Here is a 56,230-nt window from a genome sequence, read left to right as displayed (position 1 = left end):
TTCTCCGTCCTGCTGGGCGGGGGTGGCGCGCTGGGCGCGGGCCAGGATCCGGCCACGGCCGTCCACCAGCCCGCCGGCGATCTTCGTGCCGCCGATGTCCAGTGCTGCCACGAGGTCGGTGTGCATCAGAGTCAGATCTCCCCGTTGAAGCTCGAGAACCCAGAATGAGACAGGCCGGTCAAGCGGTGGGGCGCAGGCCGACAGACAGCGGTGGACAGTCTCTCGCGCATCTGACAACGTTGTCCACACTCTATGCTCGACGCCACATCCTCATACAAGCCCACGGATCATGCACCCCGGTGGCGGACATGACCGACGATCAGACAGGACGGCGCACCGTGCCCGAGACCACCCGCCGCGCAGACCGCGTCCCCGGCACCCGCTACGGCACCCGCCCCACCATGAAGGACGTGGCGGCCCGGGCCGGGGTCGGGCTGAAGACGGTCTCCCGGGTGGTCAACAGCGAACCGGGGGTCACGCCCGACACCGAGCGCCGGGTGCAGGAGGCGATCGACGCGCTCGGCTTCCGCCGCAACGACAGCGCGCGGGTGCTGCGCAAGGGCCGTACGGCCAGCATCGGGCTGGTGCTGGAGGATCTGGCCGACCCGTTCTACGGCCCGCTGAGCCGCGCCGTCGAGGAGGTCGCGCGCGCCCACGGCGCCCTGCTGATCAACGGCTCCAGCGCCGAGGACCCGGAGCGCGAGCAGGAGCTGGCGCTGGCCCTGTGCGCCCGGCGGGTGGACGGTCTGGTGGTGATCCCGGCCGGGGACGACCACCGCTATCTGGAGCCGGAGATCCGGGCGGGCGTCGCGACGGTGTTCGTGGACCGTCCGGCGGGGAAGATCGACGCGGATGTGGTGCTGTCCGACAACTACGGCGGCGCCCGCGACGGCGTGGCCCATCTCATCGCCCACGGCCACCGCCGGATCGGGTTCATCGGCGACATGCCGCGCATCCACACCGCGGCCGAGCGGCTGCGCGGCTACCGGGCGGCGATGGAGGACGCGGGGATACCCGTCGCGGAGCACTGGATGTCCCTCGGGGCGACGGACGCGGAGCGGGTGCGCCGGGCGGCGGAGGACATGCTCGGCGGCCCCGACCCGGTCACCGCGGTCTTCGCGGGCAACAACCGGGTGACGGTCACCGTGGTCCGGGTCCTCGCCGAGCGGTCCCGGTCCCGCCCGGTCGCCCTGGTCGGGTTCGACGACTTCGAACTGGCCGACCTGCTCCAGCCGGGTGTCACGGTGGTCGCCCAGGATTCGGCTGCCCTGGGCCGTACCGCGGCCGACCGGCTCTTCCGCCAGCTCGACGGCACGCTGGTGGCGCCGGAGCGGATCGAGCTGCCGACCCGGCTGATCACCCGGGGCTCGGGCGAGCTGCCGCCCGCCGACTGAGCCGCCGATGACCGGGCGCACCCTGGAGGAACTCGGCCTCGCCGTGGCTCCGCGCGATCATCCGCTGGCCTATCCCGGCGCCTGGCCCGCCGACTCCGGGCTGCTGCACGGCGACCGGATGCTGCCGCTGGAGCGCCTGGTGCACGCCGACCGGGCGCCGGTGCTCGCGGTCGGCTCCAACGCCAGCCCCGGCCAACTGCGGCACAAGATGGCCGAGTTCCGCATCGACGCGCCGCTGCCCATGGTGCGGGCCCGGGTGTCCGGCGTGGCCATCGGTGTCTCGGCGCACGTGAGCCGGCTGGGGTATGTGTCCGCCTCCCCCGTGCGAGCGCGGCGCGGGTGGTGCGAGCTGTTCGTCATCTGGCTCGACCGGCGGCAGCTGGAGGCGATCGACGCGAGCGAGGGGGTGCCGCTGCCCGACGGCAACTTCCGGCGGGCGTGGCTGCCCGCGCCGGACGTACGCGTCGAGCTGGCGGACGGCTCGGTGCTGCCGGGCGTGTACACGTACGTCAACCGGCACGGTGTGCTGCGCAACGGCGACGGCGCTCCCCGCCGGCACCCCGGCCAGCGGCCCCTGCTCACCGAACTGCTCGGGCGGTCGGCCCGGTTACGGCAGCTGTTCGGGCACACACCGGAGGAGTTCGCGACCCGGGCCCGCGGTGACGCGGCGCTGTGCGCCCGGGGCACCCGGCTCTTCGCCGAGCAGCGGTGGGTGACGGAGTCCGGCCTGGAACCGTACGCCGAGGCCCGGCGGGGCGGGGAGAGGGGCTGGGCCTCTCTTTCGGATCGGGTCGGCCACGGCGCCGACGCCCCGCGACGCCGGCAAGGTCCGAAGGAGAGGCCTTAGGGCCTGCCTTTCGGACCTTGCCGGCGTCGCGGGCCCTGGCACGCACATCTGCCGCGTTGCCGTCCCTCGCCGACTCACCCACGCTCGGCTGCGCTCGCGCGGGGGGACCCCCATCGCGTCGACTCGGTCCTCCGCCTTGCATCTGCACGCTCCCCCAAGCTCTCGACTCCTCCCCCACTCTCGGCTCCGCTCGAGCGGGGGGACCCCCATGAGCAGGGGGCACCCCCATGACCCCGCTCGGGTCGGCCGATAAGGCACCGGCGCCGCAGCCGACCTGATCCGAAAGACAGGCCCTGGAGGCCTACTTCGCGGAGGCCGTCAGGTCGCCGCGGCGGGGGGCCGCGAAGCCTTCCAGGTCGGCGCGGGTCAGGCCGGTGAGGCGGGCGACCTCGGCGATGTCGAGGGCGCCGCAGTCCAGGCCGCGCAGCAGGTAGCCGCTGAGCGCCTTGGCGGTGGCGGGCTCGTCCATGACGTCGCCGCCCGCGTGGTTGGCGTAAAGGGCGAGCCGGGCGGCGGCCTGCTCGAAGCCCTCCCGGTAGAAGGCGAACACGGCCGCGTAGCGAGTGGGGATGTGGCCGGGGTGCATGTCCCAGCCCTGGTAGTAGGCGCGGCCGAGGGCGCGGCGGGTGAGGCCGTAGTGCAGCCGCCAGGCGTCGTGGACCTTCTCCGTCGGGCCGACCGGGAGGACGTTGGTGGAGCCGTCGGAGACCCGGACGCCGGTGCCCGCGGCGGCCACCTGCATGATCGCCTTGGCGTGGTCGGCGGCCGGGTGGTCGCTGGCCTGGTAGGCGGCGGAGACGCCGAGGCAGGCGCTGTAGTCGAAGGTGCCGTAGTGCAGTCCGGTGGCTCGGCCCTCGGCGGCCTGGATCATCCGGGCGACGGTGGCGGTGCCGTCGGTGGCGAGGATGGACTGGCTGGTCTCGATCTGGATCTCGAAGCCGATCCGGCCGGCGTCCAGGCCGTGCGCCTTCTCGAAGGCCTCCAGCAGCCGGACGAAGGCGCTCACCTGCTCGGGGTAGGTCACCTTGGGCAGGGTCAGCACCAGGCCCTCGGGCAGGCCGCCGGCCGCCATCAGCCCGGTGAGGAAGACGTCCAGGGTGCGGATGCCCCGGTCGCGTACCGCGGCCTCCATGCACTTCATGCGGATGCCCATGTACGGCGCCGCCGTGCCGTTCCGGAAGGCCTCGGCGATCAGGCGGGCCGCGCGGGCGGCGGCCACGTCCTCCTCGGCGTCGGGGCGGGGGCCGTAGCCGTCCTCGAAGTCGACGCGCAGATCCTCGATCGGCTCGCGCTCCAGCTTGGCGCGGACGCGGGAGTAGACCGGCTCGGCGAGGTCGTCGGCGAGGCCGAGGACCGCGGCGAAGGAGGCGGCGTCGGGGGCGTGTTCGTCGAGCAGGGCGAGGGCCTGGTCGCCCCAGGTGCGGAGGGTGTCGGCAGCGAAGGCGTCACCGGGTACGTAGACGGTGTGCACGGGCTGCCGGGTGCCGGGGTCCCCGGGGTAGCGGCGCTCCAGCTCCGCGTCGACCGGTGCCAGGGAGGCGCTGATCTCCTCGCTGACGGCGCCCGCGAGGCTCGTCGCCACCTTCTCCTGCTGACCCATCCCAGACCCTCCAATTTTCCGCTGTACGGAATCGGTAATCCGCACAATGAAGTTATCCGGCCGGGTTCCCGCTGGTCAACACCCACCGGCGCGTCTTCAGGATGCACGAAAGGCCCCCGTGACCAGCGCGGTCACAGGGGCCTTCGGTCAGCCGTGGGAAGGCTCAGCCCTTGCGGGCCTTGATCTCCTCGGTCAGCTGCGGGACGACGTCGAACAGGTCGCCGACGACGCCGTAGTCGACCAGCTCGAAGATCGGGGCCTCGGCGTCCTTGTTGACGGCCACGATGGTCTTCGAGGTCTGCATGCCGGCGCGGTGCTGGATCGCGCCGGAGATGCCGTTGGCGATGTACAGCTGCGGCGAGACCGACTTACCGGTCTGGCCGACCTGGTTGGTGTGCGGGTACCAGCCGGCGTCGACGGCGGCACGCGAGGCACCGACGGCCGCACCGAGGGAGTCGGCGAGCGCCTCGATGATCGAGAAGTTCTCGGCGCCGTTGACACCACGGCCACCGGAGACCACGATCGCGGCCTCGGTCAGCTCCGGGCGGCCCGTCGACTCACGCGGCGTACGGCCGGTGATCTTGGTGCCGGTGACCTTCTCGGAGAAGGACACGGACAGGGCCTCGACCGCACCGGCGGCCGGGGCGGCCTCCACGGCGGCCGAGTTCGGCTTGACCGTGATGACCGGGGTGCCCTTGACGACCCGGGACTTGGTGGTGAAGGACGCGGCGAACACCGACTGGGTGGCCACCGGGCCCTCGTCGCCGGCCTCGAGGTCGATGGCGTCGGTGATGATGCCGGAGCCGATGCGCAGCGCCAGACGGGCGGCGATCTCCTTGCCCTCCGCGGAGGACGGGACCAGCACGGCGGCCGGGGAGACGGCCTCGTAGGCGGCCTGGAGGGCGTCCGCCTTCGGCACGACCAGGTACTCGGCGTACTCGGACGCGTCGTGGGTGAGGACCTTCACCGCGCCGTGCTCGGCGAGCGCGGCGGCGGTGTCGGCGGCGCCGTTGCCGAGCGCGACGGCGACGGGCTCGCCGATGCGGCGGGCCAGCGTCAGCAGCTCCAGGGTGGGCTTGCGGACGGCACCGTCCACGTGGTCGACGTAGACGAGGACTTCAGCCATGGGATTGCTCTCCTGCGTAACGAAGTTGAGGGGCGGTCAGCGGGGGCGAGCCCTTAGATGAACTTCTGGCTCGCGAGGAACTCAGCGAGCTGCTTGCCGCCCTCGCCCTCGTCCTTGACGATGGTGCCTGCCGTGCGCGCCGGGCGCTCGTTCGCGGCGTCGACCACGGTGAACGCACCCTCCAGGCCGACCTCCTCGGCCTCGATGTCCAGGTCGGACAGGTCCCAGGACTCCACCGGCTTCTTCTTGGCCGCCATGATGCCCTTGAAGGAGGGGTAGCGGGCCTCGCCGGACTGGTCCGTGACGGACACGATCGCCGGGAGGGAGGCCTCGAGCTGCTCGGAGGCCGCGTCGCCGTCGCGACGGCCCTTGACCACGCCGTCCTCGACCGAGACCTCGGACAGCAGGGTGACCTGCGGGACGCCCAGACGCTCGGCGACCAGCGCCGGTACGACGCCCATGGTGCCGTCGGTGGAGGCCATACCGGAGACGACCAGGTCGAAACCGGCCTTCTCGATCGCCTTGGCCAGCACCAGGGAGGTGCCGATGGCGTCGGTGCCGTGCAGGTCGTCGTCCTCGACGTGGATGGCCTTGTCGGCACCCATCGACAGGGCTTTGCGGAGCGCGTCCTTGGCGTCCTCCGGACCGACCGTCAGAACGGTGATCTCGGCGTCGTCGTCCGCGTTCTCCTTGATCTGCAGCGCCTGCTCGACCGCGTACTCGTCCAGCTCGGAGAGCAGACCGTCCACGTCGTCACGGTCGACGGTCAGGTCATCGGCGAAGTGCCGGTCGCCAGTGGCGTCGGGCACGTACTTCACAGTGACAACGATCCTCAAGCTCACGCCGGCTCTCCTACTGCATCGTCATTTCCTGGCTGCCTCTTGCAGGCAGCATAGGCGCCTGAAGCGGCCGATCCCGGTCGGGGCGTCGGCGCGCTCCGACCGAAATATTACTCGTCAGTACACCCAGTTCATGCCCGCTAAGCAAGCGCTTTGAACTGTGACCTTCGCAACGCAGCGTAACCGGAACTGGACGGCCGTGCAGGCGGGGAGGGCGTGATCAATCCCGCAGACCGTTGAAGCGCCCCTGGTGGTAGAGGAGCGGGCGGCCGGAGCCGGAGGGGTCGCCGAGGACGACCTCGGCCAGCACGATGCGGTGATCACCGGCGGGCACCCGGCCGACGATCCGGCAGACCAGCCAGGCCAGCACGTCGTCGAGCAGGGGAACGCCCTCCGGGCCCTCGCGCCAGGCGGTGGGCGCGCCGAAGCGGTCGGCGCCGCTGCGGGCGAAGGTGGTGGCCAGCTCGGCCTGGTGCTCGCCGAGCAGATGGATGCCGACGTGGTCCGTCTCGGCTATCGCGGGCCAGCTGGACGCGCCCGTGCCGATACCGAAGGAGATCATCGGCGGTTCGGCGGAGACCGAGGTGAGGGAGGTGGCGGTGAAGCCGACCGGGCCGGAGGCGCCGCGCGCCGTGATCACCGCGACACCGGCGGCGTGCCGGCGGAAGGTGGAGCGCAGCAGGTCGGGGGAGGCGAGCTGGTGGGTGCCGAGATCGGGCGTGGCCGTCATGGAGTTGTCCTTCTGCCGGGCGGGACGAGCGGGGCGGTGGCTGCTCAACGCCCCGGACAGCAGGCGCTCGCGGTGCGGGCGAGGTCGACGTGGGCCCGTCCGTGGAGAAGGAGATCGATCGGCATACGGTCAGGCTGACGATAGCCGGTGTGCGCCGTCAAGTGCGGCCTGCGAACTGGGAGATCCCTCACGGTGATCCGAAACCCCCTCAGACCGCCTCTCCCAGGGCCGCGATGACGTCGGCCTTGCGGGGCTGTCCGGCGGCGCGCCGCACCTCCCGGCCCGCCGCGTCGAGCACCAGCACGGTGGGCGTCCTGACGATCCGCAGGGCGCGTACGAGCTCCAGGCGGGCCTCCGCGTCGATCTCCACGTGGGTCACGCCGGGCACCATCGCGGCCACCTCGCCGAGGATGCGCCGGGTGGCCCGGCAGGGCGCGCAGAAGGCGCTGGAGAACTGGACCAGGGTGGCCCGCTCACCGAGTTCGCCGCCCAGTTCGGCCGCCTCCAGCCGCCTCACGTCGTCCCGCCCACGCACCTTCGACCTCCGGTTCCGCCGCCTCTGCGCATCGACACCAGCGTAAAGGGGACTTAAAGATACGAGGTGGGATGTAGGCCGACGTGACGAGGATCTCGCCACTCCGGGGCACCAGGACTGGCTGTCCGTCCGTTCTTCGGGCACGATCTGCGAGACGCCGTAAACCTACGGCTGCGTAACTTTCCCGCCGGGAGCCCCTTTCCCGAGCAGAGCAGAAAGGGCCTGTCCCACCTATGGCAGAGCTGGTCTACCGTCCCGTCGTCGGTTTCGCCAAGACGATGTTCAAGGTCTGGGACCTCAAGATCGACTGCCAGGGCTCGGAGAACATCCCGCGGTCCGGCGGTGCCGTCCTGGTGAGCAACCACATCAGCTACCTGGACTTCATCTTCAACGGTCTGGCCGCGCTGCCGCAGAAGCGCCTGGTGCGTTTCATGGCCAAGGAGTCGGTCTTCCGGCACAAGGTCTCCGGGCCGCTGATGCGCGGCATGAAGCACATCCCGGTGGACCGCAAGCAGGGCGAGGAGGCGTACGCGCACGCCCTGGACTCGCTGCGCTCCGGCGAGGTGATCGGGGTGTTCCCGGAGGCCACCATCTCGCAGTCCTTCACCCTGAAGAGCTTCAAGTCGGGTGCGGCGCGGCTCGCGCAGGAGGCGGGTGTGCCGCTGGTCCCGATGGCGGTGTGGGGCACCCAGCGGCTGTGGACCAAGGGTCAGCCGCGCAACTTCAAGCGCAGCCACCTGCCTGTCACCATCCGCGTCGGCGAGCCCGTCGAGGCGCCCCGCGACCAGTACGCCGGTGCCATCACCCGGCGGCTGCGCGAGCGCGTCCAGGAGCTGCTGGAGGCCGCGCAGCGCGCCTACCCGGGCCGCCCGAAGGACTCCGGCGACTCCTGGTGGCTCCCCGCGCACCTCGGCGGCACGGCGCCGACGGCGGACCAGCTGCGCGCGGCCGAGGCGCACTGACGCGCACGCCGCCCCCGCGGCCCCTGCGGCGCGAGCGCCCGGGCGACGGCCCGCCCCAGGTGAGGCATCAGAGGGTGGCGGGGAGCGTCTCCCACAAATGAGCCCGGTCCGGGGCTGCTTTGAGTGCGTCGAGGACCGCCGGGTGCGGTGCGGCGAGCAGCCCCGGACAGTCCCGCTCACCGCGCGCCGGATCGGCGGTCCAGGCCAGCCGCTCGCCGTCCAGGGAGAAGCGCGCGTCCACACCCGGCTTGTTGCCGCGCGGGTCCTGCCGGTGCCAGGCGCCATGGAAGCGCACCGCGACCAGGCCGTGCAGGGCGTGGCCGCTGCCGTCGTCGTGCATCAGCCGCTGGTAGCACAGCGCCGTGGGGATGTCCTCCGCCCGCAGCAGGGCCGTCAGCGCGTGCGCCTTGGCGTAGCAGATGCCGGTGCGCTGCTCCAGGACGTCGGAGGCGCGCCAGGTGACACGCGGATCGCCGGCGTCGGCGGAGTGCGGGATGGTGTCCCGGACGAATTCAAAGGCGGCCTGCGCATAGGCATACGAATCCGCGACCCCCTGGGCGAGACGGGCGGACGTCTCCCGCACCACCGGATGCTGGTGGTCGATGGCCTCGTCGGCGGCCAGATATGCGGACAGGTCGGCAGTGTTCTGGATCAGCTCCATGCCCGCAGAGCATAGAAATGCGATCACCCGCCAGTCAATGACTTTTCAGGTGACCGCATATCTATGCGTCGAAGCCCTATGCACTCTGTTCTAGCGCGCCATCTCTTCCTTGAGCGCCGCCACGAACGCGTCGACGTCCTCTTCCCTGGTGTCGAAGGAGCACATCCAGCGCACCACGCCGGCGGCCTCGTCCCAGAAGTAGAACCGGAACCGCTTTTGCAGGCGCTCGCTCACGTCGTGCGGGAGCCGGGCGAAGACGCCGTTGGCCTGCACCGGGTAGAGGATCTCCACGCCGTGGACCGCACGGACGCCCTCGGCGAGCCGCTGCGCCATCTCGTTGGCGTGCCGGGCGTTGCGCAGCCACAGGTCCTTGGCGAGCAGCGCCTCCAGCTGCACCGACACGAAGCGCATCTTGGACGCCAGCTGCATGGACAGCTTGCGCAGATGCTTCATCCGGCGCACCGCGTCCGGGTTGAGGACCACGACGGCCTCACCGAACAGGGCGCCGTTCTTGGTACCGCCGAGCGACAGGATGTCGACGCCGACCGCGTTGGTGAACGTGCGCATGGGCACGTTCAGGGAGGCGGCGGCGTTGGCGATCCGGGAGCCGTCCAGGTGCACCTTCATGCCGTGCGCATGGGCGTGCTCGCAGATCGCGCGGATCTCCTCGGGCGTGTAGAGCGTGCCCAGCTCCGTGCTCTGGGTGATCGACACCACCTGGGGCATGGCGCGGTGCTCGTCCTCCCAGCCCCAGGCCTGCCGGTCGATCAGCTCGGGCGTGAGCTTGCCGTCGGGCGTGGGCACGGTGAGCAGCTTCAGGCCGCCCATCCGCTCGGGGGCGCCGCCCTCGTCCACGTTGATGTGCGCGCTCTCCGCGCAGATCACCGCGCCCCAGCGGTCGGTGACCGCCTGGAGCGCGACCACGTTCGCGCCGGTGCCGTTGAAGACCGGGAAGGCCTCGGCGGAGGCACCGAAGTGGCTGCGGATGATCTTCTGGAGGTGCTCCGTGTAGTCGTCGTCCCCGTAGGCCACCTGGTGGCCGCCGTTCGCCAGGGCTATGGCGGCCAGGATCTCCGGGTGGGCGCCGGCGTAGTTGTCACTGGCGAAACCGCGGACCTCGGGGTCGTGATGACGACGCGCGTCGGTCTTGGGAGGGTTCACGGCTTCTCGGTCAGCCACAGACGGTTTCCGTTCACTTCTGCGGCGGGCTTGCTCCAGACGCCCTCGATGGCCTCGGCCAGCTCCTTGACGTCCGTGAAGCCCGCGAACTTCGCGTTGGGGCGTTCGGCGCGCATGGCGTCGTGCACCAGTGCCTTCACCACCAGGATGGCAGCCGCCGACCGCGGGCCCTCCTCGCCCCCGGCCTTGCGGAGGCCGTCGGCCATGGCGAGCGTCCAGGCCTCGGCGGCGGCCTTGGCCGCGGAGTAGGCCGCGTTGCCCGCGGTGGGCTTCGACGCCCCGGCGGCGCTGATCAGCACATAGCGGCCCCGGTCGCTGCGCTGGAGGGGCTCGTAGAAGGCCAGGGAGGTGTGCTGCACGGTACGGACGAGCAGCTTCTCCAGCAGGTCCCAGTCCTCCAGGCTGGAGTCGGCGAAGGCCGCGCCGCCGCGCCAGCCGCCGACCAGGTGGACCAGGCCGTCCACATGGCCGTGCTCCTTCTCGATGCGCGCGGCCCACTCCCGGGTCGAGCCGAGGTCGAGCAGGTCGACCGTCTCACCGGTGACCGTGGCACCACCGCGCGCATAGCGGGCCGCGTCCACGGCCTCCGCCAGGCGCTCGGGGTTGTTGTCCGAGCCGACGACCGTCGCACCGGCCTCGGCGAGCCGGATCAGCGCCGCCCGCCCCGCGGGCCCGCCCGCACCGGCCACCGCGATCACCGCACCGCTGAGAGCCCCGTTCCCCGCCATCTTCTTCCCCTTCAGAGCAAGCGTGTTCTGGACGCGGTCGCTCACGCGGCGATCCGCTCGGCACTGTCGGCCGTGATGCCCTTGGTGGAGGCGATCACGTTCTTCAGCTTCTTGGACAGGGCCTCATAGAACATGCTCAGCGGAAACTCGTCCGGCAGCACGTCGTCCACCAGCTTGCGCGGCGGCTGGGTCAGGTCCAGGGCGTCGGGCCCCTTGGCCCACGTGGAGCCGGGGTGCGGGGCGAGGTAGGTGGAGACCAGCTCGTAGCCGGCGAACCAGTGCACCAGCTTCGGGCGGTCGATGCCGTCCTTGTAGAGCTTCTCGATCTCGGCGCACAGCTGGTTGGTGACCTGCGGGGCGCGCTCCCAGTCGATGGAGAGCTTGTTGTCGGTCCAGCGCAGGACCTCGTGCTTGTGCAGGTACGCGAAGAGCAGCTGACCGCCGAGGCCGTCGTAGTTGCGGTTGCGGTCGCCGGTGACCGGGAAGCGGAACATCCGGTCGAAGAGCACCGCGTACTGCACGTCACGGGCCTGCGGGACACCGTCCGCCTGGAGCTTCACGGCCTCCTTGAAGGCGGTGAGGTCGCAGCGCAGCTCCTCCAGGCCGTACATCCAGTACGGCTGGCGCTGCTTGATCATGAACGGGTCGAACGGCAGGTCGCCGTGGCTGTGGGTGCGGTCGTGGACCATGTCCCAGAGCACGAAGGCCTCTTCGCAGCGCTTCTGGTCGTGGACCATCGCGGCGATGTCCTCGGGCAGCTCCAGGCCCAGCAGGTCGACGGCGGCCTCGGTGACCCGGCGGAAGCGCGCGGCCTCGCGGTCACAGAAGATGCCACCCCAGGAGAAACGTTCCGGCGCCTCGCGGACGGCGATGGTCTCCGGGAAGAGGACGGCCGAGTTGGTGTCGTAGCCGGAGGTGAAGTCCTCGAACGTGATGCCGCAGAAGAGCGGGTTGTCGTAGCGGGTGCGCTCCAGCTCGGCCAGCCACTCCGGCCAGACCATGCGCAGCACGACCGCCTCGAGGTTGCGGTCCGGGTTGCCGTTCTGCGTGTACATCGGGAAGACGACCAGGTGCTGAAGGCCGTCCGCGCGCTGGGCGGCGGGCTGGAAGGCCAGCAGGGAGTCCAGGAAGTCCGGCACCTCGAAGCCGCCCTCGGCCCACCGGCGCAGGTCCTTCACCAGCGCCGCGTGGTACGCGGCGTCGTGCGGGAGCAGCGGGGAGAGCTGCTCGACCGCGTCCATGACCCGGTGCACGGCCGCCTCCGCGTCCGCCTTCGCCGGGGCACCCTCGGCGTCGAAGTCGATCGACCCGTCCTTCGACTGCCATGGCCGAATCTGCTCCACGGCATCCTTGAGCTGGGGCCAGGCCGGGTGCTCAACAACCCTGGTCAGCGGAGAAAGCCGCCCCTCCGCACTCGCCTGCACAAGAATTTCCGTCATGTCCCATCCTTCACGGGAGAACCTCGCGTATGGACACCGTATGCATACCCCGTTTCACTCATCAAGAGCTTGACCAGGAAATTTTTCTGCGGAGACCGTCGATCACGGATGTTTTTGCGGTCCGAAACCGTGACGACGGTCACTTCCGTCGGTGCGGGCGAGGGCGCGAGAGGGGTCCGAGCCGGCCCGTGGCGGCGGGAGCGACGCGCCCGCCACAGGGTCACGGCCCGGTCGGAAACCGGCCAGTCGACGCGCGCCGGGCGCCCGCCCGCGCGCATACGGGGTCTTCGCATCCCCGGCGGTTAGGCTGCGAGCGTCGCCGAGCCGCTGTCGACGGAAGCGAGTCGAGCCTTGAACTTCCTCACCATCGGTCACCGCGGGGTCATGGGCGTCGAGCCCGAGAACACCCTTCGTTCCTTCGTCGCCGCGCAGCAGGCCGGCCTGGACCTGATCGAACTCGATCTGCATCTGAGCAAGGACGGCGCGCTCGTCGTCATGCACGACGCCGAGGTGGACCGGACGACGGACGGCACCGGGCCGATCGCCGAGAAGACCCTCGCCGAGCTGCGCGCCCTGGACGCGGGGCGCGGGGAGCAGGTGCCGGTGTTCGAGGAGGTGCTCGACGCGGTGAGCCTGCCGGTGCAGGCCGAGATCAAGGATGTGGCGGCGGCCCGCGCGCTGGCCGAGGTGCTGCACGCGCGGGACCTGGTGGGGCGGGTGGAGGTGTCCTCGTTCCACGACGCGGCGGTCGCCGAGATCGCCCGGCTGGTACCGGGCGTGCGTACGGCCCTGGTCGCCGGCCGGTACGGCACGGACGTGGTGGAGCGCGCGGTGGCGGTGGGCGCGGCGACCCTGTGCCTGAACATCCGCCGGATCACCCTGGAGATCGTCGAGCACGCGCGCGCGTCCGGGTTGCGGATCTTCGGCTGGGTGGTCAACACCCAGGAACACCTGCGGCTGGTCCGCGCGCTGGAGCTGGACGGCGCGACCACCGACTATCCCGACATCAAGCGCACCGGCCGCTTCACGGCCTGACGCGCGCCGCCGGTGCTCAGCCCAGCTGCTTGACCAGCAGCTCGAACCGGAGGTCGTCGCGCTGCGGGATGCCGAAGCGCTCGTCGCCGTACGGGAACGGCGTCATCCGTCCCGTACGGCGGTAGCCGCGGCGCTCGTACCAGGCGATGAGGTCCTCGCGCACCGAGATGACCGTCATGTGCATCTCCGTGGCCCCCCAGGTCGCGGCGGCCCGGCGCTCGGCCTCCGCTATGACGGTCTTGCCGAGTCCCGCGCCCTGGAGTTCCGGGCTGACCGCGAACATGCCGAAGTAGGCGTGCGCGCCGCGGTGTTCGAGCTGGCAGCAGGCGACGATCCGGCCGTCCTGCTCGACCGTCAGCAACCGGCTGTCGGGCGACTTGATGATCTCCAGCACGCCCTCGGGGTCGGTCCGCTGCCCCTCCAGGATGTCCGCCTCGGTGGTCCACCCGGCCCGGCTGGCGTCCCCGCGGTAGGCCGACTCGACCAGCGCGACGAGGGCGTCGACGTCGGCGTCCGTGGCGTCCCGGAAGACGAGTCCGGTGGCGGCGGTGTCCATGGGGCGTTCTCCGATCTCGGGCGTGGCTCGGGCTGGTCCGAGGGTAACCCTGCCACTAGGCTCCGCCTGCATGGTGCACGTTCTCAGCAGCCGGACGCTTCTGCGGCCCACCGACCCCGAACGTTCCCGTGCCTTCTACGGCGGACAGCTCGGCCTCTCCGTCTACCGGGAGTTCGGCGAGGGCTCCGAGCGCGGCACGGTCTACTTCCTCGGCGGCGGCTTCCTGGAGGTCTCCGGCCGCTCCGACACCCCGCCCTCCCCCGCCGTACGGCTCTGGCTCCAGGTGGCGGACGCCTCGGCCGCGGCCGGGGAACTGCGGGCCAAGGGCGTGGAGATCGTACGGCCGCCGGTCCGGGAGCCCTGGGGCCTGATCGAGATGTGGATCGCCGACCCGGACGGCGTCCCGATCGTCCTGGTGGAGATCCCGGCGGACCATCCCCTGCGGTACCGCCCGGGGATCTAGCCCGCGGCCGTCGCTGCCCGGGGGGCCGGGCGATATCCCCGCCGGGGCATGGCCGGGCTTCCCCTCATGCCCGACGTACGACCGGTCCCGGCGAGTGCTGGAGGTCGGCTGCGACCCCGCCGGGACCGCGGCCGCTTCGCTCTACCAGGGAGAGCGGCCCTCGAGGCCGGTGAGCAGCTCGGAGAGGAGGGAGGCCACTTCGTGCTGGGCGTCGGGGGTGAGGACGGACAGTACGGCCGTCTCGTAGGCGAGTTGCTCGGGGAGGATGCCGTCGACGAGGTCGCGGCCGGCATCGGTGAGCCGGACGTGCGCGACCCGGCGGTCCCGGGTGTCGCCACGCCGTTCGACCAGTCCGCGCTCCGTCAGCTGCTTGAGCCGCTTGGTCACGGCGGCCCCCGAGGAGAAGGTCTCCCGGGCCAGTTCCCCCGGCGTCAGCTCGTGGCCGGTGCGGCGCAACGCGCCCAGCAGGTCGAACTCGGCTCGGCTGAGCCCGGCCCGGCGCAGCGGCGCGTCCTCGGCCTGCTGGAGGAGCGCGGCACAGCGGTTGATCCGGCCGATGATCTCCATGGGCCCGGTGGGCAGCTCCGGGTGGACGGCGCGCCACTGCCGGACGACGGCGGCGACCGTGTCGCCGCGCGCCGTGTCGGTGTGCGCGGTGTCGGTGCCGGATGCCCCGCCGCCGGCTGCCGGTGCGCCGTTCGTCGCCGTCATGGCCTGGTGTCCTCCGTCGTGCTGTCCGGGTCGCGGCCTGCGACCGCCCGCGCCTGGACCGGTGCGTGGTCCTGCGGTACGAGGCCCTGGCGCCGTACCGTCGCCGCGAGCGTACGGTGTCCGGACTGTTCGGTGCGCACGACCCGCTCCGTGGGCAGGGCGCGCTGCCACCACTCGCCGGCGGCGGCGTCGGCGACGGCGCGCAGCTCGACCAGGGCGGCGGCGAGGGTGCGGCGGGCGGTCTCCAGGGCGCGGGGCGAGGGGTCCGGTTCGGCGAGCAGCCGGGCGGCGCTCTCCCGGGCGCGGTCCGCCGCGGTCAACGCGTGGTCCAGGCGTTCTCCGGCGCGCCGGTTGGTGACGACGACGGCGGCGAGGAAGCCGGCCACGGCACCCACGAGGGTGTCCCCGACCCGCTCGGTGATCAGCTCGGCCGGGTTCTGGGCGCGGGCGAACTCGGTGATGAGCAGGGCCATCGGGGTGACGCAGACGGTGCCGAGCCAGTAGTTGCGGCCGATGAGCGCCTCGGCGCCGAAGTTGAGGGCGAGGCAGCACAGCACCAGGGCGGCCGGGTGGACCCGGGTGAGCGGGACGAGGGCGGCGAAGGCGAGCACTCCGACGAGGTTGCCCACGACCCGCTGGACGCACCGGCTCCAGGTGAGGGTGACATTGGCCTGGTAGAGGGAGGCGGCGGTGACCAGCGCCCAGTAAGGGCGGCCGACGCCGAGCGCGAGGGAGGCGTAGCCGGCGAGCGCGCAGCCGGTCGCGGTGCGTGCGGCGAGCGGCGCGAGCGGGGCGAGGCGGCGCCGCAACGGCGGCCGGGGGGTGGCGAGTTCGATGTCGACGCCGAGGAGTTCGGCCGCCGCCTCGGCCGGGATCCCGACGCCGGGGACCGGGCCGGTGCCGCGCAGGGCGCGGGCCCAGGCGCGCAGTCGTGCGGGGTCGGTGTCGGCGGGTGCGGCGAGGGCCACCTCGGCGCGGACCAGGAGCCGTTCGAGGGCGCGGCGGGTGCGGTCGGGCCGGGGGCCGGCGGCGAGCAGCGCCTGCCAGGCGGCGTGCACGGCGGCGGCGCTCGCGGCGCGGGCCCGGGCGTGACCGTCGCCGGTGCCGGTGCCGGTGCCGGCGTCGGTGCCGTGGGTGGCGGCGTACGCGGCGACGGCGTTCAGGGCCTGCGCGGTGGCGCGGCGCTCCGGGCCGTGCGGGCGGAGCAGTCCGGGTGCCATGCCGATGAGCCAGGCCCAGGCTCCGGCGGCCAGGGCCAGCCCGAGGTGCCCGGGAATCCCGCCGAGGGTCTGGGGTGCGAAGAGCGCGGCGGAGCTGATGAAGGTGAGCACCACATGGCCGGGCGGGCCGATCCGGGTGGCGTCGCACACGGTCTTCTGTACGGCGGCCAGCAGGGCGCCTACGGCGACGAGGACGACGGCGTCGCTGGTGAGCGAGGCGGCGAGCAGGGCGACGGCGAGGCCGCCGACCATGCCGAGCACCACCCAGACGAGGGTGCGTGCCCGGGCGGCGTAGGGCCGGTTGTGGGCGTACAGCGCGCACAGCGACCCGGCCATCGTGTACATGGCGAGGTCGAGACGGCCGAGTGCGAGCAGGGCCAGGTTCGGCGGGGCGACGGCGGCGACCACGCTCAGGGCGGGTTTGAACCAGATGTCGGCGGGCCGGCCGAGCCGGAGGGCTCCGGCGAGCGGAAGTCGGTGGGGGGTAGCACTGCTCATGCTATTAATTTAACAGGTGTTTTACTCGTGAAGCATCACGCGCTCCCGGCGGGGTGCGCTCCGCCGAGTGCCCCCTGTGTACACCCGTGCGCTCGGGTGCGCTCTGCGCCGCCCGGGCATGGCATCCCTCGACCGACCGTCCAGCGTCGAGCGGGGAGGTGCGCGTGCACGGACCGGTTCCGGCCGCCTGGCTGCTGGTCGCCCTGTGCGCGGCGACCGGGGCGTACTGTCTGCTGCGGATGCGCAGCAGCGTCGAGGAGCAGCGCCGGGCCGCGGGCGGCGAGGCGCTGATGGGCTTCGGGATGGCCGCGATGGCGATACCGGCCGCGGTGTTCACTCCCCCGGGCTGGGCGTGGCCGGCGTACGCGGCCGTGTTCGGCGCGGCGGCACTGCACGCGCTGTGGACCGCGCGCAGCAGCCCGCACCATCTGCACCATCTGGTCGGGGCGGCGGCGATGGTCTACATGGCGGCGGCGATGGCCGCGCAGCCGCCCGCCGCCCACCATGTGCACGGCGGGACCGGGGTGCCGCTGGTCACCGGTGCGCTCCTGGTCTACTTCACGGCGTACGTGCTGTGTTCCGGCGCCCGCCTGGTACCGGCCGCGGCCTCCGCCGGCGGGACGGCGGACCGGCGCTGGGGCGACCGCCCGGAGCTGGCGCGGGCGTGCCGGCTGTCGATGGGGATCGGCATGGTCGCGATGCTGCTCACGATGTGAGTTCCCGGCCGGGCTTGCCGTCGTTGCCTGCGTCACTTCGCGGCCGGGGACCGTACCGCCGGGCGGCCGCCCGCTCGTAGGGTGCTGCCCATGATGGTCCCCGTGACCCTGCTGCTGCTCGGCGCCCTCACCGCCGTCGTCGCCCCGCGGCTGCTCGCCCGGGCCGACTGGCCGGACCGTGAGCCCGTCGTCGCCCTCTGGGTGTGGCAGTGCGTCGTGGCGGCCGTGCTGTTGTGCTGCGCGCTGTCGATGACGTTGAGCGCGGCGGCGGCCTGGCAGGCGGTGCGCGGGCATCTGTTCGCCACGGCTCCGCCCGCGGTGGTGGACGCGTACGCCCTCGGTACGGCCGGCACCTGGGCCGCGGCCACCGCCCTGCTGCTCGCCTGCGGCGGGTTGTGGAGCCTTGCGATGCTGGTCCGCGAGGTCGTACGGGCCCGGGCGCGGTCGCAGGCCAGGCGGGCCGAACTGCGTTTCATGGCACCGCTGTTGCCGGGCGAGGAAGCGGCGGGCGGCCGGCTGCTGGTGCTGGAGGGTGAGCGCCCGGACGCCTGGTGGCTGTCCGGCGCAGCGCCCCGGCTGGTCGTCACCACGGCCGCGCTGCGCCGCCTGAAGGGGCGTCAACTGGACGCCCTGCTCGCCCATGAGCAGGGGCACGCACAGGCCCGGCACGACTGGCTGCTGCACTGCTCGGCCGCGCTGGCGGGCGGCTTTCCGCAGGTGCCGGTGTTCGCGGCGTTCCGCGACGAGATGCACCGGCTGGTCGAGCTGGCCGCCGACGACACGGCCTCACGCCGCTTCGGCCGGCTGACCACCGCCCTCGCCCTGGTCGAACTCAACGAGGAGCGGGGCGTGTTCGGCCCGGTGCCGACCCCGCAGGCCCACGTCCCCCACCGCGTCCACCGGCTGCTGGCTCCCCCGGAGCGGCTCCCGGCACTGCACCGGCTACGGCTGACGGCGGTCGCCGCGCTGGTACCGGCGGTCCCGGTCGTGGTGGCGCTGGTCCCGGGGCTGCGCGCACTGGGCTGACCGCGGAAGGCCACCCGCCGCCCGGACGTGTTCGGCGCGCTGCTGGTGGCGCCCGGCCGTGATGATGCACGAGTGGCGCGGGCGGACCGGACGGAACTGCCGCCGGGCCATCCGGATAGAGTCCGGACCATGACCGCCGTACTCTTCGACTTCTCCGGGACGCTGTTCCGCGTCGAGTCCACCGAATCCTGGCTGCGTGCCGCGCTCGACGACACGGGTGTCACCCTGAGCGAGCCCGAACTGGCGGCGGCCGCAGAGGCGTTGGAGGCGGCCGGTGCGCTGCCGGGCGGTGCCGAGCCGGTGCGGCTGCCGGCCGAGCTGGCCGGTGTCTGGGCGGTGCGGGACGAGAGCGCGGAGGCGCACCGGGCCGCCTACACGGGCCTGTCCCGCCTGGTTCCGCTGCCCGATCCCGCCCTGCACGACGCGCTGTACGAGCGGCATATGTCGCCCTCGGCGTGGACGCCGTACCCGGACGCCGGGAAGGTGCTGCGGACGCTGCGCGAGCGGGGCATCGGCGTCGGGGTCGTCAGCAACATCGCCTGGGATCTGCGGCCGGTCTTCCGCGAGCACGGGCTCGACGCGTATGTGAACGCCTATGTGCTGTCGTACGAGTACGGGGTGCAGAAGCCGGATCCGCGGCTGTTCTCCGCCGCCTGTGCGGCGCTTGACGCCGATCCGCGGCAGGTGCTGATGGTCGGCGACAACAGGCCGGCGGACGGCGGTGCGACTGCGCTCGGCTGCCGTGTGCACTTCGTGGACCATCTGCCGGTCTCCCACCGGCCCGACGCCCTGCTCCCGGTGCTGGACCTGGTCGGCTGACGAGTCGGCAATTGGCGGAGCATGGCGGCGTGTTCGCGTATTTTCCGGTCCCGCCAGGGTGTGCGCCGTCCGTCTGAGACGATCCCCCGTGTCGTCCCAGACGGACGGCAGCTCTCGACAGGCCTCGCCCATGGCGGTGCCTGGTGCGTTGAGTATAGTTGGCTGGCAGCCAGTCAACGCAGGAGTTACAGGATGTCCCCGCGCAGCGCCTCAGTCAATGAAGAGTTGCGGCGGCGTTCCCGGGAGCGGCTGTTGCAGGCCGCCGTGGAGCTGGTCGACGAGCGCGGGTTCGAGGCCACGACGCTCGGCGACATCGCGGACCGGGCCGGTTCTGCGCGTGGTCTGGTGTCGTACTACTTCCCCGGCAAGCGCCAGTTGGTGCAGTCCGCGGTGCACCGGCTGATGCATCGCACGCTGGAGGAGGCTCTGGAGCGGGAGCCGCGCACGGAGGACGGGCGGGAGCGGCTGGCCCGGGCCATCGACGCGATCCTGGGCCTGGCCCGCGACCGCCCGGTGCTGATGCGCCAGCACATGGCGGGGCTGCTCCAGGCGGAGGGGTTCGTGCAGTGTCCGGAGCAGCAGCGGCTGGCCGAACTGCTCAGTGACACCGTCGCCCGGTACGGCTCCGCGGAGGTGGTGGTGGACTACCCGCTGCTGCGGGCCCTGTTGATGGGTGCGGTGTACTCGGCGCTGGTGCCGGGCGTGCCGATGCCCGTCCCGGCCCTGCGCGCCGAGCTGTTCCAACGGTACGGTCTGGACTGGGAGTCGGGCGCGCCGCCGGAGAGCGAGCGGGGCGCGGACGGCCGGGAGCGGGATCTGTCCCGGTTCTTCGCCACGGAGGAGCAGCCGGAATCCCGGCCCTGAAATCCCCTCTCCAGCAGCGCGCGTGACGTGGAGTCAGGTAACCCGCGTCCCGCGCCTGGGAGATCAGCCGGAGGGAACGCCGGCGGCTGTGCCCCGTCGCGTGCATCACGGCGAGCACGGGGTCGACGCCCTCGTCCTGCGCGGCGCGGTACTCCTGCGCCACCGGCCAGCGCCCCTCGATCCCGCGCGGCCAGGACGGCCGCGCGCCCCGCGCGCCCTCGTGCACAGCGCGGGCCGGGCCCTGACGTCCTCGATGGAGACCCGGCCCTCGTGCACCACGGCCAGGGGATGCTTCCAGCACACGGGCAACGTAACCGCATGATCAGATTCCCTGGCATTCCATACGAAGACACGCTTTCGGATCACCCCGCCGGCCTCTGCCCCCCGCGGGCCCGCCGGTGCCATGCTGGAACCGTCCGGACACCATCCCCTCGGGCAGGGAGTACCGCTGTGCTGCGTGTCGCCGTCGTCGGTTCCGGGCCGAGCGGGTGTTACACCGCCCAGAGCCTGGTGCAGGAAGATCCAGGGGTCCACGTGGACGTGCTGGACCGGCTGCCGTGTCCGTACGGCCTGGTCCGCTACGGCGTCGCCCCGGACCACGAGAAGATCAAGTCCCTCCAGGGCAGTCTGCGCACAGTGCTGGAGCACGACCGGGTGCGGTTCCTCGGCGGACTCCGGGTGGGCGGGCCCGGCGGAGTCCCGGTGGCGTTGCTGCGCCGGCTGTACCACGCGGTGGTGTACTGCGTGGGCGCCGCCGGCGACCGACGGCTCGGCATTCCCGGCGAGGAGCTGCCAGGCAGCTGGTCGGCGACCGAGTTCGTGTCCTGGTACAGCGCGCATCCGGACGCCGGGGCCACCGATTTCCTGCGCGGGGTGCGTTCCGCGGTGGTGATCGGCGTCGGCAATGTGGCGGTGGACGTCGCCCGGATGCTGGTGCGTGCCGCGGCGGAGCTGCGGCCGACGGACATGCCGCAGGCGGCCCTGGACGCGCTGGCGGCGAGCGCCGTCACGGAGGTGCACATGGTGGGCCGGCGCGGTCCGGTCCAGGCCCGCTTCACCACCAAGGAGCTGCGCGAGCTGGGCGGGCTGGCGGACTGCCAGATGCACGTGGACCGGGACGAGTTGATGCGGGAGCCGGTCGATCCGGCCGCGCTGCCCGCCGTGCAGCGGCGCAATCTGGAGGTGCTGCGCGGCTGGGCGGACCGGCCGCCCGCGCCGGCCGCCCGGCGGATCGGCGTGCGGTTCTTCCTGCGGCCCGTGGCCCTGCTCGCGCAGGACGGCCGGGTGGGGGCCGTACGGTTCGAACGGACCGCGCCGGACGGGCACGGCGGGGTCACCGGCACCGGCCGGTACGAGGAACTGCCCGCACAGCTGGTGCTGCGCTCGGTGGGCTATCGCGGGCTGCCGCTGGAGGGGCTGCCGTTCGACCCGGAGCGCGGCACCGTGCCGCATGTGGGCGGGCGGGTCGTGCGCGACGGAGTGCCCGTGCCCGGCGAGTACGTCGCCGGGTGGATCAAGCGCGGCCCGACCGGTGTCATCGGCACCAACCGGCCCTGCGCCAAGGAGACGGCGGCCTCGCTGCTCGCGGACGCGGACGCCCTCGCCCGCGCGGCGGTGCCGGCGGATCCCGTGGCGGCACTGCGGGCGGCCGGGTTCGATCCGGTGCCGTGGAGCGGCTGGCTGGCGATCGAGCGGGCCGAGGCGGAGCTGGGGGCCCGGCTGGGGCGGGGCGTGGTCAAGCTGGCCGACTGGGACACGCTCCTGGCGGCGGCCCGGCCGGCGTGACGGGCGCGGAACCGCCCCAGCCGTCGATGGGCATGACACAGACCGGCAACAGCGCCGAAATCAACAAACTGTTCATGGCCTCTACGGTCTCGTCCTGTCCGGATGCCACTCCCCGCCCACCGCTGATGGAGACCCCATGGCCACGACCGCAGACGTGCACCCCGTCGACGAGATACCCCCGGTACGCCGGCTCGCCGCCTTCGGGCTCCAGCATGTGCTCGCGATGTATGCGGGCGCCGTCGCCGTCCCGCTGATCGTGGGCGGTGCGATGAAGCTGTCGCCCGCCGACCTGGCATACCTGATCACCGCCGATCTTCTGGTGTGCGGCATCGCCACGCTGATCCAGTGCGTGGGGTGCTGGCGGTTCGGGGTACGGCTGCCGGTCATGCAGGGCTGCACGTTCGCCGCGGTGTCCCCGATGGTGCTCATCGGGACGACGGGCGGCGGACTGCCCGCGATCTACGGCGCGGTGATCGTGGCCGGGCTCGCGATCATGCTGCTCGCACCGGTCTTCGGCCGGCTGCTGCGCTTCTTCCCACCGCTGGTGACCGGCACGGTGATCCTCGTCATCGGGGCCTCACTGCTGCCCGTCGCGGGCAACTGGGCGGCGGGCGGGGCGGGCTCCCAGGACTTCGGGGCGCCGAAGAACCTGGCGCTGGCCGCCTTCGTGCTGCTGGTGGTGCTGGCCGTGCAGCGGTTCGCGCCCCCCTCGCTCGCCCGCGTCGCCGTCCTGATCGGCATCGCGGTGGGTCTCGCGGTCGCGGTGCCGTTCGGGTTCACCGACTTCAGCGGGGTCGGGGACGCGGACTGGGTCGGGGTCAGCACGCCGTTCCACTTCGGGGTGCCGCGCTTCAGGGTGTCCGCGATCGTGTCCATGCTGGTGGTCGCACTGGTCTCCATGACCGAGACGACCGGTGACCTGATCGCCGTCGGCGAGCTGACCGAGCGCCCGGTCGAGCCGCACTCACTCGCCGACGGGCTGCGCGCGGACGGTCTGTCGACGGTGCTCGGCGGGGTGTTCAACACCTTTCCGTACACGGCGTACGCGCAGAACGTGGGCCTCGTCGGCATGACCCGGGTGCGCAGCCGCTGGGTGGTCGCGGCGGCCGGCGGGATCCTGGTGCTGCTCGGGCTGCTGCCCAAGCTGGGCGCGGTGGTCGCGGCGATCCCGGCGCCGGTGCTCGGCGGGGCCGGTCTGGTGATGTTCGGGACGGTCGCGGCGAGCGGGCTGCGGACCCTGGCCCGGGTCGACTTCGCGGGCAACCACAATCTGACGGTGGTGGCCGTGTCGGTGGCGATCGGGCTGCTGCCGGTGGGCGTGCCGACGGTCTACGCGCGGTTCCCGGACTGGTTCCAGACGGTGATGAACAGCGGCATCAGCGCGGGCTGCCTGTCGGCGATCGTACTCAACCTGCTCTTCAACCACCTTCCGGCGCGCGGTGGTTCAGAGATCCTCACCGAGCCGGGAGGCCTCTCGGCCGGCGGCGGCGAGCAGGCTGTCCAGCAGGCCAGGGAAGAGGCCGTCTAGATCGTCCCGACGCAGGCCGTTCATCTTGGCCGTGCCCCGGTAGACCTGCCGTATGACCCCGCTCTCGCGCAGCACCCGGAAGTGGTGCGTGCAGGTGGACTTGGTCACCGGCAGGTCGAAGTACGAGCAGGCCAACTCGGTCTCGCACACGGCCAGTTCGCGTACGATCCGCAGCCGCACCGGGTCGGCGAGCGCGTGCAGCACCGCGTCCAGCCGGATCTCGTCGCACGCCGGGTGCGGCAGCTCGCGGCCGATGGTGGCGGTGTCGGGCACGGCGACTGCCTTTCGTCACGGGAGGGCTCTTCGGTTGCGACCATTGTACGAGAGCGGTCGTAGTTTGACATCTCTCGTAGTACGAGCACTATCGTATGAGCGATCCCAGCGGTCCCGTGACGAATGGAGTCGTCGTGAGCGCGCTCTTCGAGCCCATCACCCTGCGAGAGACCACCATCCCCAACCGGGTGTGGATGCCCCCGATGTGCCAGTACTCGGCCGCTCCCGAGGGCCCGCTCACCGGCGCGCCGACGGACTGGCACTTCGCGCACTACGCGGCGCGGGCCGCCGGCGGCACCGGCCTGATCATCGTCGAGGCCACCGCCGTGTCGCCGGAGGGCCGGATCTCCCCCTACGACCTGGGCCTGTGGAACGACACCCAGGTGGAGGCGTTCCGCCGGATCACCCGCTTCCTCGCCGGCCAGGGCGCCGTCCCGGCCATCCAGCTCGCGCACGCGGGGCGCAAGGCGTCCACGGAGCGGCCCTGGAAGGGCGGCGCTCCGGTCGGCCCGGAGGCGCACGGCTGGCAGCCGGTCGCCCCGAGCGCGGTGCCCTTCGCCGAGGGCCACCCGGTGCCGGCCGAGCTGACGGTCGATCAGATCCAGGAGATCACCGGCCAGTTCGCGGCCGCGGCCCGCCGGGCACTCGCCGCCGGGTTCGAGGTCGTCGAGATCCACGGCGCCCACGGCTATCTGATCAGCGAGTTCCTCTCGCCGTACTCCAACCGGCGCACGGACGCCTACGGCGGCTCGTACGAGAACCGCACCCGCTTCGCCCTCGGCGTCGTCGACGCCGTACGGGAGGTGTGGCCCGAGGACAAGCCGGTCCTCTTCCGCATCTCGGCCACCGACTGGCTCCAGGACGGCGGCTGGACCACCGAGGACACGGTGCGCTTCGCCCGTGACCTGCACGCCCACGGCGTCGACCTGCTGGACGTCTCCAGCGGCGGCAATGTCGCACGCGTCGAGATCCCCACCGGCCCGGGCTACCAGGTGCCGTTCGCCGCCCGGGTGAAGGCCGAGACCCCGCTGCCGGTCGGCGCGGTCGGTCTGATCACCGAGGCGGAACAGGCCGAGAAGATCCTGGCCAACGGCGAGGCCGACGTGGTGCTCCTCGGCCGCGAGCTGCTCCGCGACCCCTCCTGGGCCCGCCGCGCAGCCCGCGAACTGGGCGCACAGGTGCGGGTGCCGGACCAGTATCTGCGGTCGGTCTGAGGTTCGCCGGGCCTGGAGCTGCCCGCCTGCCGACCGGCCGAAGCGGGGGCCGGTCGGCAGGCGGGCAGCAGATGGGCGTCAGCTGGGGAGCAGGCGGGTGATCGTCTGCTCCAGGCGGGGCAGGGAGCGGTGACTCGCCAGGGCCAGGGCGATGGCCGCGACCACCCCGGTCCAGGCGACCGGGCCCAGCGGGGTGCAGCCGACGGCGTAGCTCACGCCCGGGATCTGTACCGCCGCGACCAGCGCCGCGGCCGAGCCCAGGCAGGTGAGCTGCACCAGCCGGCTGTCGGGCCGGTCCAGCCAGGTCTGCACCAGCTGGGTGCCGACCACCCCGCACAGCGCCATCGTGCTGGAGCGGCGTGCGGTGCCCGGCGTGAACCGGCCGATCAGCCAGGCCGTCACCGCACCCAGACAGGTGGTGAGCGCCCGGTGCCGGATCTGCCGCAGCAGGGGGTCACCGAGGACGGCGGAGGCGTCCTCCGGCGATCCGGTGCGCCGGAGCGCGCCGGGCTCGTCGTCCTTCTCGGTCACCGCGACCGCCATCGACGGGAAGAGGTCGGTGAAGAGGTTCACCATGAGCATCTGCCGGGTGGACAGCGGGGACCGGCCGGACAGCAGCGTGCCGAGGATGCCGAAGCCGACCTCGCCGCCGTTGCCGCCGATCAGGATGGCGATGGCGTCGGCGACGCTGTGCCAGAGGGCCCGGCCCTCGCCGACCGCGTCGATCAGGACGGTCAGATCGTCGTCGGTGAGGACGATGTCGGCGGCGTTGCGCGCGGCGGCCGAACCGCGCGCGTTGATGCCGACCCCGATGTCGGCGGCACGGATGGCCGCGGCGTCGTTGGCGCCGTCACCGACCATGCCGACGACCCGGCCCGCGTCCCGCAGCGCCTCCACGACCTGGAGCTTCTGCTCGGGCGCCACCCGCGCCACCACGCCCGCGTCGCGGAGCATCCGGGCCCTGGCCGCCCGGTCCGCCGCCGCCAGCTCGTCCCCGGTGACCACGACGGTGTCCTCGGGCCAGCCCAGTTCGGCGGCGATCGCCCGCGCGGTCTGCGGATGGTCACCGGTGAGCATGACCGGTCGTACGCCTGCCTCGGTCAGGCCCTCCACCAGCGCCGTGGACGTCTCGCGCGGTACGTCGGACAGCGCCAGCAGTCCGGTGAACTCCAGGTCCCGCAGCGGCTCTTCGAGTACGTCGTCCTCCTGCTCGCCCGCACCGAGCCGCCGTTCGGCCACCGCCAGCACCCGCAGGCCGCCGCCCGCCAGGGCATGGGCCGCCTCCGAGGCGTGCGCGGGCAGACCGGCGCAGGCGGGCAGCACGGTCTCCGGGGCACCCTTGACGACGAGCACCGCCGGCCCGTCCCCGGCGCGTCCGACAGCGGCCGCGTATCCGCGCGCCGCCTCGAACGGCAGGTCCGCGAGCTGGGTCCAGTCGGGGTCCGGGCCCGCCGCGGCCAGCACGGCCTCGTCGGTGGCGTGCACCGGCCGGTCGGCGCCGCTGTCGACCTGGGGGCAGGCGCGGGCCGCGGCGCGGATCGTGGCCGCCGACCCGGTGTCGTCCGCGCGGTGGACGGTGCCCTCCGCGTCGGCGGTGCGGACCAGGCGCAGCCGGTTCTCGGTGAGTGTGCCGGTCTTGTCGAAGCAGACGGTGTCCATGCGGCCCAGCGCCTCCAGCGTGCGCGGGGTGCGGACGAGGACGCCGTCGCGGCTCAGCCGGCGGGCCGCCGCGAGCTGGGCGACCGTCGCCACCAGGGGCAGGCCCTCGGGTACGGCGGCCACCGCCACCGCCACTCCCCCGCTGACCGCCTCCCGGATCGGGGTGCCGCGCAACAGTGCCAGACCGGTCACCGCGGCCCCGCCCGCCAGCGTCAACGGCAGTGCCTGCCGCGTGAGTTCCTGCAACCTGGCCTGCACCCCGCCGGCCGGAGGCGTGCGCGAGGCGAGATGGACGGCGCGCGCGGCCTCGGTGCGGTCCCCGGTGTCGACCACGACGGCCCGGGCCTGGCCCGCCACCACGGTGGTGCCCTCGAAGACCATGCAGCGCCGGTCGGCGACCGGGGCGTGCGGGGTGGGATCCGTCTGCTTCTCCACCGGCAGCGACTCGCCGGTCAGCGCGGACTCGTCGACCTCCAGGCCGTCCTGCCACAGCAGGCGGGCGTCGGCGGGCACCACGTCGTCGCCCTTGAGGTAGATCATGTCCCCGGGTTCCAGCCGGCCCGCCTCGACCGTGCGGGTGCCGCCCGCGGGTGCCTCGGCCGACGGCGGTACGACCCGGGCCTTGCGCTTCTGCTCCGCGACCAGCCCGGACAGCGCCCGCTCGGCGCGCATCCGCTGGAAGCCGCCGACCAGCGCGTTCAGATCGAGGGCGCCGACGACGAGCAGGGCGTCCACGACGGAGCCGAGGATCGCCGACGCGGCCGAGCCGACGGCCAGCACCGGGGTGAGCGGGTCGTGGAGCTCGCCGCGCACGGCCGCGCCCAGCCGGTAGGACCAGCGCGCGGGCGCCGCGGCCGGATGCCGGGAGATTCCGGCGGCCACCGCACGGACCCGGCCGGTCAGCTCCTCCCAGGGGGTTGCCTCGGCAACGGGCTCGTGCGCGAGCCGGTCCTGGGCCTCCTCGGGGTCCAGTTCGTGCCAGTGGACGCGCGGACGCGGATGCGGGGCGCGGGCCGCCGCCACGCCGAGCGCGGCCCGGGTGCCGGACAGCAGGGCGGAGGCGGCGCCGAGGTCCACGGGAGCGTGCCGCAGCCCCGGCAGCGCGGCCCACCGGCCCCGCCCGCGCCCGGACTCGCCGACCGCCACGAGCAGGCCCGACAGGGCGGCGCCGGAGCGGGCCAGGGTCTGCGACCGCCGGCCGACCGCGCGGGCGGCGGGGATCGCGGTCAGCACCCGCCACACGTCGGGCAGACCGTGCAGGGCGAGCAGGTCGGCGCCCCAGACGACCGCGCCGTCGCGGTCCGTGAGGGCGAGGGCGATGTCGCTGCCGCTCAGGGCGGCCAGCACGTCGTGCTCGTCGGCGCCGCGCACCCGGGCGACCGTCAGCACGGCGCCCGACTCGCCGCGCGCCTCGTAGACCACGTCGTCCAGCGGGCGACGGGCGTCGACGACCTGGTCGGCCAGGCCGGTGAAGTCCTCCAGCGCGGGATCGTCCACGACCACGACGCGCAGTCCTGCCCGGCGGGCCGCGTCCAGCACGGGTTCGGTCCACGGGTCCGCCTCGCCGTCGTCGGTGCGCAGCGCACCGGCGTGCAGGACGACCGTGCCGGCCAGCTCCAGCTGGCGCAGCCGCTCCGGGGACCGCACGAGCACGCCGGTGCGGGCGAGCGCCCCGCTGAGTACGGCGTGGAAGGCGGCGGGGCCGTAGCGGGCGGCCTTGGGCGAGCCGGCCAGCACCGCCTCGGCGGCCTCGGCGCCGTTGTGTTTGACCAGCAGGGTGGCCGCCGCGCCCAGCACGCTCCCGGCAGACGCGTGGGCGGCGTACTCCTGGGCCGGGGACTCGCGCAACGGCGGGCGGGGCGTGGCCGGGGCGGGAAGGCTGAGCCGGTCGGGTGCGCACAGCCGGTCGTGCACCGTGTCGAAGGCGGCGGCGCGGGCGACCGTCTCGGCGACCTGGCAGGCGCGCAGGGCGCCGTCGAGCACCAGGGAGGTCGGGGTCTGGCCGGCGCCGTGCACGGCGGCGTTCGCGCAGGCCAGGGCGAGGTCCATCGCGGAGTCCCCGAGCCGGGCGCCGAGCCAGGAGCGAAAGCGCGGGTTCTCCCGCAGCAGCGTGACGACCGCGGTCACCATCCGGGGCGAGGGCGGCAGCCGCAGCGTGTACGCCGTGACGGCGACGGCGATGCCGACCCCGTCGGCGGCGAGGGTGGCCACCGCGGCGCGCACCCCGGCCGGGTCGGCCGGATGCGTGGTCTCCTCCACGTCCCCGCCGGCCAGCACGAGTCCGTGCCGCTCGGCCAGCTCGGCGGCGTGCGCCACGGCCCGGTCGGCGGCTTCTTCGCCGGTCGCCGTCACCACGAGACGTGCCAGTCCCTCGTCCCAGTAGGAGACCAGCACGTCCGGGTGTTCGGCCAGCGTCTCGGCCACCCGGCGGGCCAGGTGTGCGGTGCCGCCGGCGGCGCGCACGCGGTCGTGTTCCACCGGGCGCAGGGCGAGATGGGCGCGGGCGCCGGCGCGCCAGTGTTCTCCGGCGCCGGGGCGCGCGTTGCGGGCGACCCGCGCCACGCGTACGGCGGTGTCCGCGCCGCGCACTCCGGCGCGGGCCGTTCCTGCCGCCACGCCGGCGGCCGCGCCGATGGCGGGCGCCGCCGCCCGGGCGAGCAGTCGCGGCGCCGCGGGCAGCAGGCGAGCGGGGGCCGTCAGCAGACCGAGCACGGCAGCCTCCTCAGAGAGTCGTACGCCCCGGCCGCGCCGTCGGCCCGAGCGGACCGGTGACGCCCCGGGGGTGTGCTTCGTCGGCGGACCGGTCGGAACCGGCCGAGGGGGCGGACCCGCCGCCGGGGGGAGCCTCGGCCGTACCCGACCTGAGTGCGGCGGTGCCGAGGTCGTGCGGCGGTTCGGCCGCGGCCTCGCCGCCGGCGGGCTCCGCGCGGCCCTCCTCCACCCGGCGGTCGCCGACCGCCACGGGCCCCGGCGGCTCGGCCGCCGCCGGATCGCCTCCGGCCATGGACGGATCACCGCGGCTCGTGGATTCAGAGTCCCCTCTGCCCGGCGGGCTCGCAGGGCTCGCCGAGCCGGGATCCTCGGCGGTCATCCCGAAGGAGCCGGATCCGGTGCCCGCGGCCCGGTCGGGGGCGGGTCCGGGGCCCGCTTCGCCCTCCGTCGGATGGGCGGGGCGGGGCTGGGTGAGCCAGGCGACCGCCGCGCCGGTGAGGGCCACCGGCCACTCCACCACGCCTGCCGCGCCGAGCAGCCCGGCCCCGGCGTACACGGCCATACGCCGGCCGCGGGGCGAGACCGCGCCGACCTTGTCCAGGGTTTCCTCCGCGGCCCTGCTCACCGTCCCTGCGCCGGGCACCCTGCGCAGTACCGAGGCGGCGCCGCGCAGGGGCGCCGTGAGGACCGACGACGACTTCTGCTCAGCCATGACTCTCCTCGGGTGAGATCCACTTCCGTGCCCCCCGAGTGCCCGCGACCGCGCTGGTCATCCTCCCTTTCCCCAGGTAACCGCAGCACCCCCGCCCGCGCCACGCCGGGCCGCGCCGGCCCCGGGCCGGCAACGCCTCGCCGGCCCGGGGCTCGCCCTCAGGAACCCCTGGTGAACAGCTCCTCGGGGACGGTGTCGGCCAGCACCCGGTACCCCGCGGGGTTGAGATGCAGCCCGTCGCCGGACTGGAGGGCGGGCAGCAGCCGGTCCGGTGCCGAGGGGTCCCGTACCGCACGGTCGAAGTCGATCACCGCGTCGAAGTGGCCGGGCGTACGGATCCACGCGTTCACGCGCTGCCGCGCGGCCTCCCGCACGCCCGCCCCGTCGTCGTACAGGCCGTTCCCGCCGAACGGCGTGAGCGTGGCGCCGTAGACCCGGATGCCCTGGGCGTGGGCGCGGACGACGATCTGCCGGTACCCGGCGATGAGATCGTCGGTGAGGGTCTTCTGGGCCTCCGGGGTGGCCGCGGCGGTGCCGATGTCGTTGACGCCCTCGAAGAGGATCAGCCAGGAGACGCCGCTGCGGGAGAGGACGTCACGGTCGAGGCGGGCCAGGACGTTGGGGCCGAGTCCGTCGTTGAGGACGCGGTTGCCGCCGGCCGCCTGGTTGAGGACGGCGATGCCGGAGGTGGCGGTGCGGCGCTGGAGCCGGTCGAAGAACTGGTCCGGCCAGCGGTCGTTGCCGTTGGTCGTGGAGCCGCGGCCGTCGCTGAGCGAGTCGCCCACGACGGCGACCGCCCGGGTGCGGGCGGGTGACAGCACCTCGACGTCGCTCAGCAGATACCAGTGGTCGACGGCGGTGGCGTCCGGCAGGTCCTGGTCCTGGGTGTGGTCGCCGTGCACGAGGTACGAGGTGGTGCGCGAGCCGGGGTGCGAGGTCAGCGCGAGCGACGCCTGACCGCGCGCGGTGTACGCCGTCACGGTCAGCTCTGAACCGGGGCGCAGGGCGAAGTCGAGGTCGTCGGAGACCACCTGGGCGCCGACCGGGACGGTCGTGGCGGCCCGCCCGGCGAAGGTGACGGCCCGCACACTGCCGGGCTCGACCGCGCTGCTGCCGGCCTTGCCGCCCTGCGGGAGGGCCACGGTCACGGCGGTGAGCGGCAGCGGGGTGTCGCCGTAGGCGTTGGAGAACCGCAGCCGGATGCGCGGGCCGCCGGTGGTGACCCGCACGGTCTCCCGCAGGGTGGTGTCCACGAGGACCGACTTCTCGCCGGTGAACGGCGCGGGCGGCAGGTTGCCGGGTTCGGTGAGCTGGGGCATGGCGGTCCAGGTGTTCACCCAGTGCCTGCCCGCCTCCGGCGCGCCCGGCGCCGTCGCCGGGTGGTGCCGACCGCCGAACAGCGCGGTGAGCGCCGAGGAGGTCACGACGAGGGCCAGGGCGAGGACACAGGTGCTGAGGACGGAGGCGAGCGAGGCTCTGCCGGTCGGCTTCACGGGAACCTTCCTGGAGTCGGACAGGGCGTCAACGTGTGGTGCAGGCGGGCGCGGCGAGCAGCGGCCCGGCCGGGAGCAACAGGCATGGTGGCATGGACATGAACGTCATGGAAGCGCTCCCACGCACTTCTCCGTGGCTGGAAGCAGTTCTGCCCGAAACGTTGACCAGAAAGCGCTTGCCCCCTACCGTCCGTTCATAAGCGTGACCAACAGCCGCCCTCCTGGGCCCCCGCGCCACCGAGCCGCCCTGAACTGCGTTCCATATCACGTGCATGATTCACATGAGTGATTGACGCACACGACCGATCCCCCACTCGACAGGAAGGCATTCGGGACATGACCTCACGAGCGCTTCCACCCGTGCGTACGGGACGCGCCCCGCTGGGAGGCGTAGCCGCCCTCGGCCTCACAGTTGGCATGATCATGACCAGCGGCTCACCGGCGGGCGCGGCCACCTGGCCCACCGCCAACGGCAGCCAGGCGGTCACCAAGACCATCCCGGTCTCCGGCACCAAGGACTACGGGATGAAGCGCCTCTACGGCAGCGGAGACCTCGGAACCAGCGGCCAGAGCGAGGACCAGGACCCGATCCTGGACCTGGCTCCCGGGGCCGTGCTGAAGAACGTCATCATCGGCGCGCCCGCCGCGGACGGCATCCACTGCGAGGGCAGCTGCACGCTCCAGAACGTCTGGTGGGAGGACGTCGGCGAGGACGCCGCGACCTTCCGGGGCTCCTCGTCGTCCAACGTGTACACCGTCACCGGCGGCGGCGCGAAGGAGGCCGGCGACAAGGTCTTCCAGTTCAACGGCGCCGGCACGCTCAACGTGTCGAACTTCGCCGTCAAGAACTTCGGCAAGCTGGTCCGGTCGTGCGGCAACTGCACGACGCAGTACAAGCGCACGATCAACCTCAACACCATCGAGGCGACCTACAAGGGCGGCGCGCTGGTCGGCATCAACACCAACTACGGCGACCGCGCCACCCTGAGGAACATCACCATCGTCGGGGACGCGAGCCGGAAGATCGTCCCGTGCCAGAAGTACATCGGCAACAACACCGGCGCGGAACCGACCACCAACGGGTCGGGCCCGGACGGGACGTACTGCACGTACGCGTCGTCGGACATCACCTACAAGTGAGCGCCTCTGAAGATGCAGAAGGGGCGTCCCTGGTGAGGGACGCCCCTGGTGACTCACAGTGGTTTCAGTGACCGTCCCCCGGGCGCGGCTGCGGCGGGGCCGGGGGTGGGGTGTAGCCGTGAGGTCCGGCCGGAGGCATCTGCGGGCCGGGCTGCGAGGGCGCGGCCGCGGGGCCCTGCGGCGGGGCGGGCGGCGCGGCCGGCGGGGCCATGGCCGCCTGGATCGGCAGTTCCTGCCCGAACGTCGAGGCGATCGGCACCTCGATGCCCTGGATGGCCGCTTCCACGCCCTCCCGGGCCGCGGAGTGCACCGCTTCCCGCATCGCCCTCGGCTTCTCGGTGCGCAGCATCTGGTTGACGTTTCCGGTGCGGCCGAGCATGCCGCCGATCAGGTCCTTGAGGAAGTGTCCGATGATCACCACGCCGGAGCGGCTGCGCCACATCGTCCAGCCGACGTACAGGCTCGTGCCGTACCCGAAGACGGTCACGTACGCCACGTACCGGCCGCTGGTGACGACCAGCCGGTTGTTGACGACCTCCGGCATGATGTCGCTGCGGATGCGGGCGGGCACCGCCGAGACGGGGATCCGCCGCCGGGCCAGCGCGCCGTAGATCGCCGCGTACGCGGAGGGCGACGCCTCGTGCTTGTCCTCCAGGAGCGTCTTCCACTCCGAGATCGGCTCGGTGATCCGTGCGGCCAGCAGGACGACCCAGAAGGCGATGATCGCCAGGATGGTTCCGGTCTCCAGGCTCGGCGGTGTCTCGAACGGGTCGGAGGCCCAGTTGAGCGCCGGCAGCAGGCCGAAGAAGAACCACACGACACCCGAGACGAGGAACGCCTGCAACCAGAGCTGGAAGACGGTCTTGAACGTCACGGACTCGTCGAAGCCCATCTCGACGTCGCCGTACGTCATGGTCTGGTTGCGGTAGGCCGCGTTGGGACCCACCGCTCCCGTGGCGGCCCAGCCCGCGGGCCCCCCGGTTCCCCCGATATTCGTTCCGTCCATACCGCTCCTCCCCCTCGGCCCACCGTTGCGAGACGATGATCCTCGGAGCGGCAGGTACTGGTCAAATTCACGCAGGCAGCGCCAAGTTGACGGGCCGACAAGGGTCGGTGCATATCGGAAGAAGAGGGGGAGTTCGAGTGACGACACCTTGCGTCATTCTCGATATCGGAGGCGTACTGGAGATCACTCCGGAAACGGGGTGCGTGCCGCGATGGGAAGAGCGGCTGGAGCTGCCGCCGGGCACGGTGCATGAACGGATGCGCGACGTGTGGCAGGCCGGGAGTGTCGGGCGCGTCAGTGAGCGCGAGGTTCACGAACAGGTGGCAGCGCGCCTGGGGCTCGACGCGCTCCAGGTCGAAGCCTTCATGGCCGACCTCTGGGCGGAATACCTGGGAACGCCCAACGAGGAACTCATAGCCCATGTGCGAGGGCTTCGGGGAACCTGCGGACTCGGCATCCTCAGCAACAGCTTCGTCGGAGCCCGGGAGCGCGAGACGGCTCTGTACCGCTTCGACGAGTTGGTCGAACAGATCGTGTACTCACACGAGATCGGTGTCGAGAAGCCGGACCCGCGCGCGTTCGAGGCCATATGCGCCGCCCTGGGCGTGCGGCCGGAGAGCTGCCTGTTCATCGACGATTACGCCCCGAACATCGAGGCCGCCCGGGCTCTCGGCATGCAGGCGCATCTGTTCGAGGACAACGCCCGCACGATCAGGCGCATCGCAGCTCATCTGGAGGCCGCCCCGCCGGCCGCCGGGCCTGCCCCGCTCGGGTGAGGCCGGGCGGCTCGCCGCCAGGGGAATGCGGACGTCTGCCCGCTCCGCCCGACCACCTTCGCACCGGCGGTGTCAGGAGGACGGATCGGTCGCGCGTTCCGCCAGCTCCCGCTGGAAGGCGGCGTACGCCGTGCGCAGTGCGTCCCCCGGCCAGTCGGCGGGCAGCAGCCGGGCGGGCAGGACCGGGTCGGTGAGCAGGTGGCGTACGGCCGCGGCGTAGGCGGTGAGGCGGTCGGCGGGGTGGGCGGCCCGGGTGGCGTGGGCGAGCAGGGACCGCGCGGTGTCCGCCCACGCGTCCAGCGGCCACAGCCGGGCGGCGAGCGCGTGCGGCGGTTCGTCGGGGCGGGCGGTGCCGGTCACGGCCACGCCGCGCAGTGCGTCCGGCAGGACGCGGTCGAGGTTCGCGGGGCGCAGCCAGACCCCCTCCCGGAGTTCGGCCAGGCGCAGAGCGGTCAGCCGGGTGCGCAGGTCGGCGCGTTCGGCGGGGCCTCGGCCGGTCGCCGTGACGACGACCATCTCCCAGTCGCCGTCCCACGCGCGCGTGCGGGGATGTACGGCGTCGTCCTGGCGCCGCTGGCGGGCCAGCAGGCGGTCGCTGAGCGCGTAGACGGCGTCCGTGCGCCGCAGATCCCCGGCGGCCACCATCCGGCTCAGCGCGGCACGAAGGGTGGAACCGCCGACTCCGAACGGCTCGACCAGCCTGACCAGGTCCTTCACCGGCAGCTCGGGCGGGTGCGCGCCGAGCAGCAGGCTCAGCACGACCGACCGGGCGGACAGGGGCCGCAGGCCGGCCGGGGCCGCTTCGGCTGACACGTTCATGCGCATGGACACGTACTGAACTGTACGAAGCTTCTCTTGTTGCATCATTGCTACGGCCGTATGAAGAGTGCAACATGGCGGCATGGTCTCGACAAGCGCACCGTCACCGTCGCCGTACGGCAGCACGCACGACGTCACCAACCAGGCGCCCCCGTTGGCCCCTTACGACGCCTCCGCCGACCCGGCCCTGCTGGAGGGCCTGCGCCGCGAGGGCGCCGGGTGGGCCGAGGAGGACCTCCGACGGCTCGGCGTCCGCGCCGGCAGCGCACAGGCACAGGAGTGGGGTGAGCTGGCGAACCGGTACGAGCCGGTGCTGCGCACCCACGACCGGTACGGCCACCGGGTGGACGAGGTGGACTTCCACCCCAGCTGGCACCACCTGATGCGCACGGCGGTCGCGGAGGGCCTCGCCGGCGCTCCCTGGGCCGACAGCCGGCCCGGCGCCCATGTGGCGCGTACGGCGGGCGGACTGGTGTGGGGGCACACCGAGGCGGGGCACGGCTGCCCGACGTCGATGACCTACGCCGCCGTGCCCGCGCTGCGCGCCCAGCCGGATCTCGCCAAGGTGTACGAGCCGCTGCTCACCAGCCGGGAGTACGACCCGGAGCTGCGGGTGCCCGCCGAGAAGCCCGGCCTGCTGGCCGGAATGGGCATGACCGAGAAGCAGGGCGGTTCGGACGTCCGCACCAACACCACCGTGGCCACCCCGACCGCCGAGCCCGGCGTGTACACGCTGCGCGGGCACAAGTGGTTCACGTCGGCGCCGATGTGCGACGTGTTCCTGGTGCTGGCGCAGGCCCCGGGCGGGCTGTCGTGCTTCCTGGTGCCGCGGGTGCTGCCGGACGGCAGCCGCAACACCTTCCGCATCCAGCGGCTGAAGGACAAGCTCGGCAACCGCTCCAACGCCTCCTCCGAGCCGGAGTTCGACCGGACCGTGGCCTGGCTGGTGGGCCCTGAGGGGCGGGGGGTGAAGACCATCATCGAGATGGTCAACTGCACCCGGCTCGACTGTGTGATGGCCTCGGCGACCCTGATGCGCAAGGCACTGGTCGAGGCGGGCCACCACACCCGGCACCGCAGCGCCTTCGGCGCCCGGCTCGTCGACCAGCCGCTGATGCGCAACGTCCTGGCCGATCTCGCGCTGGAGTCGGAGGCGGCGACCACCCTGACCCTGCGGCTGGCGGGCGCGGCGGACCGCGCGGTGCGCGGCGACGCCGGGGAGCGGGCCTTCCGGCGGATCGCGACGGCCGTGGGCAAGTACTGGGTCACCAAGCGGGGCCCGGCGTTCACCGCCGAGGCGCTGGAGTGCCTGGGCGGCAACGGGTACGTGGAGGATTCCGGGATGCCCCGCCACTATCGGGAGGCCCCGCTGCTGTCGATCTGGGAGGGCTCGGGGAACGTCAACGCGCTGGACGTGCTGCGTGCGCTCGGCCGCGAACAGGACACCGCCGACGCCCTGTTCGCCGAACTCGCCCTCGCGCGCGGGGCGGACGCCCGGCTCGACGCGACCGTGACCGCGCTCAAGGACCAGGTGGCCGAGATCGACCAGGTCGGCGCGCGGCGCCTGGTGGAGCGGATGGCGCTCGCCCTCCAGGCGTCCCTGCTCGTACGGCACGCCCCGCACCCGGTCGCGGACGCCTTCTGCGCGAGCCGGCTGGGCGGTGACTGGGGGCACTCGTTCGGCACGCTGCCCGCCGGGACGGATCTCGGGGCGATCCTGGAGCGGGCGCTGCCCGGCCGGAACTGACCCCCTGCCGGGCCGGGCCGCGCCCGGCCCGGCCCGGTGGCCGGTGAGCGCCGACGGATCGCACACAGTCAGCATCCGCTTCCGTACCGTTGTCAGTGCCGTGGTGCACACTCGCGATCAGGTGGCACTCGCCTGGGGAGGACAACGTGTTCACGGGGATCGACGAGGTCGACTGGGCCGCACTGCGGCACGCGCACGGCAGCGCGGAGGACGTGCCCGGATGGCTGCGGTCACTTCAGTCCGCGGACACCGCCGAGCGGGCGACCGCGCTCGACGGGATGTACGGCGCGGTGCATCCGCGCGGCAGGGTGTACGACTCGACGCTCGCCTGCGTCCCCTTCCTGCTCTCGCTCGCGGCCCGCGAGGAGGTGCCGGACCGGGGCGGCATCGTGGAACTGCTGGTGAGCATCGGGGCGGAGAGTGCGGGCGGGGACACCCGGGCGTGGGAGGCGGTGTGCGCGGGAGGCGAGGTCTTCGCCCTGCTCGCCGGTGATCCCGACCCGGTGGTGCGCCGGGCGGCCGCCGGGGGCGTGGTGCGGTTCCTGGACGAACCCACGCGCGTGGTCGGCCTGTTACGGGGGCGGGTCCGGGCCGAGCGCGACGACCGGGTCCTGCCGGCCCTGGCAGAGGCGCTCGGCCTGTGCGTCCGCCGGTTCCCCGGGCAGGCCGGGCCGGCGGTGGACCTGCTGGCCGAGCTGAGCGCGCCGCCGTATCCGCCGGGGCTCCGGCTCGCCGCACTCGGGCAGCTCGCGCTCGGCGCGCCCGCCCGGCTTCCGGCCGGCTGGGTGCCGACGGCGGTCGGGCTGCTGCGGGAGCGGTCCGCGCACCGCGCCCGGACCCCGGAGGGCTGCGACGCGGACACGCTCGTGGGGCGCATCCGGCGGCTGCGCCCGTCCGACGAGGAGGGCTACCAGCTGCTGCGCACCCTGCACACCGCGCTCGGTGACCGGGTGGACGACCGGATCGCGCTGCTCGCCGGGCAGTTGACGAGTCCGGCTCCGGTGGACCGGTGCAACGGCGTGTGGATGTCGGCCCAGCTCGTCCGCGGCTGGCGCGGTGACCACACGGAGGCGGTACGGCTGCTGGGTGCCCAGCTGGACTGCGAGCACGACCGGTTACGGGACGCGGCGGTCTCGGTCCTCGCCGAGCTGTTCACGCTGGCCGCGCCCGCCGCGGACGATCTGCACGCGCTGGTGACCGCCCGGCCGGAGCTGTGGACGCACCGCTGGGAGCGCGGCGCGCCGACGCTGGGCGGCCCGCTGAAGGCGCTGGCCCGCAGCGGCGATCCCCGTGCCGTTCCGCCTCTGGCCCGGCTCCTGGCCGGGCCGGCGGCGCCGGTCGGTGTGGGGTTCGAGATCGCGCACCTGGGCCGGGCGGCGGCCCCGCTCGCCCCGGCCGTACGGCACCGGCTCGGCCGGATCCCCCTGTCCTCCCCCACCGCTGCCCGGCTCGCCGCTCCGCTGCTCTCGGCGGTGGCGGCCATCGGCGACGAGGCGGCGGTCGCCCAGGTGCTGCGGCTGCTGTCGGGCGCCCCCGACGGGCTGGGGGCGCGCGACGCGCTCGTGGGCCAGGTGGTCGAGACGCTGGAGGCGCTGGGCGCGACCGCGTGGGCGGTGCCCTCGCTGCGCGCGCTGCTGCCCACGCGGCACGCGGCCGTCGCGGCGGGCGCGCTGTGGTCGGCGCACGGGGACTCCGAGGCCGTACTCCCCGTGCTGCTGCGGGAGTTGACACAGGGCGACCCGGGGCGCCGCCGGCTCGCCGTCCGGCAGCTGGGCAGACTCGGGCCGGCCGCTCGCGCCGCCCTGCCGGAGCTGCGCCGGGCAGCCCGGTCCGGGCCGCCGCGGGAGCGGGTGTCGGCCGCGTGCGCTCTGTGGCGCATCGGCGGGGATCCGGACCCCGTCCTGCCGGTGCTGCGGGCCGCCTGGACGGAGGACCCGGGCAGCCGCGGCCCGGTCGCCCGCTGCCTCACCGCACTGGGCCCGGCCGCCGCACCGCTGCGCGACCTGGTGGCGGCGGAACTGTCCCGCCCCCGCCGCCACACGGCCCTGGGGACCGGCGCCTACGACGCCCGGGCCATCCCCGAGGACGAGGCTCTGCTGCGGGCGTGCCGGGAGGTGCTGGCCGCGCTGTAAAGCTCCCGAGTGAGGGGGCTCGCCGGGGGACCCCGCCGCCCGGTCTCAGTCCCCTGCACCGACCCGCCCACCCGCACGAGCCCACGGCGGCACCGCTCCAGCCCCCCGCCGGACGACGACTCCGCCCACTGACGGCCCGGGCGGGCTGAGAGGCCGGAAAGCGAGGAAGCCCGCAGACTGGGGAGCCCCCGGGGGCCCGGAAGCCCGTAGGCCCAAAGGCTGGGAAGCCCGGAAACCCGGCAACCGGTCGGCCGGGGGCCGGCGGCCGGGAACCCCACCCACGTGAGCCACCACAGCGGCCCGGCCCGGCCAGCCGGTGCGACCGCTCCCGCCCGTCCGCCACCACGCTCCACCACCCCCAACGCCCCCACCCAAACGCGAGGCCATGGCGTCAGCAACCGGACAAGGTGGAAACCGCACCGGCCCCATCGGCCACAGCGGCCACAGCGTGCCGGACCGGCCAGGCCGGGAGGCGGACGCGGAGAAGGGCCGGAACGGGCCCGGGCGGAACACCCTGAGGGGGTCAGACCGTGCGGCCCCACTGGGGGCCGAGGCGGGCCCATTCCGTGTCCCAGGCCGCCATGCGGCGGCGTTCCAGGCGGCCGCGCAGGAGGAGCCCGCCGGCGAAGGGGACCGCGGCGGCACTCGCCCCGACCAACGCGCCTGCCAGGGCGGCCCGCAGGGCGGCCTCGGTGGCGGTCGTGGGGCGGTCGGTGAGGCGGCCGCGCGGGTCCGTCCAGACGGTGAGGGTGGTGCCGTCCCGGGTGCCCGCCTCCACCTGGATCCGGCCGGTGTGCACGGAGCCGTCCGGCGCGGTCCAGCGCATCGTCGCCCAGACCTGGTCACCGGCGCCGGCGCGGCCGCCCTCGGCCGCCGGCTTCGGAACCCTGCCGACGACGCGGGCGACGACGGCATGCCGGCTCGCGCGTTCCCCGGCCAGCCCCTGCTCCACCGAGCGGGCCGCCATGAGCCCGCCGAGCAGCCCGGCCAGGACGGTCAGCAGCCAGGCACCGAGCAGTACCCACGCCTCCACCACATCGGCCCGGCGTTTGAGCGGGTTACGCCGCCAGCGCCACAGCCACACCTTCGGACCACGCAACGCCATCAAGGGCATCCTCCCCAGAGCACACCTGCCGGCGGACCACCCCTCCATACGGGAGAGATCCCTCCGTTGCTCACGACGAGCCGTCCATCCCGACGGTCGCACGAGACACCCCGTTCGCGCAGGCGCATGCGGGAACGGAACCGGCTGTTCCCGGCCACCCCCCTCCCCACCCCGGCGACACCCCGGGCGCACCGCGCTGACCTGCGACGGAGCGCGCTGCACGGGAGAGTGTCAGTGGCGGGGTGCAGACTGGCCGATATCTGACGCATACCTGGACAACGGCGTCCCGGAGGTGATCGGCATGACCGAGGTACTGCTCGCGGTGGGCACCCGAAAAGGCCTGTTCATCGGGCGGCGGCGGGGCGGAAGCCAGTGGGAGTTCGACGACAGTCCGTATTTCAACGCCCAGGCGATCTACTCGGTCGCGATCGACACCCGCGGCGCCCGGCCGCGGCTGCTGGCCGGCGGCGACAGCGCGCACTGGGGGCCGTCGGTCTTCCACTCCGACGACCTGGGCCGCACCTGGACCGAACCGGCGCAGCCGGCCGTGCGGTTCCCGCAGGACACCGGCGCCTCCCTGGAGCGCGTCTGGCAGCTGCACCCGTCGGCCGCCGAGCCGGACGTGGTGTACGCGGGCACGGAACCGGCCGCGCTGTACCGCTCGGCGGACCGCGGCGAGACCTTCGACCTGGTGCGGCCACTGTGGGAGCACCCCACCCGCAAGCAGTGGGCGCCGGGCGGCGGCGGTGAGGGCCTGCACACGGTGCTCACCGATGCCCGGGATCCCGCCGCGGTGACCGTGGCCGTCTCGGCGGCCGGGGTGTTCCGCAGCACCGACGGCGGGCAGAGCTGGGCGCCGTCCAACTCCGGTGTGTCGGCGGTGTTCCTGCCGGATCCGAACCCGGAGTTCGGCCAGTGCGTGCACAAGGTCGCCCGGGACGCGGGCGACCCGGACCGGCTGTACCTCCAGAACCACTGGGGGGTGTACCGCAGCGACGACGCGGGCGCGCAGTGGACCGACATCGGCGCGGGGCTGCCGTCCACGTTCGGCTTCGCGATGGCCGCCCACCCGCGCCGGGGCGGCACGGCGTACGTCTTCCCGATCAACGCCGACGCCGACCGGGTGCCGGCCGACCACCGCTGCCGGGTCTTCCGCACCGCGGACGCGGGCCTGAACTGGGAGCCGCTGACGCATGGGCTGCCGGCCGAGGACCACTACGGCACGGTGCTGCGGGACGCGCTGTGCACCGACGACGCCGACCCGGCGGGCGTGTACTTCGGCAACCGCAACGGCGAGGTGTTCGCCTCCGCCGACGACGGCGACAGCTGGCAGCAACTGGCCTCGCACCTGCCGGACGTGCTCTGCGTACGGGCGGCGGTGGTCGGCTGACGGCGCCGCCGCGGGCGCGCGGGCCGGGGGGCGGTCGTGCTCGGGCCATCGTTTGATCGGCGACGGGTGTACGGCAGTAGGGTGACGCCCGTGGCACCACGACCCTTGCATGAGATCGTCGAACCGGGCTGGGCGAAAGCCCTCGAACCCGTGGCCGGACGCGTCGCCGCGATGGGCGACTTCCTGCGCGCGGAGATCGCCGCGGGACGCACCTACCTCCCGGCCGGACCGCATGTCCTGCGCGCCTTCCAGCAGCCCTTCGACGAGGTACGGGTCCTGATCGTCGGTCAGGACCCGTATCCGACGCCGGGCCACGCGGTGGGCCTGTCCTTCTCGGTCGCGCCCGAGGTGCGCCCGCTGCCGCCGAGCCTGATCAACATCTTCCGGGAGCTGAACACCGACCTGGGGCTGCCCCAGCCGTCCACCGGTGATCTGACGCCGTGGACGCAGCAGGGGGTGCTGCTGCTCAACAGGGCACTGACCACCGCGCCGCGCAGCCCGGGCGCCCACCGGGGCAAGGGCTGGGAGGAGGTCACCGAGCAGGCGATACGGGCGCTGGCGGCGCGCGGCAAGCCGCTGGTGTCCATCCTGTGGGGCCGTGACGCCCGCAATCTGCGTCCGCTGCTGGGCAACCTGCCCGCGGTGGAGTCCGCGCACCCCTCGCCGATGTCGGCCGACCGCGGGTTCTTCGGCTCGCGTCCGTTCAGCCGGGCGAACGACCTGCTGATCCAGCAGGGCGGGCAGCCGGTGGAGTGGCGTCTGCCGTGACCGTGGCCGGGTATCTCGCCGTGGACTCCGGGGGCTCCGGCCTCCGGATCGCGGTCGGCGTGCCCGGGCGGCCGCCGGCGGCCCGGCGGGAGACCCGGGAACCGGTGCGCACGGCAGACCGCGGCATCGATCCCGCCCATCTGCTGGAGCAACTCCTGCCGCTGGCCCGTGCGTCGGCTGCGGAGGCCGGGCTGGACGACCTGGCCACCGCGGTGGTCGGCGCCGCCGGGTTCGCCGCGCTGGGTGACGCGCTGCGGGCCGAACTGCCGGGCGCGCTCGCCCGGGAACTGGGGGTGCGGCGGGTCGCGCTGGCGGCCGACGCCGTGACCGCGTACGTCGGTGCCCTGGGGCCGCGTCCGGGTGCGGTGCTCGCCGCGGGCACCGGTCTGATCGCGGTCGGCACCGATCTGCGGGGCTGGCGGCGGGCCGACGGCTGGGGGCATCTGCTGGGCGACTGCGGCAGCGGGGCCTGGATCGGGCGGGCCGGACTGGAGGCGGCGCTGCGCGCCCACGACGGCCGGGACGGCGGCTCCGCACCGCTGCTGGCGTGCGCAAAGGAGCAGTTCGGGCCGGTGCGCGGACTGCCCGGGCAACTCTACCCGCGCACCGACCGGCCCGCCGCCCTCGCCTCCTTCGCGCCCCGGGTGGCCCACTGCGCCGGACACGACCCGGTGGCGGCGGGCATCCTGCGGGCGGCCGCCCGGCACCTGGCCGAGTCGGCGGCGGCCGTCTGCCCGGCGGACGGCGCTCCCGAACTGGCACTCACCGGCGGGCTGTTCAAACTGGGCGATCCGCTGCTCGTACCCCTGCGCGAGGAGTTGGCGAGCCGGCTTCCGCACGCCCGGCAGGTGCCGGCCGAGGGCGACCCGCTGCACGGAGCGGTACGGATCGCGACCGATCTGGCGTCGGACCGGCTCACCCTGCCGGGTGAACCGTCGCTGCTGTGCCTGGTCGCCGAGCCAGGTCGGTGAGGGCCGAGGGAAGAGTCACCGCAAAGGCGGATTGATCCCCTTGGCGCCCCATGCGCCCGGTACATGCCCGGAACACGCCCAGACCGGGCGTAACTCATCAGACAAAACCGGACGGATACCGCTCACCTGCACCCTCCCCGAACGGCGGAGTCGACAAAGCCAGTAACATGCGGCGCCATGAGCTCCCCCACTGGGCCCGAGTCCGGCCTGCCAGTACGAATGCCGCGACCCCGCCAGCCCGGACGGCACCGCCGACCGGAACCGCTGGTCGCTCCCGAGGGCGCGCCCGCGCTCGTCCTCGCGGTGCCCGGCGCGCCCAGCGCCGGCACGCGCAGCCTCGCCGAGGAGGTCGTGAGCATCGCCCGCTCCGAGCTGCCCGGCCTGGACGCGCGGATCGGGTACCTGGACGGGGACGACGCCGAGTTCCCCTCGCTGCGTGCCGTTCTCGCGCACGCCGCCGAGCAGCGCACCGCCCGTTACGAGCAGGCCGTCGCCGCCGGCGTCGAGGGGATCAAGGAGCCCGACGGTCCGGTCGCCGTCGTCGTACCGCTGCTGGCCGGTCCGGACAGCGCCCAGCTGCGGCACATCCGGCAGTCCGTGATGGACAGCCGGGTCGCCGCCGACCTGACCGATGTGCTCGGCCCGCACCCGCTGCTCGCCGAGGCGCTGCATGTGCGGCTGTCCGAGGCGGGTCTGGCGCGCGCCGACCGTGCCCGGCTGTTCACCGTGGCCACCGCCGCGGACGGCATCATCCTGGCCTCGGTGGGCGGTGACGAGGCCGTGCAGGCGGCCGGGATCACCGGCATGCTGCTCGCCGCGCGCCTGGCGGTGCCGGTGATGGCGGCGGCCCTGGACCAGGAGGGTTCCATCGCCTCCGTCGCCGAGCAGCTGCGCTCCGCCGGCTCGCAGCAGCTGGCGCTGGCGCCGTACCTGATCGGCCCGGAGATCGACGCGGCGCTGCTCGCGGCGGCCGCCGAGGAGGCGGGCTGCGCCACGTCCGAGGCGCTGGGCGCGTACCCGGCGATCGGCAAGCTGGCGGTGGCCAAGTACACGACCGCCCTGGGCATCGCCCCGCAGCAGCCGCAGGGCGCCCCGGTCCGCTGACCGCCCACGGCACCCGTACGCCAGGGGCCCCCTCCGCACCCGGAGCGGGCCCTTCGCTCGTGCCGCCGGGCTGCCGGCGCGCGCCTCAGCCGAAGACGACGCAGGAGGCCGCGGCGACCCGTACCGAGCCGTCGTAGCGCGGCAGGCCCGTCGGCCCGTCGACGGCGAACCAGGTCACGTCGCCGGAGCGCTCGTTGGCGGCGTACAGGAAGCCGTCGTGCTCGACGAGCGCGCGCGGCCAGTGGCCGCCGCAGGGCACGGTGCCGACGAGCCGGAGGCCGTCCGGGGTGACGGCGAGGACCGACAGGACGTCCTCGCCGCGGGTCGCGGTCCACACGAAGCGGCCGTCCGGGGAGACGGCGACGCCCGACGGGTAGGCGTCGCCCGCCGGGGCGCCCGGGAGGACCGGGACCTCGGTCAGGGGCTTCAGGGCCCCGCCGGCCGGGTCCCAGCGGCACACGGTGACGGTCGGGGTGAGTTCGTTGACCACGTAGGCGTGCTCGCCGTCGGGGTGGAAGGCGAGGTGGCGTGGGCCCGAGCCCGGGCGCAGCGCGAACTCGCGGTGCAGCACGGGCGTACCGCGCTCGAGGGCGCACACCCGGACCGAGTCCGTGCCGAGGTCGACGCTGACGGCCCACCGGCCGCTGGGGTCGGCCTGCACCTGATGGGCGTGCGGGCCGCGCTGGAGCCGGTCGTGCGGGCCGGAGCCGGTGTGCTGGAGGATCCCGGAGGGCGCGGCCGCGAGCGTGCCGTCCGGGCGTACGGGCACGGCGGTGACGCTGCCGGAGCCGTAGTTGGCGGTCAGCACATGGCCGGCGTACAGGCCCAGGTGGGTGGGACCGCTGCCGTGTACGGGGACGGGTGGCCCGCAGAGTTCGGGCCGGTCGCCGTCGACCCGGTAGGCGGCCACGGCGCCCTCGGCGGTCTCACTGACCGTGTAGAGGGTCCGGCCGTCCGGGGAAAGGGCCAGGTAGGAGGGGTCGGGGAGGTCGTCGACGGCGGCGCGGAGGGTGAGGGCGCCGCTGTGCGGCGCACGCTCCGCGGTCACCAGTCCCGGCCCGCCCGCCGCCGTGAACGACCCGATGAAGGCCCGCCGCGCCCCGCCCGGCCTGCCGCCCTGTGCCACCGCTGTCCCCTCTCGCTCGAGCTGGTCCGGGGCCGACGGTAGCAGCAGGGCAGGGCGGTCTAGACCAAGGCTGCTCCCGGGGCCGGTCTCTCAGGCTCGGGACGGCATGGCACCCACCAGGCGTGAGCCCGACGGCGTGCGGAGGGGTTCGGCCAGGTCGGCCAGAGCGCGTTCCAGACCGTGGAGGTGGGCCAGGGCGGGCTCGGTGGGCGGGTCGGCGGGGTGGTGCGGGGGTTCCGAGCCGCCGGTGGTGAGGGCCTCGACGGCAGCCTCGACACGCCAGCAGGCCGCGGCCAGACGGGCGTCGTGGGAAGCCTCCGGGTCGGCGGCGACCGCGACCAGGCCCCGGATCTCGCGGGCACAGTCGTCCAGCAGCGCGAGGACCCGGCGGGCACGGCGCTTGCGGGCCGGCATCGGGTTCAGCGGGTGCACCAGCGGGGCGACCGAGAGCCGGACCCGGCCGAGCATCTGCTCCAGCTCCGCCACGCGCGGCGCCGGGTCGGCCGCGGCGGAGCCCGCGAGGCGCGCGGCGGCCTCGGCGGTGCAGGCGTGCACACAGCGCAGCGCGCGCTGGATCCAGGCGTCGGTGGTGACGTGCGTGGTGACCGGCAGCACGAGAACCACGGCCAGCGCGGCGCACAGCGCGCCCACACCGGTCTCCGCGAGTCGGAGCCCGAGGAGGCTCGGGTCCAGCACGCCCAGCAGGCCGTACAGCGAGCTGGCCATGACCGTCACCGACAGCATCATCCAGGAATACGAGACGGCGGCCGTGTAGAAGATGCCGAAGACACAGACGGCGACCAGGGCGGCCGTCGGCACGGGCGCGCCATGCAGCGGGAGGGCGACCAGCAGGCCGACGACGATACCGATCACCGTTCCGAGGACCCGGCGGAAACCACGGACCAGGGTTTCACCGCGGGAAGCCGTGTTGACGAAGATCCACCAGACGGTACCGACGGCCCAGTACCAGCGCTGTTCCGAGAGCAGCTGCCCGACCAGCAGGGCGAGAGCCGAGGCAGCCGTGGCCTGGAAGGCCTGCCGGGTGGTGACCCGCGCCAGTCCGCTGCCGGGCAGGGCCGGCGGGGCCGGAGCGGGAGGGATGTGACGCTCGATGGGCCAGAGCACGAAACGCGTGGCGCCGGCCGCGAGCAGGGCAAGGCCCACGGTGGTGTACAGCTCGGGCAGCTGAGCGGGAACCGCGTGCAGGAACTGCGTGATGAAGAAGTTCATGAACGCGAAGATCCCGAGCGCGTGGCCCCGTGGTCCCCAGCGGCGGGCGTAGACCCCGCAGAAGACGACGGCCAGGAACGCGGCGTCACGGGCCGGGGCGATGCCGTGCAGGCTGGTGGCGAGCGCCAGCACGGGGAATCCGGCCACGGGCAGCAGGGCGGTGGTGATCCGCTGGTCACGGACGGTCGCGTCGGTGACGGTGAAGAGGGCGAGCAGTGCCGCGAGCCCTCCGGTGATCGATGCCGGGAGCGACAGCCCGCACAGTTCGGAAACGGCGACGGCGGCGGCGACACCGATGACGGCGCGGGTCGCGTTCCGCAACCTCGAGCGCCCCGGGTCCGGAGCCACGAACATCCTTTTCACGGCGGTACGCCGCCCCCCTCCTGGTGGTACGCGTCCTGCCGGCGGTCGTCCAGGGTGGCGGACGACGAGCAGACACGACGAAGGCACCGCGGTCCGGAACCGGCTTCGTCGCCGTCCGGCGCTACGCGGCGCAACAAGTACATGGATGGGACAAGGATACCCACCGCCCTACCCATTGGCTCAACTGTCGCCCGGTCGACTGAGCCAATGGCGCAGCTGAACCGTCTCGCTGTCGGCCACTGGGAGGCCAATGGATCAGCCTTCAGCCGGGCACTCCCCGATTCCGGCTCTCTGGTCGAAGTGGCTGTCCCTGCCGTCTCGCTGTACCAGTCGCCCCATCTCGGCGGCTCGGGCCCGTGGCATGAGGGTCCAGCTGCCGTCGGTGCGGCGCAGGGCGGCGGAGTGCCAGGGAGTGGTCCAGGCGTCCGGGGCATCGAGGAGGCGGATGCCGAATTTCGGGGCGCCGATGGGCTGGGGGTGGATGGAGAGGCGTACGGCGTGGGGGTGGTGTTCCGCGATCAGGGTGCCCCAGGCGCGGCTGCGCTGGATGACCCCGTAGGCCCGTCGCCGGCATGCGCGTTGGCGGGCGGAGCGCGTGCCCGTCCGGTCGGCGGTGTCCTCGACGAGGAAGCGGGTGATGCCCCGGTAGAGGGCGAGGGCCTGGTCGTCGGTGCGGATCTCGGCGCGGAGGGCCTCCGGGGTGGGGGCGTAGCGCTCGTGGATGTGCGTGCGCTTCGTGTCGTACGGGAGGTCGCCGAGGATATCGCGGAGGTCGAAGACGGACAGTCTGTGCAGGCCCATCCGACCTATCTGTGTGCGCAGGTCGTCGGCGTAGGCGTCGATGTGGTCGTCGGGGACGCCGATGAGGTCGCCGAAGATGTGGCCGTCGGAGCAGATGATCACGCGGGCGCCGGGTGGGTGGATCCGCTCGATCGCGGTGCACAGGGTGTTCAAGAAGGTCAGGGAGAGGCGTTCGCCCTGGTCGGGGAGGTGGCTGAGGACTTTGGCGGGGTTGGGGGACTTGCAGGGGAAGCCGGGCAGGGCGAAGACGATGGGGGCGGCTTCACGTACGAAGGCGGCGATGCGGCGCAGCTGATGCGGGAACGCTTCGGCCGGAGCGGGGGCGGGAGCGGTCGTGCGGTGGTGGGGCAGGAGCAGCTTCAGGATCTCGGTGGCGGTGCGCGCGGGGTGGGTGTCCCGGGCGATCGTCAGGGGCATGTCGTTCCTCCTGGGGTACGGGGGCGGACAAGGGCATGTCGACATGGCGCCGTGGCGGGAGGGGAAGCCAGGCGCCTGGAGGCAGCGGGCGTGCCGGGGCCCGGTCGACTGGTGTGGCCGGGCCCGGTCAGCGGTGCGTCGGTGTCAGAGGCGGCGGTCGTAGCCGACGGGCAGGTGGGGGGTGCCGCGGCCGAGGACGGCCGGGGTCCACTCGATGTCCTCGTCCGCGATGGCCGGGCGGAGGCCGGGCAGGCGGGCGAGGAGGGCGCCGAGGGCGATCCGGAGTTCGGCGCGGGCCAGGGCGGCGCCGGGGCAGAAGTGGATGCCGTGGCCGAAGGCGAGGTGCGGGTTGGGCGAGCGGTCGAAGTCCAGGGTGTCCGGGTCGGGGAAGCGGCGCGGGTCGCGGTTGGCCGCGCAGAGGGAGACGATCACCGAGTCGCCGGCCGGGATCCGCGTGCCGTGCAGGTCGCTGTCCTTGGCGAAGAAGCGCCAGGTGGTGAGCTCGAAGGCGCTGTCGTAGCGGAGGAGTTCCTCGACGGCGCGGGGCAGCAGGTCCGGGTTGTCGCGCAGGCGGGCGAGCTGGTCCGGGTGGCGGAACAGGGCGATCAGGGCGGTGGTGATCTGGTTGGTGACCGGCTCCTGGCCCGCGACGAGGAGCTGGAAGATCATCGAGTCCAGTTCCTCCTGGGACAGTTCGCCGCGGTCGCGGGCCAGGACCAGGCGGCTGAGCAGGTCGTCGTCCCCGTGGTCGCGCTTGTGGGCGACGACGTCGGCGATATAGCTCTGGAGGCCGTGCAGGCGGGCTTCGTAGCGGGGGCGGCCGGGGTCGGTGGGGCCGACCGGCTGGACGACCTTGCCCCAGTCGCGGTCGAAGCGGGCCGCGAGGTCCCGCGGGAGGCCGATGACGTCGGCGAGGACCTGGAGGGGGAAGGGGGCGGCGAAGCCGGTGACGAGGTCCGCGGGGCCGTGCTCCGGCAGTGCGTCGACGAGGGCGTCGGCCAGTTCCTCGAAGCGCGGGCGGAGCTGCTCGATGCGGCGCGGGGTGAAGGCGTCCGTCACGAAGCGGCGCATCCGGGTGTGCTGGGGCGGGTCCTGGTGGAGGAGGTGCACCTGGAGCTGGGAGTGCTGCGGCTCGGGCATGATCGAGGCGCGGGCGCGCCAGCGGTCGTTGCCGCGGTCGTGGTTCTTGCCGAGGCGGTCGTCGTTCAGGGCGGCGTGGGCGGCGTCGTAGCCGGTGACGAGCCAGGCGTGGACACCGCTGGGGAAGAGGACGCGGTGGACGGGGCCCGCCTCGCGCATCTGCTCGTACAGGGGGTAGGGGTTGCTCTTGTAGGGGCAGCCCATCAGCGGTACGGGGTCGGGCAGGGTGTCCGGATCCGCGGCCGGCCGCTGTTCCTGGAGGGTCATGTTCGGGCTCCTCAGAGGGCGAGTTCGGGCTGGTGGTGGTCCAGCCAGAGGGCGAGGTCGACGACGCGTTCGAGGCGCAGGCGGTGGCCCCACTCCAGCCGGTCGGGCGGGGTGTCGAGGCAGGGCTTGACGCGGGCCTCGTCGGCGAGGGCGCGGACCTGTTCGGTGGCGAGCGCGTCGCGGGCCAGGTCCTGTAGTCCGCGGTTGTAGTCGGGGTGGTGGGTGGCCGGGTAGTGGTTCTTGGGGCGGTGCAGCACCGAGTCCGGAGCGAGGCCGGCGCCGATGGCGCGCAGGAGGCTCTTCTCCCGTCCGTCGAAGCTCTTCAGCGCCCAGGGGGTGGTGAAGGCGTACTCGACGAGCCGGTGGTCGCAGTACGGGACGCGTACTTCCAGTCCCTGGGCCATGCTGAGCCGGTCCTTGCGGTGCAGGAGCTGGCGCAGCCAGCGGGTCAGGGACAGGTGCTGCATCTCGCGTTGGCGGTGTTCGGTGGGGCTCTCGCCGTCCGTGTGCGGTACGGCGGCCAGGGCGGCGCGGTAGGTGTCGTCGCGGAACTCGGCGATGCGCAGGCCGAGTTCCGGGTTCAGGGGCATGGCCGCCTCGTCGCCCGTGACCAGCAGCCACGGAAAGGTTTCCGCTGCCAGCGCCTTGGGGTTGTGGAACCAGGGGTATCCGCCGAAGACCTCGTCGGCCGCCTCGCCGGAGAGGGCGACGGTCGAGTGCTCGCGGATCCTGCCGAACAGCAGGTACAGCGACGTGTCCATGTCACCGACGCCGATGGGTGAGTCGCGGGCCACGACGACGGCCTTGCGGTGCTCCGGGTCGAGCAGGGCGCGCGGGTCGAGGACGACCGTGCTGTGGTCGGTGCCGATGAAGGCGCCGGCCTCGGTGGCGTACGGGGTGTCGTGGCCGGTGCGCAGGACGTCGCCGGTGAACTGCTCCGCCTGGTCGCTGTAGTCGACGGCGTAGGACCGGATGCGGGCGTCCGGGCCTTCGCGCAGCCGGAGTTCGTCGGCGAGCAGGGCGGTCAGGACGGTGGAGTCGATGCCGCCGGACAGCAGGCTGCACAGCGGGACGTCCGCTTCGAGCTGGCTGCGGGCCGCGGCACCGACCAGGGCGTTGATCCGCTCGACGGACGTGTCCTGGTCGTCGGTGTGGTCGGCGGCCTCCAGCTGCCAGTAGCGGCGTTCCCGGATGCCGCCCCGGTCCAGGACGAGCACGCCGCCCGGCTCGACCTCCCTGACTCCGGACCACACGGTCGGGCCGGTGTTGAACAGCAGGCTGTACGCCTCCCGCAGACCGTCCGCGTCCACCCGGGGCCGGATCTCGGGGTGGGCGAAGAGGGCCTTGGGTTCGGAGGCGAAGGCGAGGCCGCCGTCGACAGCGGCCCAGAACAGGGGCTTCACCCCGAGCCGGTCGCGGACCAGGAGCAGTCGCTGGGCGCGCTCGTCCCAGACGGCGAAGGCGAACATGCCCTCCAGATGCTCGGCCGCCGCCTCGCCCCACTCGGCGTACGCCCGCAGCACCACCTCGGTGTCGCTGCGGGTACGGAACACATGGCCCCGGCCCCGCAGTTCCGCGCGCAGTGCGTGGTGGTTGTAGACCTCGCCGCTGTAGGTGAGCACGGCGGTCGGCTGGTCGGGGCGGTCGGTCATCGGCTGGACGCCGCCCTGGAGGTCGATGACGGCGAGACGGCGGTGCCCGATCGCGGCCCGCTCGCCGGTCCAGACACCCCCGGCGTCGGGGCCGCGCGGGGTGAGGGTGGCGGTCATGGCCTCGATGACGGGGGCCTGGGTGCGGGCGTCGCTGTGGAAGGACGCCCAGCCGGTGATTCCGCACATGGGGACGGTTCCTCGGTCAGGGGTGGTGGGCGGCGGGAGCCGCGTCGGTGGACGTCTCGTGCGCGAGCGCCGGCCTGCGTCCGCGCAGCGCGAGCAGGGGTACGGCGATACAGGCGGCGGCTGCCGCCAGGGCCAGTCCGGCGGTCACGCCGTCGTCACCTCCGGCCAGGCCCCAGGCGGCGATGGCCAGGGCCGGGCCGAGGGTGAAGCCGAGGCTGCGGGCCAGCTGGATGGACGAGCCCACGGTCGCCGTGCGCTCCGGCGGGGCGGCGCCCATGACGAGGGCTTGGGTGGGGCCGCCGTTCAGGCCCATGCCGAGACCGGCCAGCGCCAGTCGCCAGGCCACGTCCGCCGGCGACCAGTCACTGCCCAGCGGCACGAGGAGGAGCAGGCCGGCGGCGGTGAGGGCGGCGCCGGTGACCGCCGCTGGGCGAGCCCCGCACCTGTCGGCGAGGCGTCCGCCGACCGGTCCGGCCAGCCCCATGCCGAGCGGGAAGGCGAGCACGGTCAGACCGGTCGTGGTGGCGCTGACCCCGTCGTCGCGTTGGAGGTGCAGGGCGACAACGTAGTGCATCGCCGCGAACCCGGCCGCGAGCGCCAGCACCGCCGTGTGCGCCCGGAACAGCCCCGTCGCCCGCAGTACGCCGAGCACCGGCCTGCCGCCCGGTCCCCGCAGCCACCACCACAACGGCGGTACGGCGGTGAGCGCGAGCACCAGCCACCCCGGGCTGCGCGGCGCCAGGGTCAGTGCCAGCAGCACGGCGGCCAGGCCGGACCCCACCAGCAGGGCATCCACCGCCGACCGCCGGTCGGGCAGGCGCAGGCCGCCGTCCTTCGGCATCGCCCTCCCCCACTCTCGGCTTCGCTCGAGCGGGGGGACCCCCATCGCCACGATCAGGGCGAGCAGGCAGAAAGGGAGCTTGACCAGGAAGACGGCGCGCCAGCCCAGGTGGTCCAGCAGCAGTCCGCCCACCGCCGGGCCGGTCACCGCCCCCAGCGGGCCCAGCGTCGCGGGCACGCTCATGGCCCGCCCACGCCGTTTTGGCCGTACCGAACGCAGGGCGAGAACCGGCATCAGGACGAAGAGCACGGCCCCGAAGGCGCCCTGCGCGAGGCGGGCGGCGATCAGCCAGGACGCCCAGGGCGCGGCGGCCGCCAGCGTGCTGCACAGACCGAAGCCCGCGGTCGCGACCAGCAGCGCGGAGCGCATCCCGACCCCGTCCAGCCACCGACCGGCCGGCAACAGCAAGGCCACCACGGGTAGTTGATAGGCCAGGACTGCCCACTGGGCGGTCGCGGCGGAGACGTGCAGACCGTCGGCGATGTCCGCCAGGGCCACGTTGACGATGTTCATGTCGAGCATCGCCATGAACGCCAGCAGGCCGGCCACCGCGACCAGCAGCCAGCGGTCGTGGCCGCCGGCGGGTATCCGGCCGGGTTGTTCCGAACCGGGACTGTGGCCTGTCACCGTTGCCACCCCTCACGGTCGTGGGTGGGCTGCCGGACGGCAGCCTCGTCCCACAAGTCGGGAGGGACCGCACGCGAGTTCCCGGGCGCGTCCAGAAATCATGGCTGGCGGGCTGAAACCGACGTCTCCGGCGGCACAGCCGTCGCTGCCCCGTCCGCCGGCGTCCGGTGGTCGAAGGCGATGAGCGGGTCACGGGTCAGGGGATGGTCGACAACGGCCGCCCGCACCCCGAACACCTCCGCCATCAGCGCGGGGGTGAGCACGTCCCGCGGCGGGCCGGAGGCGACGACCGCTCCCTCGTGCAGGACATGGAGGCGGTCACAGACGGAGGCCGCGGCATTCAGGTCGTGCAGCGACACCAGGGTCGTACGGCGCTGGGCACGCAGGAGGGTGAGCAGCTCGACCTGGTGGCGGATGTCGAGGTGGTTGGTCGGCTCGTCCAGCACCAGGACGTCGGGGTTCTGTGCGAACGCCCTTGCCAGCAGGACACGTTGGCGCTCACCACCGGACAGGGCCGTGAAGCGGCGTCCGGCCTGTTCCGCCATGCCGACGTCGAGGAGCGCCTGGGCGACGATGTCCCGGTCGGCGGCGTCCTCCCCGGCGAAGGCCCGTTTGTAGGGCGTACGGCCCATCGCCACGACCTCGCGCACGGTCAGCTCGAAGTCGCTCCCCCGCTCCTGCGGCAGGGCCGCCACATGCCGCGCCGACCGGAGCGGGGTCATCTCCCGCAGGTCGGTGCCGGCCAGCAGGACCCGCCCGGCGGTGGGCTTCAGGTGCCGGTAGACGGTGCGCAGCAGCGTGGACTTGCCGCTGCCGTTCGGACCGACCAACCCGGTGATCTCGCCCTCGGCGGCGACGAGACGGGCGCCCGCGACCACCGTCCGGCCGGCGTAGGCGAGGTGCAGGTCCTCGATGTCGATCCTCAACTGCCGCTCCCCAGGCGCCGGTCCAGCAGATACAGCAGGGCCGGAGCCCCGAGCAGCGAGGTGACCACGCCGACCGGCAGCTCCTGCGTGTCCATCGCCGTACGGCACACGATGTCGACCGCGACCAGGAGCAGGGCTCCGAACAACGCGGAGACCGGCAGGAGACGTCGGTGGTCACCCCCCACAACCAGGCGGCAGACGTGCGGCACCATCAGCGCGACGAACGCGATCGCGCCGGAGACCGCCACCAGGACACCGGTCAGCACACTGGTGACGGTGAACAACTCGCGGCGCAGCCGGGTGACGTCGATGCCGAGTCCGGCGGCCGTCTCGTCGCCCATCAGCAGGGCGTTCAGGCCCCGGGCGCGGGCCTGGAGCCACAGCAGCGCGGCGGGTACGGCGACGGCGGGCACCGCGAGCAGTTCCCATGTCGCTCCGCCGAGGCTGCCCATGAGCCAGAACAGGACGCTGTGGGTCTGCTGCTCGTCCCCGGCCTGCAGCACCAGGTAGCTGGTGAAGCCGGACAGGAACTGGCCGATCGCGACCCCGGCCAGCACCAGCCGCAGTGGCGCGAACCCGCCCCCGCGGCGGGCCACCGCCCACACCAGCGCGAACGTCGCCAGCGCACCGGCGAAGGCCGCCCCGGACAAGCCCAGTCCCAGTGCCCCGCCGGCGCCGAGGCCGAGGACGATCGCGGCGACCGCGCCGAGGGAGGCGCCGTTGGAGACGCCCAGCAGGTAAGGGTCGGCCAGCGGGTTGCGCACCAGTGCCTGGACGGCCGTACCGACGAGACCGAGGCCGGCGCCGACGAGGGCGGCGAGCAGGGCACGCGGCAACCGCAGCTGCCAGACGATGAGGTCGTTTGTGCCGGGGCGCGCAGCCTCGCCGGACAGCCGCCGCCAGATCACGCTCCCCACCTCGCCGGGCGGGATCGACGTCGAGCCCCAGGCCACGGCGGCCGTCAGCGCGGCCAGCAGTGCCACGGCCAGAACCGCCGCCGTCGGTCCGGCGGGCAGGCTGCCGCGCTCCTCCGTGGCCGCGGCTTTCCGGCGCACCAGGGTGAAGGCCACGATCAGCCGACCTTGCCCGGGTAGAGGGTTTTGGCGATGGCCTCGACCGTGTCGGCGTTCTCGACTCCCGCGATGGTGGTCTGCTCGGAGCCGATGCGCAGGAAGTGACCCTCCTTGACCGCCTTCAGGCCCTTGGTGGCGGGGTTCGACCTGAGCCACTGCTCGGCCTCGCCGAACGCCTTCCTGTTCGCCGCCTCGCTGCCGCGGTTGCGGACGCCGAGCTGGATCCAGTCGGGGTTCTTGGCGATGACGTCCTCCCAGCCGACCTGCTGGAAGTCGCCGTCGCAGTCGGCGAAGACGTTGCGGGCTCCGGCCAGGGTGATCACGGCGTTGGCGATCTGGCGGTTGCAGGTGACGGAGGGCTGTTTCGTACCGGCGTCGTAGTCGAAGAAGAAGTACGTCGGCCGGTCGCTCTCCGCCCTTCCACCGACCGCCTTCTGGACGGCGGCCACCTTCCCCTTCATCCCGGCGACGAGTTTCTGCGCCTGGGCACTCGTGCCGGTGACCGCGCCGAGGGAGGTGATGTCGGCCTCGACGGCGGACAGGTCGGTCACCGGGGTCTTGCTCCGGGCGGCGCAGGCGGTGGACTTCAGGTAGATGTGCTGGATTCCGGCGGCGTTGAACTCCTCCGCCGTCGGCGCGTCTCCCATCCCTCCGCCGCCCATGCTCCCCATGGCGGCGAAGGTGTCGATGTACAGGTCGGCGCCGGAGCCCAGCAGCTTCTCCTTGGGGATCACGGTCCGGCCGAGCACCTTCACCTTCTGCGCCTGTGCGTCGAGGGCGCCGGGCAGCGTGCCCTTGCCGGGCGGGAAGCCGGTGCCGATCACCCGGTCGCCGGCGCCGAGGCGGAGCAGCAGTTCCAGGCTGGAGGCGTTGCTGGTGACGATCCTCTTCGGGGCGCCGGAGAAGGTGGTCCTGGCGCCCGTGCAGTCGGTGACGGACACCGGGTAGCCGCCGGAAACCGCCTTCCCGGCCTGCCCCGCATTCCCGTCCGCCGCGTCCTTCCCCCCGCCGCCGCAGCCCGCCAGCAGCAGGCCGCCGAGGACGACTGCGGCGGTACCGCCCCACACACGAGAACGCATCGAACAACTCCCGGATCCACTCGGTACACGGGCGAGCCTTCGCCACCCGCTCCAGTAGTCGGGGCGAAGGCGCTGCGAGTTCCCGGGAGTTGGCGATCCGGTTCGGGTGGACGTGGTCCGGCTGCTCCGGTGGCGAGGGGGGGGGGGGGGGGTGGGACACCCGGCCCCCGCCCCCCCCCGGCACCGCCGCGCCCCCCCGCCCGGGGCGGGGGCGCCGCCC

The 56,230-nt window shown here is 73.5% G+C and carries 49 protein-coding genes and 1 pseudogene (1 of these 50 running past the window's edge); 20 read left to right on the top strand and 30 right to left on the bottom strand.

From position 1 onward, the window contains the following. Positions 1-126, bottom strand: partial view of an ROK family protein gene (locus tag ACFVIU_RS12880; RefSeq protein WP_385842388.1) — the beginning only. 819 nt of this gene lie to the left of the window's left edge; the window shows 126 of its 945 coding nt (coding positions 1-126); it begins with the start codon at positions 124-126; the stop codon falls past the left edge of the window. A gap of 182 nt (positions 127-308) precedes the next feature. Between ACFVIU_RS12880 and ACFVIU_RS12875 the strand changes: the two genes are divergently transcribed. Then, on the top strand, positions 309-1,394 hold the full coding sequence (locus tag ACFVIU_RS12875; RefSeq protein ID WP_385842387.1) for a LacI family DNA-binding transcriptional regulator: 1,086 nt from the start codon (positions 309-311) through the stop codon (positions 1,392-1,394). A 7-nt stretch (positions 1,395-1,401) separates the two neighbouring features. Next, complete coding sequence (locus ACFVIU_RS12870; RefSeq protein ID WP_385842386.1) at positions 1,402-2,241, top strand: hypothetical protein; 840 nt, start codon at positions 1,402-1,404, stop codon at positions 2,239-2,241. Positions 2,242-2,542: 301 nt separating this feature from the next. Here ACFVIU_RS12870 and ACFVIU_RS12865 read toward each other — a convergent pair whose 3' ends face one another. The 5 genes from ACFVIU_RS12865 to ACFVIU_RS12845 form a co-directional block, all read right to left on the bottom strand. Beyond that, complete coding sequence (locus ACFVIU_RS12865; protein WP_385842385.1) at positions 2,543-3,841, bottom strand: DUF6986 family protein; 1,299 nt, start codon at positions 3,839-3,841, stop codon at positions 2,543-2,545. A gap of 163 nt (positions 3,842-4,004) precedes the next feature. Continuing rightward, a complete protein-coding gene (locus ACFVIU_RS12860) occupies positions 4,005-4,967 on the bottom strand; it encodes an electron transfer flavoprotein subunit alpha/FixB family protein (RefSeq protein WP_385842384.1) in 963 nt (320 codons plus the stop codon). 53 nt (positions 4,968-5,020) lie between these two features. Then, on the bottom strand, positions 5,021-5,809 hold the full coding sequence (locus tag ACFVIU_RS12855) for an electron transfer flavoprotein subunit beta/FixA family protein (RefSeq protein WP_385842383.1): 789 nt from the start codon (positions 5,807-5,809) through the stop codon (positions 5,021-5,023). Between the two features lie 217 nt (positions 5,810-6,026). After that, the gene (locus ACFVIU_RS12850) at positions 6,027-6,536 is read right to left on the bottom strand and encodes a flavin reductase family protein (RefSeq protein ID WP_385842382.1); all 510 of its coding nucleotides are present in this window, start codon (positions 6,534-6,536) and stop codon (positions 6,027-6,029) included. A 208-nt stretch (positions 6,537-6,744) separates the two neighbouring features. Then, entirely contained in the window at positions 6,745-7,071 is a 327-nt protein-coding gene (locus tag ACFVIU_RS12845; RefSeq protein WP_385842381.1) for a TlpA family protein disulfide reductase, read from the bottom strand. A 233-nt stretch (positions 7,072-7,304) separates the two neighbouring features. Between ACFVIU_RS12845 and ACFVIU_RS12840 the strand changes: the two genes are divergently transcribed. Further along, positions 7,305-8,033, top strand: coding sequence for a lysophospholipid acyltransferase family protein (locus ACFVIU_RS12840; protein ID WP_385842380.1), 729 nt, complete (start codon positions 7,305-7,307; stop codon positions 8,031-8,033). Between the two features lie 67 nt (positions 8,034-8,100). Here the strand turns inward: ACFVIU_RS12840 and ACFVIU_RS12835 are convergent, their stop codons facing one another. The 4 genes from ACFVIU_RS12835 to ACFVIU_RS12820 form a co-directional block, all read right to left on the bottom strand. After that, positions 8,101-8,694, bottom strand: a complete 594-nt coding sequence (locus tag ACFVIU_RS12835; RefSeq protein ID WP_385842379.1) for a transglutaminase family protein — start codon at positions 8,692-8,694, stop codon at positions 8,101-8,103. 90 nt (positions 8,695-8,784) lie between these two features. Then, positions 8,785-9,855, bottom strand: coding sequence for a threonine aldolase family protein (locus ACFVIU_RS12830; protein ID WP_385842378.1), 1,071 nt, complete (start codon positions 9,853-9,855; stop codon positions 8,785-8,787). Further along, positions 9,852-10,601: an SDR family NAD(P)-dependent oxidoreductase gene (locus ACFVIU_RS12825; protein WP_385842478.1), complete on the bottom strand. Its 750-nt coding sequence runs from the start codon at positions 10,599-10,601 to the stop codon at positions 9,852-9,854. The genes ACFVIU_RS12830 and ACFVIU_RS12825 overlap by 4 nt, the downstream gene beginning before the upstream one ends. Positions 10,602-10,642: 41 nt before the next feature. Continuing rightward, a complete protein-coding gene (locus ACFVIU_RS12820) occupies positions 10,643-12,040 on the bottom strand; it encodes a DUF6421 family protein (protein ID WP_385842377.1) in 1,398 nt (465 codons plus the stop codon). Positions 12,041-12,391: 351 nt separating this feature from the next. Between ACFVIU_RS12820 and ACFVIU_RS12815 the strand changes: the two genes are divergently transcribed. Further along, the gene (locus ACFVIU_RS12815) at positions 12,392-13,075 is read left to right on the top strand and encodes a glycerophosphodiester phosphodiesterase (RefSeq protein WP_385842376.1); all 684 of its coding nucleotides are present in this window, start codon (positions 12,392-12,394) and stop codon (positions 13,073-13,075) included. 16 nt (positions 13,076-13,091) lie between these two features. Here ACFVIU_RS12815 and ACFVIU_RS12810 read toward each other — a convergent pair whose 3' ends face one another. Beyond that, positions 13,092-13,631 (bottom strand): GNAT family N-acetyltransferase, encoded by a 540-nt coding sequence (locus tag ACFVIU_RS12810; RefSeq protein WP_385842375.1) that lies wholly within the window; start codon positions 13,629-13,631, stop codon positions 13,092-13,094. A gap of 70 nt (positions 13,632-13,701) precedes the next feature. On the opposite strand from ACFVIU_RS12810, the gene ACFVIU_RS12805 reads away from it, so the two are divergent. Then, positions 13,702-14,094: a VOC family protein gene (locus tag ACFVIU_RS12805; RefSeq protein ID WP_385842374.1), complete on the top strand. Its 393-nt coding sequence runs from the start codon at positions 13,702-13,704 to the stop codon at positions 14,092-14,094. Positions 14,095-14,235: 141 nt separating this feature from the next. Here the strand turns inward: ACFVIU_RS12805 and ACFVIU_RS12800 are convergent, their stop codons facing one another. Next, on the bottom strand, positions 14,236-14,805 hold the full coding sequence (locus tag ACFVIU_RS12800) for a MarR family winged helix-turn-helix transcriptional regulator (RefSeq protein ID WP_385842373.1): 570 nt from the start codon (positions 14,803-14,805) through the stop codon (positions 14,236-14,238). Beyond that, complete coding sequence (locus ACFVIU_RS12795) at positions 14,802-16,523, bottom strand: FUSC family protein (RefSeq protein ID WP_385842372.1); 1,722 nt, start codon at positions 16,521-16,523, stop codon at positions 14,802-14,804. The genes ACFVIU_RS12800 and ACFVIU_RS12795 overlap by 4 nt, the downstream gene beginning before the upstream one ends. 164 nt (positions 16,524-16,687) lie before the next feature. On the opposite strand from ACFVIU_RS12795, the gene ACFVIU_RS12790 reads away from it, so the two are divergent. The 4 genes from ACFVIU_RS12790 to ACFVIU_RS12775 all read left to right on the top strand — a co-directional run bounded on the left by ACFVIU_RS12790 (position 16,688) and on the right by ACFVIU_RS12775 (position 19,948). Next, positions 16,688-17,239 carry a DUF5134 domain-containing protein gene (locus ACFVIU_RS12790; protein WP_385842371.1) on the top strand — a complete coding sequence of 184 codons (552 nt, stop codon included), beginning with the start codon at positions 16,688-16,690 and terminating at the stop codon, positions 17,237-17,239. Between the two features lie 90 nt (positions 17,240-17,329). Next, on the top strand, positions 17,330-18,265 hold the full coding sequence (locus ACFVIU_RS12785; RefSeq protein WP_385842370.1) for a M56 family metallopeptidase: 936 nt from the start codon (positions 17,330-17,332) through the stop codon (positions 18,263-18,265). A 129-nt stretch (positions 18,266-18,394) separates the two neighbouring features. Next, positions 18,395-19,084, top strand: coding sequence for an HAD family hydrolase (locus ACFVIU_RS12780; protein ID WP_385842369.1), 690 nt, complete (start codon positions 18,395-18,397; stop codon positions 19,082-19,084). 192 nt (positions 19,085-19,276) lie between these two features. Further along, a complete protein-coding gene (locus ACFVIU_RS12775) occupies positions 19,277-19,948 on the top strand; it encodes a TetR/AcrR family transcriptional regulator (RefSeq protein ID WP_385842368.1) in 672 nt (223 codons plus the stop codon). Between the two features lie 16 nt (positions 19,949-19,964). Here the strand turns inward: ACFVIU_RS12775 and ACFVIU_RS12770 are convergent. Beyond that, positions 19,965-20,165 (bottom strand): annotated as a pseudogene (locus tag ACFVIU_RS12770) (DUF6214 family protein); the annotation flags it as partial. A gap of 233 nt (positions 20,166-20,398) precedes the next feature. Here ACFVIU_RS12770 and ACFVIU_RS12765 point away from each other — a divergent pair. Both ACFVIU_RS12765 and ACFVIU_RS12760 read left to right on the top strand, forming a co-directional pair. Continuing rightward, positions 20,399-21,733, top strand: coding sequence for an FAD-dependent oxidoreductase (locus ACFVIU_RS12765; protein WP_385842367.1), 1,335 nt, complete (start codon positions 20,399-20,401; stop codon positions 21,731-21,733). Between the two features lie 136 nt (positions 21,734-21,869). Further along, the gene (locus ACFVIU_RS12760) at positions 21,870-23,261 is read left to right on the top strand and encodes a nucleobase:cation symporter-2 family protein (RefSeq protein ID WP_385842366.1); all 1,392 of its coding nucleotides are present in this window, start codon (positions 21,870-21,872) and stop codon (positions 23,259-23,261) included. Here the strand turns inward: ACFVIU_RS12760 and ACFVIU_RS12755 are convergent. Further along, positions 23,178-23,534, bottom strand: coding sequence for an ArsR/SmtB family transcription factor (locus tag ACFVIU_RS12755; protein ID WP_385842365.1), 357 nt, complete (start codon positions 23,532-23,534; stop codon positions 23,178-23,180). The genes ACFVIU_RS12760 and ACFVIU_RS12755 overlap by 84 nt on opposite strands. Positions 23,535-23,668: 134 nt before the next feature. Here ACFVIU_RS12755 and ACFVIU_RS12750 point away from each other — a divergent pair, with 134 nt between their 5' ends. Further along, a complete protein-coding gene (locus tag ACFVIU_RS12750; protein ID WP_385842364.1) occupies positions 23,669-24,748 on the top strand; it encodes an NADH:flavin oxidoreductase/NADH oxidase in 1,080 nt (359 codons plus the stop codon). A 78-nt stretch (positions 24,749-24,826) separates the two neighbouring features. Here ACFVIU_RS12750 and ACFVIU_RS12745 read toward each other — a convergent pair whose 3' ends face one another. From ACFVIU_RS12745 to ACFVIU_RS12735, 3 genes are all read right to left on the bottom strand, one after another. Beyond that, positions 24,827-29,119 (bottom strand): HAD-IC family P-type ATPase, encoded by a 4,293-nt coding sequence (locus ACFVIU_RS12745; protein ID WP_385842363.1) that lies wholly within the window; start codon positions 29,117-29,119, stop codon positions 24,827-24,829. Between the two features lie 10 nt (positions 29,120-29,129). Further along, positions 29,130-29,831, bottom strand: a complete 702-nt coding sequence (locus ACFVIU_RS12740) for a hypothetical protein (protein WP_385842362.1) — start codon at positions 29,829-29,831, stop codon at positions 29,130-29,132. A gap of 158 nt (positions 29,832-29,989) precedes the next feature. Further along, positions 29,990-31,324, bottom strand: coding sequence for an SGNH/GDSL hydrolase family protein (locus tag ACFVIU_RS12735; protein WP_385842361.1), 1,335 nt, complete (start codon positions 31,322-31,324; stop codon positions 29,990-29,992). A gap of 336 nt (positions 31,325-31,660) precedes the next feature. Here ACFVIU_RS12735 and ACFVIU_RS12730 point away from each other — a divergent pair, with 336 nt between their 5' ends. Further along, positions 31,661-32,464 (top strand): pectate lyase, encoded by an 804-nt coding sequence (locus ACFVIU_RS12730; protein WP_385842360.1) that lies wholly within the window; start codon positions 31,661-31,663, stop codon positions 32,462-32,464. A gap of 64 nt (positions 32,465-32,528) precedes the next feature. Here ACFVIU_RS12730 and ACFVIU_RS12725 read toward each other — a convergent pair whose 3' ends face one another. Beyond that, positions 32,529-33,470 carry a hypothetical protein gene (locus ACFVIU_RS12725; RefSeq protein ID WP_385842359.1) on the bottom strand — a complete coding sequence of 314 codons (942 nt, stop codon included), beginning with the start codon at positions 33,468-33,470 and terminating at the stop codon, positions 32,529-32,531. Between the two features lie 137 nt (positions 33,471-33,607). On the opposite strand from ACFVIU_RS12725, the gene ACFVIU_RS12720 reads away from it, so the two are divergent. Continuing rightward, positions 33,608-34,246, top strand: a complete 639-nt coding sequence (locus ACFVIU_RS12720) for an HAD family hydrolase (protein ID WP_385842358.1) — start codon at positions 33,608-33,610, stop codon at positions 34,244-34,246. 72 nt (positions 34,247-34,318) lie between these two features. Here ACFVIU_RS12720 and ACFVIU_RS12715 read toward each other — a convergent pair whose 3' ends face one another. Beyond that, entirely contained in the window at positions 34,319-35,071 is a 753-nt protein-coding gene (locus ACFVIU_RS12715) for a PaaX family transcriptional regulator C-terminal domain-containing protein (protein ID WP_385842476.1), read from the bottom strand. 76 nt (positions 35,072-35,147) lie between these two features. Here ACFVIU_RS12715 and ACFVIU_RS12710 point away from each other — a divergent pair, with 76 nt between their 5' ends. Beyond that, positions 35,148-36,812, top strand: coding sequence for a DNA alkylation response protein (locus tag ACFVIU_RS12710; RefSeq protein ID WP_385842357.1), 1,665 nt, complete (start codon positions 35,148-35,150; stop codon positions 36,810-36,812). A gap of 146 nt (positions 36,813-36,958) precedes the next feature. Further along, entirely contained in the window at positions 36,959-38,944 is a 1,986-nt protein-coding gene (locus ACFVIU_RS12705; protein WP_385842356.1) for a HEAT repeat domain-containing protein, read from the top strand. Between the two features lie 523 nt (positions 38,945-39,467). Here the strand turns inward: ACFVIU_RS12705 and ACFVIU_RS12700 are convergent. Then, the gene (locus ACFVIU_RS12700) at positions 39,468-40,049 is read right to left on the bottom strand and encodes a hypothetical protein (protein ID WP_385842355.1); all 582 of its coding nucleotides are present in this window, start codon (positions 40,047-40,049) and stop codon (positions 39,468-39,470) included. Positions 40,050-40,350: 301 nt separating this feature from the next. Here ACFVIU_RS12700 and ACFVIU_RS12695 point away from each other — a divergent pair, with 301 nt between their 5' ends. The 4 genes from ACFVIU_RS12695 (at position 40,351) to ACFVIU_RS12680 (ending at position 44,282) form a co-directional block, all read left to right on the top strand. Continuing rightward, positions 40,351-41,439 (top strand): WD40/YVTN/BNR-like repeat-containing protein, encoded by a 1,089-nt coding sequence (locus ACFVIU_RS12695; RefSeq protein ID WP_385842354.1) that lies wholly within the window; start codon positions 40,351-40,353, stop codon positions 41,437-41,439. Positions 41,440-41,529: 90 nt separating this feature from the next. Next, positions 41,530-42,207: a uracil-DNA glycosylase gene (locus ACFVIU_RS12690; RefSeq protein WP_385842353.1), complete on the top strand. Its 678-nt coding sequence runs from the start codon at positions 41,530-41,532 to the stop codon at positions 42,205-42,207. Beyond that, positions 42,204-43,178, top strand: a complete 975-nt coding sequence (locus tag ACFVIU_RS12685; RefSeq protein ID WP_385842352.1) for an N-acetylglucosamine kinase — start codon at positions 42,204-42,206, stop codon at positions 43,176-43,178. Before ACFVIU_RS12690 ends, ACFVIU_RS12685 begins: the two co-directional genes overlap by 4 nt. 177 nt (positions 43,179-43,355) lie before the next feature. After that, on the top strand, positions 43,356-44,282 hold the full coding sequence (locus ACFVIU_RS12680; RefSeq protein WP_385842351.1) for a sirohydrochlorin chelatase: 927 nt from the start codon (positions 43,356-43,358) through the stop codon (positions 44,280-44,282). Positions 44,283-44,367: 85 nt separating this feature from the next. On the opposite strand, the gene ACFVIU_RS12675 is transcribed toward ACFVIU_RS12680, so the two are convergent. From ACFVIU_RS12675 to ACFVIU_RS12635, 9 genes are all read right to left on the bottom strand, one after another. Further along, positions 44,368-45,408: a lactonase family protein gene (locus ACFVIU_RS12675; protein ID WP_385842350.1), complete on the bottom strand. Its 1,041-nt coding sequence runs from the start codon at positions 45,406-45,408 to the stop codon at positions 44,368-44,370. A 90-nt stretch (positions 45,409-45,498) separates the two neighbouring features. Next, positions 45,499-46,992 (bottom strand): FUSC family protein, encoded by a 1,494-nt coding sequence (locus ACFVIU_RS12670; protein WP_385842349.1) that lies wholly within the window; start codon positions 46,990-46,992, stop codon positions 45,499-45,501. 264 nt (positions 46,993-47,256) lie between these two features. Next, positions 47,257-48,219: an L-tyrosine/L-tryptophan isonitrile synthase family protein gene (locus tag ACFVIU_RS12665; RefSeq protein ID WP_385842348.1), complete on the bottom strand. Its 963-nt coding sequence runs from the start codon at positions 48,217-48,219 to the stop codon at positions 47,257-47,259. Positions 48,220-48,363: 144 nt separating this feature from the next. Continuing rightward, positions 48,364-49,626 carry a cytochrome P450 gene (locus ACFVIU_RS12660; protein ID WP_385842347.1) on the bottom strand — a complete coding sequence of 421 codons (1,263 nt, stop codon included), beginning with the start codon at positions 49,624-49,626 and terminating at the stop codon, positions 48,364-48,366. An 11-nt stretch (positions 49,627-49,637) separates the two neighbouring features. Beyond that, complete coding sequence (asnB, locus tag ACFVIU_RS12655; protein WP_385842346.1) at positions 49,638-51,464, bottom strand: asparagine synthase (glutamine-hydrolyzing); 1,827 nt, start codon at positions 51,462-51,464, stop codon at positions 49,638-49,640. Positions 51,465-51,480: 16 nt separating this feature from the next. After that, positions 51,481-52,932 (bottom strand): MFS transporter, encoded by a 1,452-nt coding sequence (locus tag ACFVIU_RS12650; protein WP_385842345.1) that lies wholly within the window; start codon positions 52,930-52,932, stop codon positions 51,481-51,483. A 98-nt stretch (positions 52,933-53,030) separates the two neighbouring features. Next, on the bottom strand, positions 53,031-53,858 hold the full coding sequence (locus ACFVIU_RS12645; protein ID WP_385842344.1) for an ABC transporter ATP-binding protein: 828 nt from the start codon (positions 53,856-53,858) through the stop codon (positions 53,031-53,033). Beyond that, entirely contained in the window at positions 53,855-54,928 is a 1,074-nt protein-coding gene (locus tag ACFVIU_RS12640; protein WP_385842343.1) for a FecCD family ABC transporter permease, read from the bottom strand. The genes ACFVIU_RS12645 and ACFVIU_RS12640 overlap by 4 nt, the downstream gene beginning before the upstream one ends. Positions 54,929-54,930: 2 nt before the next feature. Further along, positions 54,931-56,010: an ABC transporter substrate-binding protein gene (locus ACFVIU_RS12635; protein ID WP_385842342.1), complete on the bottom strand. Its 1,080-nt coding sequence runs from the start codon at positions 56,008-56,010 to the stop codon at positions 54,931-54,933. Between the last annotated feature and the right edge of the window lie 220 nt (positions 56,011-56,230).

Origin of the sequence: Streptomyces sp. NPDC127190 (assembly GCF_042672505.1) — a bacterium.
In the GTDB taxonomy this organism is placed as follows: domain Bacteria; phylum Actinomycetota; class Actinomycetes; order Streptomycetales; family Streptomycetaceae; genus Streptomyces.
This window is presented reverse-complemented; position numbering and strand designations above follow the sequence as displayed.

What these genes read in the sequence shown, in the direction of transcription:
- ACFVIU_RS12820 (WP_385842377.1), bottom strand. Translation starts at nt 12,040, where the DNA reads ATGACGGAAATTCTTGTGCAGGCGAGTGCGGAGGGGCGGCTTTCTCCG.
- ACFVIU_RS12710 (WP_385842357.1), top strand. Translation starts at nt 35,148, where the DNA reads ATGGTCTCGACAAGCGCACCGTCACCGTCGCCGTACGGCAGCACGCAC.
- ACFVIU_RS12840 (WP_385842380.1), top strand. Translation starts at nt 7,305, where the DNA reads ATGGCAGAGCTGGTCTACCGTCCCGTCGTCGGTTTCGCCAAGACGATG.
- ACFVIU_RS12635 (WP_385842342.1), bottom strand. Translation starts at nt 56,010, where the DNA reads ATGCGTTCTCGTGTGTGGGGCGGTACCGCCGCAGTCGTCCTCGGCGGC.
- ACFVIU_RS12775 (WP_385842368.1), top strand. Translation starts at nt 19,277, where the DNA reads ATGTCCCCGCGCAGCGCCTCAGTCAATGAAGAGTTGCGGCGGCGTTCC.
- ACFVIU_RS12760 (WP_385842366.1), top strand. Translation starts at nt 21,870, where the DNA reads ATGGCCACGACCGCAGACGTGCACCCCGTCGACGAGATACCCCCGGTA.
- ACFVIU_RS12810 (WP_385842375.1), bottom strand. Translation starts at nt 13,631, where the DNA reads ATGGACACCGCCGCCACCGGACTCGTCTTCCGGGACGCCACGGACGCC.
- ACFVIU_RS12680 (WP_385842351.1), top strand. Translation starts at nt 43,356, where the DNA reads ATGAGCTCCCCCACTGGGCCCGAGTCCGGCCTGCCAGTACGAATGCCG.
- ACFVIU_RS12850 (WP_385842382.1), bottom strand. Translation starts at nt 6,536, where the DNA reads ATGACGGCCACGCCCGATCTCGGCACCCACCAGCTCGCCTCCCCCGAC.
- ACFVIU_RS12660 (WP_385842347.1), bottom strand. Translation starts at nt 49,626, where the DNA reads ATGACCCTCCAGGAACAGCGGCCGGCCGCGGATCCGGACACCCTGCCC.
- ACFVIU_RS12870 (WP_385842386.1), top strand. Translation starts at nt 1,402, where the DNA reads ATGACCGGGCGCACCCTGGAGGAACTCGGCCTCGCCGTGGCTCCGCGC.
- ACFVIU_RS12780 (WP_385842369.1), top strand. Translation starts at nt 18,395, where the DNA reads ATGACCGCCGTACTCTTCGACTTCTCCGGGACGCTGTTCCGCGTCGAG.
- ACFVIU_RS12800 (WP_385842373.1), bottom strand. Translation starts at nt 14,805, where the DNA reads ATGACGGCGACGAACGGCGCACCGGCAGCCGGCGGCGGGGCATCCGGC.
- ACFVIU_RS12715 (WP_385842476.1), bottom strand. Translation starts at nt 35,071, where the DNA reads ATGCGCATGAACGTGTCAGCCGAAGCGGCCCCGGCCGGCCTGCGGCCC.
- ACFVIU_RS12805 (WP_385842374.1), top strand. Translation starts at nt 13,702, where the DNA reads ATGGTGCACGTTCTCAGCAGCCGGACGCTTCTGCGGCCCACCGACCCC.
- ACFVIU_RS12665 (WP_385842348.1), bottom strand. Translation starts at nt 48,219, where the DNA reads ATGCCCCTGACGATCGCCCGGGACACCCACCCCGCGCGCACCGCCACC.
- ACFVIU_RS12730 (WP_385842360.1), top strand. Translation starts at nt 31,661, where the DNA reads ATGACCTCACGAGCGCTTCCACCCGTGCGTACGGGACGCGCCCCGCTG.
- ACFVIU_RS12695 (WP_385842354.1), top strand. Translation starts at nt 40,351, where the DNA reads ATGACCGAGGTACTGCTCGCGGTGGGCACCCGAAAAGGCCTGTTCATC.
- ACFVIU_RS12860 (WP_385842384.1), bottom strand. Translation starts at nt 4,967, where the DNA reads ATGGCTGAAGTCCTCGTCTACGTCGACCACGTGGACGGTGCCGTCCGC.
- ACFVIU_RS12795 (WP_385842372.1), bottom strand. Translation starts at nt 16,523, where the DNA reads ATGAGCAGTGCTACCCCCCACCGACTTCCGCTCGCCGGAGCCCTCCGG.
- asnB (WP_385842346.1), bottom strand. Translation starts at nt 51,464, where the DNA reads ATGTGCGGAATCACCGGCTGGGCGTCCTTCCACAGCGACGCCCGCACC.
- ACFVIU_RS12865 (WP_385842385.1), bottom strand. Translation starts at nt 3,841, where the DNA reads ATGGGTCAGCAGGAGAAGGTGGCGACGAGCCTCGCGGGCGCCGTCAGC.
- ACFVIU_RS12875 (WP_385842387.1), top strand. Translation starts at nt 309, where the DNA reads ATGACCGACGATCAGACAGGACGGCGCACCGTGCCCGAGACCACCCGC.
- ACFVIU_RS12700 (WP_385842355.1), bottom strand. Translation starts at nt 40,049, where the DNA reads ATGGCGTTGCGTGGTCCGAAGGTGTGGCTGTGGCGCTGGCGGCGTAAC.
- ACFVIU_RS12835 (WP_385842379.1), bottom strand. Translation starts at nt 8,694, where the DNA reads ATGGAGCTGATCCAGAACACTGCCGACCTGTCCGCATATCTGGCCGCC.
- ACFVIU_RS12740 (WP_385842362.1), bottom strand. Translation starts at nt 29,831, where the DNA reads ATGGCTGAGCAGAAGTCGTCGTCGGTCCTCACGGCGCCCCTGCGCGGC.
- ACFVIU_RS12670 (WP_385842349.1), bottom strand. Translation starts at nt 46,992, where the DNA reads ATGTTCGTGGCTCCGGACCCGGGGCGCTCGAGGTTGCGGAACGCGACC.
- ACFVIU_RS12725 (WP_385842359.1), bottom strand. Translation starts at nt 33,470, where the DNA reads ATGGACGGAACGAATATCGGGGGAACCGGGGGGCCCGCGGGCTGGGCC.
- ACFVIU_RS12825 (WP_385842478.1), bottom strand. Translation starts at nt 10,601, where the DNA reads ATGGCGGGGAACGGGGCTCTCAGCGGTGCGGTGATCGCGGTGGCCGGT.
- ACFVIU_RS12785 (WP_385842370.1), top strand. Translation starts at nt 17,330, where the DNA reads ATGATGGTCCCCGTGACCCTGCTGCTGCTCGGCGCCCTCACCGCCGTC.